The organism is Acinetobacter sp. GRABPA_MV_2 (assembly GCF_056725885.1).
In genome coordinates this window covers 1-57,671 of the sequence record NZ_JBWZNA010000021.1, presented here as the reverse complement: position 1 = coordinate 57,671, position 57,671 = coordinate 1, and the positions used below count along the sequence as shown (strand labels likewise).

Here is a 57,671-nt window from a genome sequence, read left to right as displayed (position 1 = left end):
ATTCACAATATTCAACCGAACAAAAATAGTTTGTGAATGGAGTCTAATGAGAGCAAATGGAAAGTTGGCAAGAGGATTTATTATCAGCATTTTTGGTGGTAAAAAATGAATACCAGTTGTTTGAGATCGTTAAATCTACAGCATTAAAGCTCGGATTTGACTATTGCGCTTATGGTATGCAATCACCCTTATCTATTGCTGAACCAAAAACGATTATGTTGAATAATTATCCAGAAGCATGGCAGAAACGTTATGTGGAACGGCAATATGTGAAGATAGATCCGACAGTGCAGCATTGTATGGTATCACTTCAACCTCTTATTTGGTCGAGTCAATCTGCAAAGACACAGGCCGAAAAAGATTTTTGGGAGGAAGCGCGTTCTTATGGTTTAAATGTCGGTTGGGCTCAGTCAAGCCGTGATTTTATTGGGACCAGAGGAATGCTAACACTAGCAAGATCCAACGACCAATTATCAGAAAAAGAGCAAAAGGCACAATATACGAATATGTACTGGTTGACTCAAACAGTGCATTCTAGCATTGCTAAAATGGTGAATGATGCAGAGTTTGCTCAATTCAATCTTTATTTAACGAACAGGGAAAAAGAGGCACTACGTTGGACTGCTGAAGGTAAAACGTCAGCTGAAATAGCTCAAATTCTTGGAGTAACTGAAAGAACCGTAAATTTCCATCTCAGTAACTCCATGCAAAAGCTAAATGTAAATAATAAAATTTCAGCAGCTATTCGGGCGGTAATGCTGGGGCTTTTATAGATATTATAGGAATTTAATATCAGAATTAAGGAAAATAAATATTTATATGTTCAGTTTAAGGGGGCTAAATTTTATTATTAAAATATAATATAAATCTTTTTATTTATTAATGTCTATGTTGTGTTTTTAAATATTCATTATCTATGTGTTCTTATATAAATATAATAGTTTGATTTTATAATTTTAATTTTTTTATAAAACCATTTAATCTAAAGTTAAAAACAATAAAAAAGAAACTTTTAAGAGTAAAATCCTTTGAAATCTTGGCTTATGAGTATCTAAATTAGAAATGGATGAGGCTTTAATTTAAAATAATTATAAGAAATTAAAAATATATAGTTGCTCAAAAAATTATTTATATAAAGGATTTAGCTTCTTAATTTTCGATAAGTGACCACTTACCTGTAAATCCTTACAGGTGTAACAAATAACATTCACAATTAAAATATAATGTGAATTTATATTTTAAACAAAAAGTATATTCATTTTATTAAAAGCCCTAGCTAGAAATGTAATTTCTGAATTAGCGAATTTCAAGGGTGAATTATAATTAATCGGAGTAAGTTATGGCTGTAATGTGTACGGATAATATCATTGCAACTTTGGAATCCCACGCAAAATTAAATGGAAATAAGATCGCTTTTGAGTATTTGGGACGCCAGTCTGGTGGTATTCAATCTCTGACATATGCAGATTTGAATGAGCGAGTTCAACATCAAGCCCAAATATTAATGAGTATTGTAGACAGTGGTGACCGTGCCGTATTGCTGTTCGAACCTGGGTTGGACTTTATCGTATCGTTCTTTGCCTGTCTGAAAGCTAAAATTATTGCAGTACCAGTCAGCTTACCGTTTAACCGTAATGGTTTTTCTAATATTTTGAATATTATGAATGACTGTGAGCCTAAGATTGTACTCACGACAAAAAAGATTCTTGAGCTCGCAGGTCTTATCACACTAAAAGCTCAAAATGAAAATTTGATATTACATGCTGTTGATGCCGAATTGCAGCGTGACTTGGTGGAAAAAGATTTTCCGCTTATTACTGAAAAAGATATCTGCTTCCTTCAATATACCTCAGGCTCAACAGGCTGGCCTAAAGGCGTAATTGTTACTCATAAAAATATTATGGCCAATGAGGTCATGATTGCTGAAGCTTTTGGTACACAACCAGAAGATGTTGGCCTGACATGGCTGCCTGTTTACCACGATATGGGGTTGATTGGCTCGGTTTTGCAAACCGTATATGTGGGACTGACTTGTTATGTCATGTCGCCGCTGGACTTCATTCGAAAACCTCTTAAATGGCTACAATTTATTAGTGAAAAAGGCGTCACGATTAGTGGTGGACCAAACTTTGCCTATGAATTGTGTCTACATCGCATCACTGATGAGCAGGCCGCATCGCTTGATCTAAGCCGTGTGCGTGTTCTGTTTAACGGAGCCGAGCCAATCAAAGCTCACGTCATGCAGCGTTTCATGGAGAAGTTTAATACTCAATCGAAATTGAAGCTAGATACTTTCTTGCCATGCTATGGCTTGGCAGAAGTGACGCTCTTAGTTAGTGGTGTGACAGGTGCTCTCAATGCGATTTCGCTTGATCGTGACAAGTTAAATGCTCACTTGGTAGAGACAAGTCAGGATCAAACTGCGGTGCAAGTGGTGAGTTGTGGCAAGATCTCGGCACACATTGATTGCCGCATTGTCAATCCGCATACCCATAAAGAAGTAGCAGCTCATGAAGTCGGTGAAATTTGGCTAGCAGGAGAGAGTGTTACAGCAGGTTACTGGCAGAAGCCAGAGGTCAATCAAGAAACCTTTGAAGCAACTATCCTTGATGAGGCAGGTCAGCCGAGTAAAGAATATTACTTAAGAACGGGAGATATGGGCTTTATTAAAGATGGAGACCTGTATGTAACTGGCCGTCTTAAGGATGTGATTATTATCCGTGGTAAGAACTATTACCCGCAAGACATCGAGTGCTCTGTTGAAACGGCACATCCTGCCGTCCGTAAAGGCTGTGTTGCAGCAGTAAATTTTGCTGATTCTGATGGCGTTACAGTTGTACTTGAGATTAAGAAGAAGTCCTTAGACAAGACACTTAATTTTGAAACCATCAGAACTCAGGTTAAAGAACAAGTTGCAGCTGATATTGGCTTACCTGTAGATGGCGTCTATTTATTGCATCAAGGCCGAATAAATAAGACCACTAGCGGCAAAATTAGAAGAAGAAAAATTAAAGAGCAGATCGAACGCGGTCAACTGGTCTGTTTAACCCATCCAAACCGTAGAACGGTGATTGCTCGAAACTATGTCAAAAACGGCTTAGAAGTCATCCGTGATCGTGAGCAGCGGGGGCAGCTGATTCGTTATAGCTCCAATCTACTCAACTCAATGATCAAGGAACGTGAAGTACGCACGCTGATTTTTAATCGTCTGAAAAGTGCTTTGTTTTAACCCTTACCCTTTAATCATTTGAGTGAAAATTCATGTCACTTACGTCCAATTTGCGGCAGTTTCAATCTGCTGCTCGTCTGGAGCAAATTTTAGGCTCCGTACACGATACCAATAATGATTTTTCTTGGTCCGCTGCCATCGAGCGTGATGAGAAAGAGCAGTACCCTCAGCGAGCTGTTGATTTCCTGAATGCGGTGGGTATGAACCGTTTTTATGTACCTTCAGAACTTGGAGGTCGTATGGAAATTGGTGAGGAGTTGCTATATCTGCATCGTGTGTTAGCACGACGTGATCTAACCATCAACTCGACCTATAGTACGAATGCTTGGTCTGTGATCGTATGGATCGGTGGTAATGCGAACCAATGCCAAAATATCGCTAGTCGAATTTTGAGTGGTGCTGCTCCAGCGCTGGCTTATAGCGAGAAAGCCCATGGTGCCGATCTGCTATCTAGTGAAGTAACTGCACAATCTGCCGAGAGCAAATATGTCTTAAATGGCGAAAAATGGTCGATCAATCGTGCCACTTTAGGTGACTCTTTAAGTCTGATTGCTAAAACATCGAATGATCGAGGACCACGTAGTTTAAGCGCATTTTGGCTCGATAAGCGCCACATGGCTTCTAAAGGAACTTATAGCCTGAACCGTCTGCCAACAGTTGGTATGCGTGGGCTAGATATCAGTGGTATTGGCTTTAACAATGCTGAAATTCACAAAGATGCTCTAATCGGTGAAGAAGGCCAAGGGTTAGAGCTTGGTCTCAAGACTCTACAGGTAACGCGTGCATATTGCAGTAGTTTCTCTCTGGGAGCAGGCGATACGATGCTACGCATCGCGACCGAGTTTGCTATTGAACGCGAGTTATATAACAAAAAAGTAATAAGCATTCCGTTGGTACGTGAGCAACTCGCTACAGCCTATGCTTATCTTTTAGCGGCTGAAGTGTTATCACTCGTTGGTGCGCGTGGGTTACACGTTTGTATCAATCAGTTCAGTACATGGTCACCAATCGTTAAGGTGCTAGTACCTGAGTATGTCGAGTCACTTGCAAAGATCACTTCCTCAGTGCTTGGGTCACGTTTTTTCTTAAGAAATGCCTATGCTGATGGAATGTACCAGAAAGCATTCAGAGACCATCTAATTGTTAGTGTGTTTGACGGTAGTAGTACCGTCTGTCTAGACAGCCTGAGTTTCCAGCTCAAATCTGCCAATAAAGGCCGTAGCAAAAAAGCCGGACATCTCAACCAAGTCGAAGCTAAAGCGCGTTATCGCCAGTTGTATGACTTGCAGGTAGAGACAGGCGCTATTGATTTTCGTGAGCTTGAGATTTTCAACCGCGATGGTGACTTGGTGATGGAGTCACTAGAAACAATCATCGAAATGCTCAACGATGCTGATGTCACGGCAGGGTTGTCTGCTGAGACCCTCACTACGCTACGTGAACAGGCAAACCAACTTCTGGTTGAACAGCATTCTTTAGATCAAAAAATTCAGGATTACTTCTCAAATTCTGAGCAGAGCAAAGAGTTTGAAACGTTGCGCTTTAGTCTTGCTCGTAGCTATGCCGAGTTATTTGCTCGCATTGCTGTACTGGGTTTCTGGGTCTTCAATCGTCATGGCTTAAGACCTGCTTTACAGGATGGTGCATGGCTGATCATTTTTTTAAATGCCGCTGAAGGGCAGACAGCTCCTCCTATAACGTCATTACGTGAAAGCACATTGGCAGATTTGCTAGACCGAATTTCAAACAATCACATGTTATCTGTCATCGATTTTGCACTGGCACCACGTGATGCCAAACCCGTTAAAGAGGAGATTATCCCATGAATAAAGATAAAGCTTATTGGAGCGCAATTATTCGTACGCTAGTGGCCAAAGAAATGCGCGTAGAGCCTGAGACGATTGATCCAGACCAAAAATTTACCAGTTATGGTCTTGATTCAATCGTTGCTTTGTCTGTGTCTGGGGATCTAGAGGATCTGACAAAACTGGAGCTTGAGCCAACACTGTTATGGGATTACCCAACAATCAATGCTTTGGCTGAATATCTGGTTTCTGAGTTGCAGCAGGGAGTTGCTTCATGAACAACCTTGCACGACTAGAACCAGAGGTTCTGTCGCGTCATGCGATTTCTGCAGAGCAGCTCGGCATTTGGTACATCCAGCGTCTTGAGCCAGCTTGCAGTGCTTACAATATGGTGGTTGCCTTTGATGTCAAGGTCAACCAACCATTAGGCAACAAGCCGATGGAGATTCTGGAAGCAGTAATGCATGATTATCCGCTGTTGCGAGTAAGCATGCCTGTCAATGATCAGGGGATTGAACAACTGATCTGGGACCGAGTTTATCCGAATATTATCTTTTCTGATGCTCGTCATATAGAAGCTTCTGATTTGACGCAATTGGTTGAACAGGACACTAAGCAGCCGTTTGACCTGACTCAGCCACCGTTGTGGCGTATTCATTGTTATGAGCGCGGCCAAAATCACTATGTGATTGCAGTTGTGATTCATCATGCCCTCATGGATTTCTGGTCGATTGGTCTCTTGCTGCGCGATGTCGGCAAACGTTTTGGACTAGTTACAGAGTCGGATACAGTGAATGGAATCGAGTTCGCACAGTATGCCGATAAGCAGCAGAGTATTGCTATTGGTAATGCTGATGAGAGTCTACTTTTCTGGAAAAAAGTGTTACAACATGCACCACACGTGCATAGCATTCCGCTTGATTACCCTCGACCAGCTGTGCAGCAACACAAAGGTAGCTCACTGGTGTTCCGTGTGCCTGAATCAGTGTCGTCTGGACTTGTGAACTTAGCGAAAGATTATGAGATCACATTGTTCGGACTTGTGCTATCTGGCTTTTATGTTCTGCTGCATAAACTCTCTAATGAAAATAATCTAGTCATTGCTACACCTGTAGCTGGTCGACTTGAACGTTCTTTGCGTAATGCATTGGGGCAGTTTGTCAATACGATTGCTATTCCCATGGATATCGATGCTGACCAGACTTTACGTCAATTTACACAGCAGGTGCAGGAACAATTAAGACAGAGCCTCAAGCATCAAAAAATTGCCTTTTCCAGAGTAGTTGAAGCTGTTTCACCAAAGCGTGATGGCAGTATTAATCCATTGGCCCAGATAGGAATGTTTTGGGAACGTCTAGGTGGCATGGATGAGTTTAAAGATCTACTCTTGCCAATCCATACCTCAGCGACTTTGGTCGGCCAAGACCTGACCTTAGGAAGTTTTCCAGTTCGCCAGCAAGAAGGTCAATTAGATCTTACGTTGGAAATGGGCGGTGAATATCAAGGCGAACTGGTTGGTGTGTTGAAATATAACACTGAGCTATTTTCTGCACAGTCTGCCGAAAATATGGTGCAACTGTTGCAAGCTGTACTATCAGAGATGGTGGCTCATCCTGAACGTAAGATCGTTGAGTTAGATATCGCACCTGATTATAAGGATGGTATCCAGTTCGAGGCTCTCCGTGGACAGGCTACAGATTATGCTCAGCATGATCTATTCGCAATGATTCTAAAGCAGATTGATGAGCGTGGTGAAAATCATGCTTTAACCTCAAAAGATCATACAATTAGCTATCGTGAGTTAGGTCAACATATTGCTGGTATTGCTGAATATTTGCGTGTACACGGTATTGCACGTGGTGATCGTGTAGGTCTGATGTTAGACCGCACGACGTTATTACCAGCAGCAATCCTTGGGGTCTGGGCGGCAGGTGCAGCTTATGTGCCACTGGATCCTAATTTCCCAACTGAACGTCTACAGAACATCATTGAAGATGCCGAGCCTAAAGTCATCTTGACTCAAACCGAGTTAATGGATGCTCTTAACGTGTCTGTGCCAAGCTTAGATATCAATCAAGCTGGTGTTGTATCCCTTGAGCAAGTGCGCGAGAAGCTTGCCTTTGGCGACATTGCTTATGTGATGTACACATCAGGCTCGACAGGTAAGCCTAAAGGTGTCCGTATTGGGCATCCTTCAATCATCAATTTCTTGCTATCTATGAATGATAGATTGCAAGTGACTGCTGAGACTCAGCTATTAGCAATCACTACTTATGCTTTTGATATTTCAATTCTTGAGTTGCTCATTCCGCTGATGTACGGCGGTGTAGTACATGTTTGCCCACGTGAGGTATCACAAGACGGCAATCAATTGGTGGATTATCTAAATACTAAATCTATCAATGTTTTGCAGGCAACACCAGCTTCTTGGAAAATGCTCTTAGATAGCGAGTGGAGCGGCAATGCAGGATTGACTGCACTATGTGGAGGCGAAGCGCTAGATACTATTCTTGCAGAAAAACTATTGGGTAAAGTCGGCTGTCTATGGAATGTGTATGGACCGACTGAAACTACAGTGTGGTCTAGTGCGGCTCGTATCACTGATGCAAAGTATATTGATTTAGGTGAACCCTTAGCGAACACTCAGCTTTATGTTCTTGATGAGCAGCAGCGTTTAGTTCCGCCAGGTGTTATGGGCGAGCTTTGGATTGGTGGTGATGGTCTGGCAGTTGATTACTGGCAACGACCTGAGCTGACAGATGCACAATTTAGAACATTGTCATCTCTACCAAATGCCGGGCGACTCTATCGAACAGGAGATAAAGTCTGTTTGCGTACTGATGGACGTTTGACTCATCACGGACGTCTGGACTTTCAGGTCAAGATTCGTGGGTTCCGTATCGAACTAGGCGAAATCGAGAATGTCCTCAAACAGATCGACGGTATCACAGATGCAGTAGTGCTGGTTAAGACCACAGCTGGCAATGACCAGAAACTAGTGGCGTATGTAACTGGACAAGAGCTTGATATTGCTGGTTTGAAAAAGACCATGCAAATCCATCTTCCAGCTTATATGGTGCCAAGTGCGTTTATCCAATTGGATGAGTTTCCAATGACGGCCAACAATAAGTTGGATCGTAAGGCATTTCCTGAACCGATCTTTGAGCAGAACAATGATTATGTTGCACCGCGTGATCCGATCGAAATCGAATTGTGTACTACATTTGAACAGATCTTGTCAGTCAAGCGAGTTGGTATACATGATGATTTCTTCGAACTAGGTGGGCATTCACTATTAGCTGTGAAGCTTGTCAACCATCTTAAAAAGGCTTTCGGTACCGAACTGTCAGTTGCTTTGTTGGCACAGTATTCGACCGTAGAGCGTTTGGGTGAGATCATTCGTGAAAATAAAGGAATTAAGCCATCCATCGTAATTGAACTGCGCCGTGGAACCTATGAACAACCGTTGTGGCTGTTCCATCCAATTGGTGGCAGTACTTTCTGTTATATGGAGCTTTCGCGTCATCTGAATCCGAACCGTACCTTACGTGCTATTCAGTCTCCTGGTCTGATTGAAGCAGATGCTGCGGAAGTGGCGATTGAAGAAATGGCGACGCTCTATATTGCTGAAATGCAAAAGATGCAGCCTCAAGGCCCTTATCTCCTCGGTGGTTGGTGTTTTGGTGGAGCGATTGCCTACGAGATTAGTCGTCAGTTGCGTCAAATGGGACAACAGGTCACAGGTATTGTCATGATCGATACTCGTGCTCCAATTCCAGAAAATGTGCCTGAAGATGCCGACGATGCGATGCTTTTGTCTTGGTTCGCTCGTGATTTGGCTGCACCTTATGGCAAAAAATTAACGATCCCAGCGCAATACTTGCGTGAATTGAGTCCAGATCAAATGTTTGATCATGTACTTAAAGAAGCCAAGGCCATCAATGTTCTGCCTCTAGATGCAGATCCATCAGACTTCCGACTTTACTTTGATACCTATTTGGCGAATGGCATCGCACTCCAGACCTATTTCCCAGAACCTGAAGATTTTCCGATCCTCTTGGTTAAGGCCAAAGATGAGCCGGAAGATTTTGGGGAAAGCTTAGGTTGGGATCAACTGGTCAAAGGAACGTTTACACAGGTGGATTTGCCTGGTGACCATTCATCAATTATGTACGCTGAGAATGTCGTGGCTGTAGCTCAGACCATTGATCAGATGTACCCAATTCCTGCATAAGAAATATAAGAAGGTAGAACCAATATGGTGACCATAGAACATGCTTTCCTCATACCAGCCCAGATTGACAAGGTTTTTAACTACCTTGCAAACCCGGCGAATGATGCAGGTTGGCAATTGTCGTGTAAGCATTCTGAGCTTCTAGACAGTACTCCGCGTGTGGGTAGTAAGTACGAAATAGGTTTTAGCTTTATTGGTCGTGAAATGTCCTTTAAAGGTGAAATTACACATCTAGTACCGAACGAATTGTATGCGTTTAAAGTAGTGGAAGGACCCTTTCACTACACCGGTACTTACCGTTTCAAACCACATCCGGAAGGTACATGGATTGAATGGGTGTTTGAGGCAGAACCAGGTAGCTTTTTTGGTGTATTGCCACCAGCGCTGCTAAAAAAGATGGTGCTCGCTCAGTTCAAAAAAGATGTTGATAATCTTCAAGCATTGGCTCAGAAGGGTGAAGCTTATGAGTCGGTTGGCAATGAAAATAAACCAACTATCGAGACCAATAAACCACCTCGTAAGACTCAACAAATGATGGAGAAATACGCGCGTTGGATTCTTAACCATCGTCGTATTGTCTTGACTGTGGTGATGCTCTTGACGATTGCTCTAGCGTATCTGGCATCTGGCGTAAAAATTATTATTGACCCAGATGCACTTGCACCTAAAGGACATCCTTACATCACCTCGACCAAGCTGATTGAAAAAAAATTCGGCTCCAAATATATGGTCGTGATCGGTATTACACCGAAGCAGGGTGATATTTATCAGCCGCAAGTGCTGGAAAAGGTCAAACGCATTACTGAAGAAGTGGATAATGCGCCTGGTGTAGTTCGCTCAACTATGATGAGTCTGGCTGCACGGCAGGCAAAGGGTATCGAGGCGAATGCAGAAGGGTTCGATGCCAAGAAACTATTGCCGACCAGTTCAGTCACTCAAGATGATATTGCTCAACTGAAAAAACTATTGGCACTGAATCCAACCTATATGAATTCAGTGGTATCTAAAGATCAACGAACTGCTGCGATTTTACTTGAGCTTGAGGAAAGTCCAGAGGGCTTCCAGAAAATGATGGGCCCGATTAATAAAATCGTAGAGAGCGAACAATCTAAAGATATGACCATTAGTGTTGGTGGCAATCCTGTATATCTGGATAAAGCTGAAGACTACTCTAAGCGTATCAATATCTTGTTCCCGATTGCTGTATTAGTGATTGGTTTATTGCACTTTGAAGCGTTCCGCAGCAAGCAAGGTTTGATTCTGCCACTCGTTACAGCTTTGTTGGCTGTGGCATGGGGTATGGGCATGATGGGCCTGTTCAAACAGCCGATGGATATTTTTAACTCGCCTACACCAATTCTGATTTTGGCCATTGCAGCAGGGCACGCCGTGCAGTTGCTCAAGCGCTACTATGAAGATTTTGATCGTCTGATTGCTCAAGGAATGGAGCCTAAAGCTGCCAATAGCGAAGCTGTGGTGCAGTCTTTGGTTCGTGTGGGTCCAGTTATGGTATTGGCAGGTGGTATTGCAGCGGCTGGCTTTTTCTCTCTGTTGACCTTCAACATTCCAACTATTCGTTCATTCGGTATTTTTACTGGTATCGGGATCATCAGTACTTTGGTGATTGAGATGACTTTTATCCCGGCACTGCGCTCAATGTTGCCACCGCCTTCGGCTGTGAAGGTCAAACGCAAAGGCTTACCGATCTGGGATTGGATTCCGAATCGTATTGGCGATGCCATTTTGTCAATTCGTCCGCGAATGATGTTAATGACTGCGATTGCGGCAATGGGCGTCTTTCTTGCTATTGGCACAAGCCGTATTGTGGTTGATAACGATAGCCGCAACTTCTTCTCACGAGACCTACCGATGCAGCAAGACGACAGATTTTTAAATCAGTCTCTTGGTGGCACAAACAGTCTCTACATCATGGTCGATACCAAGGTTCGTGATGGTATTGAAAATCCTGAAATCTTAAAAGCGATTGATAATACTGAAAAGTTCGCAAACTCAATTCCCGAGGTCGGTAAAACAATCTCTATCGTGGACTATATCAAAAGGATGAATCAGGCAATGAATGCTGATCAGCCACAGGCATTTCAGGTTCCTGCAACCAAAGATGTCGTTGCTCAGTATCTGCTGTTGTATTCAATGTCTGGTGAACCGACTGATTTTGAATCCTACATTGATACCACTCAGCGCTATGCCAAGATTACGATTCTTCTGAAAACCGGCAGTAATCATCGTATTAAAGAAATCCTTGAGTCGCTAAAAACGTATATGGCGGGTCAATTGGGTGATAAGGCTGTAGTAAGTTTTGGTGGTGATGTGACGCAAACCATTGCTTTAACTGAAACGATGGTTCACGGCAAGCTAATGAACATTCTACAAATTTCATTTGCCGTATTCTTTATTTCAGCACTGGTCTTCCGTTCGATTTCAGCGGGACTGATTGTTCTTACACCACTTCTATTCTCAATTCTTGCCATCTTTGGTGTGATGGGTTGGCTCGACATTCCACTCAATATTCCGAACTCACTCATCTCGGCCATGGCTGTGGGTATTGGTGCGGACTATGCCATCTACTTCCTCTATCGCTTGCGTGAAATCTTGCGCGAAGAAGGGGGCGATATCAAAGATGCTATTCGTAAGACTTTAAGTACTGCTGGTAAGGCTTCTCTTTTTGTCGCGACTGCGGTTGCTGGTGGTTACGGCGTACTGTCCTTATCACAAGGCTTCCACGTCCATCAATGGCTCGCGATGTTTATTGTCATTGCAATGCTTTTCAGTGTATTTGCAACCTTAATTATGGTGCCTACAATGATTCTAATATTAAAACCTCGTTTTATCTTTTCTTCAAAGAAGAAGAGCATTCCTGTTGCACAAACAGTTGTGACAAGCCTTTTGTTAGGTACGGCGCTCACTTTTTCATTACCTAAAACATCTCATGCAGATGAAGTTCAAGATATTGTTAATCGTAGTGATGACGCCTCTAAGTTTTTATCTTCAACGGCTAGTGCCAAATTTATTTTGACCTCTAAAAATGGTGAGCAGCGCGTACGTTTGACCAAAAATATGACTAAGCTTGCCGGAAATACTCAGAACAATATGCGTTTGACCGAGTTCATCTCGCCAGCAGATGTCCAAGGAACCACAACGCTGTTAATTGAAAATGCAAAAGGCAGCGATAGCATGTTTGTCTATTTGCCTGCATTGAAAAAAGTACGTCGTCTTGCATCGGCGAATAAGGGCGATGCTTTTATTGGTACGGACTTTAGCTATGGGGATGTACTTGGCTATAAGCTCAGTGACTGGAAGTACACCAAACTGGCAGATGGCAAATTTAATGGCAAAGATTGTTACATGATTGAAGCAACGCCAATCAATAATACGGTGAAGAGTGATTTTGGTTATAGCAAACGTCGTATGTGCATACTCAAAGACAACTTTGTTACAGCAACCATCGACATTTGGGATACGGCAGGCAAACCATTAAAACATATTGAATTCACCGATATCCGTCCTTACGGCAAAGTGAAACCAAGATGGCAGGCTATGAAATCGATGGCGAAGAATCTGCAAACTCAACATATGACACAAGTTATCGTCAATGATTTTGTCGCAGAAAAAACCTTATCCGATAAGCTTTTCTCACCGCAGAGTCTTGAAAAATGACGCAAGGTGCCTATTGGGTATTTGCATGCTGCAGTAGCTTTATGCTACTGCAGCATGCTCATGCAGATGACAGCGAAATTAGTTTTGTGAGCCAGAACTCAGCCAGACTCGATGTGTGGTCATCAGATCGTGATTTAAGTTCGTTAAAAAACATTGGACAAGCAAGTTTCTGGTCCAATGGTACGCTCAAGTTTAATCCAGAGTTTAAGATCCATTACGACATAGTGGTTGGAGACGAAACGGACCATACTGTGAACCCAGATCAGGTGAGTAAGGTAAATCGCAACTTACATGAGTTGTATGCTTCTTATAACTGGGATCAGACAGTCTATGTCGATGTTGGTCGCCAGATTGTAGTCTGGGGGAGAGCTGATGGGATTAACCCCACAGATAACCTCTCGCCTCGTGACTATACGCGTCTAGTACCAGATGAGACAGATCAACGTCTTGGAAATGATGCACTCAAATTGACATATATTCCTGAATCAGGAACCAATAAATGGACTGCATTGTGGTATCCGCGTAATCGTTCAGATGTGATTCCATTGCGTCAGATTGCTGGTGTTCAGTATGACATAGACCGTAAGAGCCGTCCTGCATTTGCAATGCGCTGGGATTATTCCGTAGATGGTCTAGATGTTGGGGCATCGTATTTCTCAGGCTTGGATCACATGCCTGATCTGTCAATTCTTTCTGTATCTCCAACTGGGGAGGCAACATTGCAGCTGAAAAATAATCCTATGTCCGTCTATGGATTTGATTTCAGTTATAACCATAACGATCTCGTGTGGCGCGGTGAAGCTGCATATACAAAGACTGACTCAAATGGCAGAGAAGATCTTACCCATAAGAAAAATAATTTAACTGTAGTTATGGGACCGGAATGGTCATTAAAAAATTCTACGCTGAGTTTAGTAGGCGTGTACAAGCATACAGAGGACTTTAAATCTGCCGATAGCCTAACAAATCCAGCATTGAGAGAAGTCTACCGTTATCAGCAAACAATCAGCGATCAATATGAGCAAGATCAGTATGGAGCTATGCTGCGTTATGCGCTTAACCTACTAAATGACAATTTAAAGTTAGAGTTTACAGGATTCTATTTTGCACCAGAGCCTAATGAATTGTTGAGAGTACGTATTAACTACAACCTCAATGATCACTGGCAGTTAAATGCAGGTGGAGATCGCTTCTGGGGCAAAAATGATACGGTGCTAGGACAATTTAGAGATAACAGTCTGGTGTATGCCCAGGTTCGATATAACTTTTAAGATAACTCGCTTCTAAACAATGCTGGAGTGCCCAGCACCTAATAAGGTGATTTATGGATAATTTAAATAACGCAAAAAAAGATAATTTTTCACGGAAGACCATATTAGTAACAGGTGCAGCAGGTTTTATTGGCAGCAGATTGATCGTTGAACTTCTGCATGAAGGTCATCAGGTGATTGCTGCACTGCGTAATGCCGCAACCAAGAAAGATAAGCTATTAGATTTTATTGCAACCCAAGGGCTAGCCGATCCATCTATTTCGTTTGTTGAATATGATTTAAGCCGCGATTTTAAGCTGGATTCTCTGTTAGCGGATGCTCAGACAAAGATCCATGTGATTTATCATCTTGCTGTATCCTTTAATTGGGGTATTAGCAAAGCTGAAGCTGAGCGTACCAATATTAAGTCAGGGCTTACTTTGATTAAATGGGCTGCGACCTTGAAGCAGCTTGAACGATTTATCTGGATTGGGGGGTATCGTGTCGCTACGCCGCCGCAAGAGTCGGCTGATGAGTTGTATTGCAAACATGGTGGTTATGAAGCTTCAAAAATTTTAGGTTATCAAGCTTTCATTGAGGCCTGTAAGCGTTTAAATGTGCCATGGACTGCAATAAATCCAGCGACGGTCATTGATGGTTTTTATAACTATGGCGATATGCAATATATCGGTATTGCTGACATGATTGATAAGCTCTATCAGGGACGTCTGCTGGCATTGCCAGGTGGGCGTGACACATTCCTGCCCCTATGCAATATGCAGTATATCGTGAGCTTTTTGATCCGAACGATGTCTTATCCTGAGACCATTGCTCAGGAGTATATGCTGCTTGATCCTGCGACGCCGAAATTTCATCGTCTGGTTCATCTCGCTGCTGAACACTTGGGAGTCAGCTCACCACATTTGCAAGTACCCAAGGTTCTATTGGAGAAATTGCCTGAGGTATTGCTTGACGGTTCTAAAGAGCAACTCTCATTCATTTCTACCGAGCACTATCATGTTGCGGGGGCAGAGGCGATGGCAGTGAAGATGGGCATCGCGGACCTGATCAATATCACTCCTTATTTTTCTCGCTGGATTGATCGTCTAGTACTTACACGCTTTGGTCGTATGCAAGTACCAACACCTAATTCTTTTAGCTATCAGAACCGATATTGGACAGAAATCTATACTAAACAGCCAGTTGGTTCAGAAAAATCTTCCGCACTGTTTTTACACGGCATTCCATTTGATAGCACATGCTGGTCTCCAATCATCAATAAAATTACCTATGATCAGGTTGCTATGATGGATCTGCCGGGACTTGGCCGTTCAGGTAGTTATGAGATGATGGAGGATAACAATCATGAATTTATCGACACTGCTGCAAAACTTTTAGCGCCAAATAGTGTTGTTATTGCACATTCGTTAGGTTGTCTCTTTGCATTAAATCTTGCAAAGGAATATCCCGAAAAAGTTGCACGCCTCATCCTTATATCGCCTTATTTTGTTCAGGCGCAGGCTGCTAAAATGTTTCAGATACAAGCAATATCTAAACTAATTTTCCGTTTTGTGCCGAAAGATGTGATTGCTAAAGACTTGCATCCAGATGGGCAACAGAATCCGGCGGTTGGTTATGCGATGGATTCATTACGTCGAGTGTCGGTAGCCAAGCATATTAGTGAGTATATGCATCGGATTAGTTTGCCAGAACAGCGCGTAACTCAAACAGCTTTGCTCAATGAGCTTGGATCTAAAGTTGAAATCATTGTGGGAGATAAAGACCCGATGGTTACTACAATAAATCCTGATATCCCTGTACATATGATAGCTGGTGCAGGCCATAATCCACACCTCACACATGTAGAGGCAGTTTCTGACTATCTCGCACCTGTTCTGATGAAATACAACAGCACTATCGCTTCCTAATGTCTAATCGTGACCAAGTACGGGTTTATGTCTGCCCAGTTTCACGGGTACCACAAGACCATTTGGTATTGAGCCATTATCTCGGCTTTCTCAGTTTGGCAGAGAAGCTGAGATATGATCAATATCATCCTAAGGCGGCTCGCCTTTTCTTGATCTCTCGCGTATTAGTGAAGACTGTCTTAGCGGATAAGCTAGGCATCTCACCCCATGAAGTTAATATTCAATTACATCCCAACGGCAAGCCTTTTGTAGAAGGTAGTAAGGCTGTGTATTTTAATCTTAGTCACTCAGCAAACATTATTGTTCTTGCGGTGACTGAAGCAGGGGAAATAGGGATTGATGTTGAACAAGTGGATCGTGAGTTCGAATGGAGACGTGTCGATAGTGTGCTAGCATCGAGTGAAATTGAGTGGATTAAACAGAATGAACTCATTGATCCATCCAGTGTATATCAACGGTTTTTTCAAATATGGACTTTAAAAGAGGCTTATATCAAATGTACTGGCGAAGGAATGAGCTGTCATTTAAAAAAGCTCAACTTTCATGTGTTGCCTGAGCATATACAGTTTCTCGACTCAACCAATGATGCTCAAAAGACAGAAGAGTATTATTTTGAAAGCTATATTTATGATTGTGACTTTATATTTTCTATATGTTTACAGCAGAGCCTTGCCCAAGAAAGTTTTCATCTGGACTGTTTTCAATTATTGCCGTGTATATCTATGCACCGAATAACCCCAACGCTTTATAAATATAACTAGATTAAATCGTTGTAAGTGATGATTTAAAAATGTGAATCTAGCAATGAAATAGCTGGACTTTGCTTGGCTTTGAGCCGAACTCTTCTCAATAAGTTATGTGTGAATCGGTAAAAAGAAAAAAGCCCCAGTCTTTCGACTAGGGCCTTTTAAATTTGGAGCGGGAAACGAGACTCGAACTCGCGACCCCAACCTTGGCAAGGTTATGCTCTACCAACTGAGCTATTCCCGCATATATAAGCAGTTTTTACTAAAACTTTCTCAAAAAAAACCAATTTGGAGCGGGAAACGAGACTCGAACTCGCGACCCCAACCTTGGCAAGGTTATGCTCTACCAACTGAGCTATTCCCGCGTGCCGCTTATAATACATTAAGCAAAACAAGGGTCAACAACTTTATGCAAATAATTATGCTGATTGCATAAAATAAAAACAGAAATGAGCATTTAGTGGTATTTCTATTGTTAAGTTGCCGAATAAATAGACATTTTGTTTGAAGTCAAAGCATACAAGAGCAACTTTTGTTTGTGTGTAGACAAGGTATACTAGGTTCAAATATACGCATAATCGTAAAAGGAAAAGCTATGAGCCTTGAACAACAGTTGATTGAACGGTTACAAACACTTGCACCTAGCCATTTGGAAGTTATTAATGAGTCTGCTGGGCACGGTGGTTATTTTCCAGGTAAAGAATCTCATTTTAAAGTGATTATAGTGAGCGAAGAGTTTAATGGATTGCGTTTGGTTCAACGTCATCAAAAAGTATACGCGTTAGCTTCTGATTTAATGAATCCAGGCCAAATTCATGCTTTAGCGATTCATGCTTATTTGCCAAGTGAGTGGCAAGGTCAAGCACCTGCTAGCCCAGAATGTGCACATGCACCTAAAAGCTAAGGGTTAATTTCATGGATGCACATTTACTCACTAAAATTATTCATATGACTGCGGTAGCTGCCGCACTTATGGTCTTTGTTTTACGCGCTTCAACTCTGTTTATAGGTGTTCAAGGTGAACAACCCAATCCAGCAGGGCGTAAAGTATTAGTTGCCTTACAACATTTGTCGTTTACCGTGGTTTTCATTACGGGTGCAATTTTGTTAGTCATGAAAGACTTTCAAGTACAACCGTGGTTTTACGCTAAAATTATTCTATTTTTAGTGTTGTTATCTTCCCTGATGAAAGCCTTTAAAAAAGATGACACTCTTTTATTGGCACAGCGCCGTGCAGGTTTAGTTATTAGTGCGATTGCATTTATTGCTATTATTATCTTAGTGATTGTGAAACCTGTTTTTGCTTAATTGTTCTACATTCTTTGCCTTTTTGATTAAGCTCTAGGTTAAACTGCGTACAGTAAAATAATATGCAGAGGGAAACATGTTAACTCGTGTGGTGTTTAACCAAAAAGGCGGTGTAGGGAAATCAAGTATTACCGTAAATTTGGCTGCCATTAGTGCCAAACATGGCTTAAGAACATTGGTGATCGATCTTGATCCTCAAGCCAATTCTAGTCAGTATCTTTTAGGTGATGAAGCAACCTATTCTGCTGAAAAATCAACTTTAGAGCCAAATATAGAAAATTTCTTTGATGATGTGTTGGGCAACAATCAACAAAAAGGTCTAATCGGTAATGCATTAGGTTCAATTTTAAAAGCTCCAAGAAATAAAGATCTCGACAGTTTTGTTCATTCAACTCCTTTTGCAAAATTAGATGTGCTTCCAGCAAGTCCGACACTGGGTGCGCTTGAACATGCGCTTGAAAGTAAACATAAAATTTATAAATTACGTGATTCGATCCAAAACTTAGTCGGGCGATATGACCGTATCTATATAGACACACCACCAGCATTTAACTTTTTTACTCTCTCTGCTCTGATTGCGGCAGATAAAGTACTTATACCTTTCGACTGTGATGTTTTTTCAAAGCGTGCGTTACAAACATTGATTGAAAATGTTCTCGAAACGCAAGATGATCATAATGATCGCTTGGAAATTGAAGGAATTGTGGTGAATCAATTCCAATCCCAAGCAAAATTACCTCGGGAAGTGGTTCAGCAGTTAAAAGATGAAGGGTTGCCTGTACTCAATAGCATGTTACCCCCTTCGATTTTGATGAAAGAATCGCATCAGAAAAATTTACCTTTGGCCCATTTGGCACCCGAACATAAATTGACTCAAGCGTATGAGACATTGTTTGGTGAGATTGAGCCAAAACGATAAGAGAAAAATGATGAAAGGCTTATATATTGCGCCTTTAGTGGCAGCCACTTTACTTCTTGGCGCTTGTGCTACAACGGTAAAACCGACTTATGTGTCTCCGACACAATATCAATCTTTGAGTTGCCAACAGCTACAAAGTGAATATAACCGTATTCAGCAATATATCGACAATGGAGTGCAAACTCCAAAAAGTACAGGTATGGGTGTTGGTCTTGGACTCGGCGGTGGCTGGGGACGAGGTGGTTGGGGATTCGGTCCATCTATTTCTGTAAATATGGGGCAATCTTCTTCAACGAAAAACACCGAACTTTCACGTGTTTTAGGCCAACAAGAAGCAATTGTTCAGGCTGCTCAGTTTAAGAATTGTCCAATTATTGTTCGTAAAAAGACCAATTAATAGTCAACTTTGCATCACAATATGCTAATTAAGGCATGTTGTGATGGATAAAGTTTAGCAAAATGTTTCATAATAAAATTAATATAAATAAATTAGTTATTAGTTTTTAAGCTTCAAAAATCCTGTATTTTCTGTAATCAATAAGCCTCATAAACTTGCTATATTTTGCCTGTTTCGTTTAAGGTGGCCCCATCTTGGATATTATGGAAACTTTATGATTGAGAGTTGGTTTTTTGTATTAGCAATGTTGGCTGTTTTGCTCATTCCGGGGCCGACAAATGCTTTACTTGCAACCGCAGCTCATTCTCAAGGTTTATCTAAAGCTTTTTGGCTTATTCCAATGGAATGGTTAGGCTATGCTTATGGCATTAGCTTCTGGGCTGTATTTATTCATTTGGCAGCTCCAGTTTGGCCTGCGCTATTGCTCATTTTGCATATTACAAGTGTGGCATATGTGTTCTGGATGGCATTCCGATTATGGAAAACTACCCATTTACAACAATTTAGTCAAACTCACCGTAATATTCGCCCACGTCAATTATTCTTCTCAACCTTAAAAAATCCGAAATCCTTACTTTTTGCCGCAGGTATTTTTCCAGCCGAAACATGGAATTCGCCTGAAAATTGTCTAATTGTATTTGGTATTTTTACATTGACGCTCATTCCAGCTGCAAGTTTCTGGATGTTTTTTGGGCGTGCATTATTGACGGGCCCAGTACAGAAAATAAAAGCCGATCATTTATATAAAGGATCGGCTATGTTGCTTATTTTATGTATGCTTCCAGTGGTATTCCGCTTCTTTTAAACCAATCTCAAATCTTGGCTTTTCGGTTTTTTAGTTTTTCACGAATAAAGCCGATGATACCCGGTAAAACGCTAATAATAATGATGCCAAAAATAAGATGAGTGAAGTTATCTTTAACGATTGGCATATTTCCAAATAGATAGCCCAACGCTACAAAAGAAGCGACCCAACAAAATGCGCCAATCACATTATAAGTTAAGAAAAACTTATAGTTCATGCTGCCAGCGCCAGCAACAAAAGGGGCAAAGGTGCGGGCAAATGGAATGAAACGGGCAAAAATAATTGTTTTTCCACCATGGCGAGCAAAGAATTCTTGAGTTTTAATTAAATGCTGCTTATTAATGAATCGGGAATTCATTTCAAACACACGTGGACCGATAAAACGTCCAATATGGTAGTTCACTGTGTCACCTAAAACGGCAGCAATGAAGAGTAGAGCCCCCAATAACCATGGATCCATCGCACCTGTAGATGCTGCTAAAGCACCAGCTGCAAATAGTAAACTATCTCCGGGTAAAAACGGCATAACCACTAAACCGGTTTCGACAAAGATAATTAAAAATAAAATGCCATAAATCCACGTCCCGTAGTTTGTAATAAACTCGGCGAGATGCTGATCAACGTGTAGAATAAAATCAATAAGTTCCATGAGATGATTAAGTGGTAAACCGTGCTCAAATCCTAGCAGTGAGCCTATAGAAAGTCAGTATAAAACATCAAAAATATACAAATTGATCATCCTGTTTGTGCAACGATATATATGGATTTTGAGTATTTAATTATCAATGTCCCAAACCTAGAATGAGCTCATCAATAAATAAGCATTTAAATAAAGGTGGCAAAATGTTTAATCCAAATGTAGTGGTCAAAAATATCGTAACGCAATCAGGCGCGGACAGTTTTATTAGCCTTGTTGCTCGTCTTCTTATCGCCTATATCTTCCTTGTTGCAGGTTGGGGGAAAATTACTGGTTATGCAGCAACTGCTGGATATATGGAATCAATGGGGGTTCCGGGTGGAATTCTTCCATTAGTTATCTTGGTTGAGTTTGGTGGTGGTTTAGCTTTATTGTTTGGTTTCCAAGCACGCTTTGCAGCTTTTGGTCTTGGTATCTTTAGTATTTTAACTGCATTCTTGTTCCACCAAGGTGGGGCTGATGCAGCTACACAATACAATAATGGCATCCATTTTATGAAAAACTTAGCAATGGCAGGTGGTTTATTCTTCTTGATGCTTCATGGTGCTGGCCGTATTAGTTTAGATCATGCAATTGAAAAATAAGATTTAAGACAAAATAAACCCGGATGAGCAATTCATCCGGTTTTTTACTTCTTTATTTTAAAAAATTAAAGCATAAATTGGATTTGCAACTCCCCAACCACGAATCCAAGAACTGCGCCGACTGCAATCAAGGCCCACTCATCTTCTTTAAATGCAGGACGTAACATCCCTTCAAATTCAGAAGGTGTTAATTTTTGCATACGTTCAATGAGTGTACTACGAATATTCATTGCATCTTCTGCATAAGACTCTACATATTTCATCGTCTCTGGAAGCTGTTGCATAATACGTTCAGCAACTTGTGATTTCATATTCTGATATTTTTCTCCGCCAATTGCATATACAACTAACGGACGAATAACCCCAGCTTGCATATCAATTTCTTGTTTGACATGGCGGTTAACCAGATCAATAACACGCGCTGAATGTGTACCCGAAAATAACTCTTCCATCATGTGACGTGAAGTTAAAAGCTGTTTAGAAATTAAAGCTGCATAGTCAGCTGCAACTTCATTTTGACGTTTAATGAACAGACCTTGCCATGTGTAACCCAATATCTTTTTAGGATAAAGTGGTCTAAACATCATTTGTAGTGCAATCCAGTCACTGAAGAAACCCACAAAACCACCAAACAAAGGTAGCATCCAAGGATATTTTCCTTGAGTGACAATCCAGCACAGCATCTGAATCACACCGATACCGAAACCAAATACAAAACCTACATTACTGAAAAATTTAAATTCTTGTTTCCCTACACGTTTAAAAATATTGTTGAGTAAACGTTTATCTTTAAGCAAGTTGCTGATAACAAGATGTTTAATATCAAAGTATCGATTCACATCACGCTGTACTTCGCTCATGATGTGTTCAACGATTTCGGGTGCTTTGGATTGCACACGACGGATGAGTCTTTGGCGAGCAAATTCTGGCATGCCTTCCCATAAACCGGGCTGATACTCTTGAGCAACGTCACGGGTAATATCTTCAGCCGCTGCAAGTAGAGGTTTTTCTATTTCTTTGGCAATACGTTTAGGATCTAGGCGTGCAAAAATTTCTTCAGGTTTAATCAGCTTTGCTGTCATGAGCTCAACAGCAATGGTTGCCATTTTCTCGGCTTTGCGAGGCACAATGCCTTGCCAACCCAAAAATGGTTTAATACCTTTAAATTCAAGTGGTGAAAACATCATCTGGATGGCAACCACCTTGGTGATATAGCCAATTAAACCACTCATAAAAGGAATAGAGACATACAACCAAAAATGTTGCTGGAAATCTGCAATCATAGTTTGAAGCATTGTTGTTCCTTAGATTTCTATTGATTTTGATAGGGGGCAACAAGCCATAAAAATGGATAATTGTTTAAGCACAGACAAATATCGCTTATGGTATTTACCTTTCCATGGTAATGCCTGTTTTATCGGGTCATCTTAACATCAAATCCAAGACGATGTTGGATAGAATGTGATGAATTTATCAATACACATGGAGTTTTTAAGCGTAACCCATACAGTTGATAAATATAAGTAAATTTTGATTTATATCAAACAATTCAATTATAGAAATGATTCTGATATGAAAAAAATAAGATATATGATGATTTGCGGTGCGTCGAAGCGCGAAAAATGTTAAAATGGCGCGCTTAATTCTTTTGCCATTTAGTGGTTTGTCATGACTACCAATACTCAAATTACTGAAGATCGTATCCTGATTTTGGATTTCGGCTCTCAATATAGTCAGCTCATTGCACGTCGTGTGCGTGAAGCTGGTGTTTACTCTGAAATGTATGCTTTTGATATGTCTGAAGAAGACATTCGCGCTTTTAAGCCAAATGGCATTATTTTGTCAGGTGGACCTGAGAGTGTGCATGAAGAAGGCAGCCCTCGTGCACCACAAGTGGTGTTTGAGTTAGGCGTTCCAGTATTGGGTATTTGCTATGGCTTGCAAACTATGTCTGAACAGTTAGGCGGTAAAGTTGAGCCTGGTACTGTGCATGAGTTTGGTTATGCCGAAGTTGATATTGTTAAACGCGACCAACTGATTGGCAACTTACAAGACCGTGAAAACCAACTTCATGTTTGGATGAGTCATGGCGATAAAGTTAGCCAAATTCCAGAAGGCTTTACGATTACTGCAAGCACACCAAGTTGTCCAGTTGCTGCTGTAAGTGATGAAGCACGTCGTTTCTATGGCGTGCAATTCCACCCAGAAGTAACACACACGGCAAAAGGTGAAGAGTTACTTGCGAACTTCGTTCATAAAATTTGTGGATGCGGTGGTCTTTGGACACCTGAACACATCATTGATTTACGTGTAGAACAATTACGTGAACAAATCGGTAATGAAAAAGTTCTTTTAGGCCTTTCTGGTGGTGTTGACTCATCTGTCGTTGCTGCTCTTTTACATAAAGCAATTGGCGACCAGTTAACATGTGTATTTGTTGATAATGGTTTACTTCGCTTAAACGAAGGCGATCAAGTGATGCAAATGTTTGCTGAAAACATGGGTATCCGTGTTATTCGTGCAGATGCTGAACAACGTTTCTTAACTGCATTGGCTGGTGAAGTTGATCCAGAGAAAAAACGTAAAATCATTGGCCGTGAGTTTATTGAAGTATTTGCTGAAGAAGCACGTAAACTTGATGGTGTGAAATTCTTGGCACAAGGTACGATTTACCCAGACGTAATCGAATCTGCTGCAAGCAAACAAGGTAAAGCACATGTAATTAAATCACACCATAACGTGGGTGGTTTACCAGAAGATTTAGCATTTGAATTGGTAGAACCTTTACGCGACTTGTTCAAAGACGAAGTTCGTAAATTAGGTACTACACTTGGCTTGCCACATAGCATGATTTACCGTCATCCATTCCCGGGCCCTGGTTTAGGTGTTCGTATTTTGGGTGAAGTGAAAAAAGAATATGCAGATATTCTTCGTCTTGCTGATGACATCTTCATGCAAGAGCTTCGCGACAGCGGTTGGTATGATAAAACTGCTCAAGCATTTGCTGTGTTCCAACCAGTTAAGTCAGTTGGCGTAGTAGGTGACGGTCGTCGTTATGCATGGGTAATTGCGCTTCGTGCAGTTGAAACGGTTGACTTTATGACAGCTCGTTTTGCACATTTACCATACGAATTGGTTGATAAAATCTCAACGCGTATTATGAATGAAATTAAAGATGTATCACGTGTTGTATATGACGTGTCATCTAAACCACCAGCAACAATTGAGTGGGAATAATTTTCTGCTGTTTATTGTTAAAGAAAAGGACGCATTAGCGTCCTTTTTTATTACTTAGCTTTTAAAGCTCAAAATTAATTTTGATAACTATCAAAGCAATAGATCAACTCTTATTACTTTTACTTGATAAAAGATATATTAAGATATATCTTAATGCATATAAATTAAACAGATTCGAGAATTTTTAAAGATGAAACAACAATCAGAACATCATCATATTGAACACAATGAACATCACCGCTTGGGGCGCCGTGGCAGACTTTTTGAAGCTGGACGTATGAAACTTTTAGTACTTCATCTCATTCAGAAAAGCCCAAAGCATGGCTATGAAATCATTAAAGAAATAAGTGATTTGGTAGGCGATGGCTATACGCCAAGTGCAGGAACAATTTATCCGACGTTAACTAGCCTTGAAGAAATGAATTTAATTAATTTGCTAGACGTAGAACGTAAGCAATATCAAATCACGGAATTTGGGAAAGCTTACTTAACTGAACAACAAGACAAATTGAACGAGCTATTAGAAAAACTACGCTTAAGACGAGAAATCCACAGTAATGATGAATTAATCGAAATTCATCGTGCAATGGAAAACCTAAAAACAGCCTTACGTTTGAAGTTGAACTCTGCTGGTTTTCAACAAGAGCAGATTTTTCAAATTGCCGAAAAAATTGACCAAGCTGCGGTTGCGATTGGGCGCCTATAAGTCGACCTTAAGCAAATTGAAATTATTCAAAGTTATTAATTTTTAAGAGAGAATTTTTATATGAAACAACATCAATATCATGTCACGGTTCAACACTTAAAAAATGCGAAAGGAGAGGCCTCTACCTATACTGAACGTCTTGAATTCTATACGGGAAATCATGACGATATTTTTGAAATTGTTGAGCGCTTAAAAAAAGCAGATTTTTTTGATGATGAAACAACAAAATCTTTTGGTGTTGGCTTGAAGTTATTTAGTGAAGTCATGTTAGAAAATCGAGACCATCCACTATTTCAAGAGTTTCTCCCACAATTCGGACAATTCATGAAAAACCTAAAACAGCTCGTTAAAACTCAATCAACTTAAGCTGCTCAGTGCAGCTTTTATTTTTCTATAATTAAAAAATGGATTGTCTCATTCATAGCACCCTGTGTATTACTAAAAGACTATATTGAATAATGAATGTATTGTTAAGATCAATATAACAACTCATTGCAAAAGCATAGGTAAAAGAGAGTAATATCATGAGCAATAATAATGATTACGATATTTCTGATTCAAAGGATTGCGAGAAATTTGCCAATCAGTTTATTCAGGAGTTTCCAATTCGCTCTGCTGAAATTGGACAGGGGACAGTCATTAAGCGGGCTTTACCTAGCCGACAAAAACGAATGATTGGTGCGTGGTGTTTCTTAGATCATGCCGGCCCAGTGACCTTCCCTGCGGGTGATGGTTTAGATGTTGGTCCTCATCCTCACATTGGTTTGCAAACCTTCACGTGGATGATTGAAGGCACCATGATGCATACCGATAGCTTAGGCTCAAAACAACTAATTCGTCCTAAGCAAGTTAATTTGATGACAGCGGGACACGGAATTTCGCATACAGAAGTTGCACCTGATACAGAAACTCAAATGCATGCTGCTCAGCTCTGGATTGCTTTACCAGATGATAAGCGCAACATGGATCCGAAATTTGAACATTATCCTGAACTGCCTGTGGTTGAGAAAGACGGTCTAGAATTTACCGTGCTTGTGGGTGAATATTTGGCAACTACTTCTCCAGTCTCGGTACATACGCCATTAGTGGGTGTTGACTTAATTGCTACTGAAGATACTAAAACCCGCATTCCATTAAATCCTGAGTTTGAATATGGTTTTATGGCATTAGATGGTGTTGCCCATGTGAATGGCCATGAGTTAACGGCTGACAACATGGTGGTATTAGATACGGGTCTTAGTGAGATCGAAATTGAAGTAAAGAAAGGGAACCGTGTGCTGTTAGTTGGTGGTGAACCGTTTGAAACTCCAATTTTACTGTGGTGGAATTTTGTTGCACGTACAATGGATGATTTAAAAGAAGCCCGTGAGCAATGGATTAACCATGATGCACGTTTTGGTGAGATTCCAGATTATGTTGGTGCACGTTTAGAAGCCCCTGTTCTTCCAGATCAAATGAGAGCATCAAAATGACAGCAGTAATCGCAAGCAGTAAAGCAAAGCCCCTTACTGAACAATGGAAGGGCGAAATTACCAGTGGTCGCCACCAATATTTTTGTGATGAGCCAGAGAAGTTAGAAGGGCAAGATCAAGGCCCAGCACCATATGATTTGCTTACTGGAAGTTTAGCAGCGTGTACGCTCATTACTTTAAGAATGTATGCAAAGCATAAGGGTTATGATTTTGGTGAGTTTTCGGTTGAAATTGATTTTCATACCAATAGAGAGCATGAAGAACACATAGAACGTCGTATTGTTTTTAAAGACTTGCCAAACGAAGAGCTTCAACAAAAAATCTTAGCAGTATGCGGTAAAACCCCAGTCACTAAAACTTTGTTACGTAGTTTAGACATTCATACTGTGCTTGTTACAGCCTAAAAATGCTATTTTGTTGAGGTGGATGATTTTATATCCATCCCACAAATGGAATAAAGCAGCATGTTCACATGCTGTTTTTTATTTAAAAAGAAAAATAAAAGCAGGCAATAATATGATTAGTGTACACCACCTGGAATGTTCGCGTTCATTTCGAATTTTATGGGCTTTAGAAGAGTTAGGCTTGGATTATGATATTCACTACTATCAACGCTTACCTAATTACTCTGCTCCAGAAACATTGAAATGTATTCATCCATTAGGTAAAGCTCCAATTTTGACTGATGATGAGCAAGTCATCGCAGAATCTGCTGTGATTTTAGAATATCTGCAGCAGCATTATGATCAAAAGCAACAATTTAAACCTACACAACCTCAAGATTTACAGCAATATATTTACTGGATGCACTATGCTGAAGGTTCGCTTATGCCACTACTGGTCATGACTTTGGTCATGAATAATGTAAATAAGCATGTGCCATGGTTAATTCAGCCAGTAGCAAAAAAAATCACAGAAGGGGTGAAAGCAAATTTTGTTCGCCCGCGTATGAAAGATCATATTAGTTTTTTAGAAAACTATTTGGCAGAGCATGAATATTTTGCAGGTGACTTTTCCTTTGCTGATATTCAAATGAGTTTCCCTTTAGAGGCTTTGCAAACGCGTTTGCAAGGTAAGTATCCTCATATTCAGGCTTTTTTACATCGTATTCGGCGAAGGGTAGCGTTTCAAAAAGCGAAAAAAAAGGGAATTGGTTCCAATGAAAGGAATTGTGCTGATATTTAAAAGAAAAGGAACAAATATTTGTTCCTTTTTTTATTTTCACTTTACTTGCGTTTGATCACAATAGAATCAATACCGCTGTGTTGTAAGGTTTGCTGCGCAGCCAAAGCAGCGTCTTGAGTGTCATATGGTCCGGAAATAACACGATACCATGTTTGTCCGTTTTCAGTACTTTTGACTACATCAGCAGATAAGCCATTTAAAATGATTTCTGCACGGCGGGCATCAGCCTGATCAGGATCGTTATAACTACGAACTTGTAAAATATAGGTAGGTTGCTGAGGAGTTGTAGCTGACTGATTCGGGTCAATTCCTACACTTTCAGAGGCAGCTGGTTGAGTGGTACTTGGTGCCTCAACGATCATAGCAGTGCCTTGATTTTTGCTTTCAGGGATCGCTTGTTCAGGAATAGGGGTAACCTGTTGTTGAGGCAAGAGGTCGTAGAAGCGATAATCTTTATTAGTATCTTCTTCTTGATAATGTTCAGAAGTAATCTGATTTTTCGCAGGAACAGGTTGCCAAGGTTTCCAAAGCATAAGCATTACAGCGATACATAAGACCGCCAAAATAGCGACAAGTGTCCCTAACCATTTGGGAATTAGGGGCTTTTTAGGCTTGTTAGGTCTTTCAGATACACCGCGTTGCGTTTTGCCAAACACGTGGATTATTCCTCTGTATTTTGATTGTTTTTTAATTCGAGTTTGATTCTCGTCTTACGATGCTAAAAACAGTGGTCTGTATTCGCTATCTTAATTATACAAACCACCGCTTACTATATATTGCATGACCTTTGTTTTGCTGTCATGCAATATATTTATTACATAGATTCTGGTGCAGATACACCAAGTAATTCTAAACCATTACGAAGCACTTGTTGTACATTGATTGAAAGCAATAAACGGGCTTGTGTAAGCTCTGCATCATCGCTTAATACTTTATGTTCATTGTACCAACCATGGAACAGGGCAGCTAACTCTTTTAAGTAGTTACCAACCTGATGAGGTTCATATGCATTTGCAGCACGTAATACCGCGTCTGGGTATGCTGCCAGTTTAGCAAGAATCTCAGTTTCTGCATCAAGAGACAAGCGAGCTGCATGTGGACGAGCAGCGTTTACATCGAATTGTAAATCTGTGCTTGCTGCTTTTTCTAACATACGACAAATACGTGCGTGTGCATATTGAATATAGTACACAGCATTGTCTTTACTTTGTGAAACAGCAAGGTCAAGGTCAAAGTCGATGTGTTGTTCGCTCTTGCGCATTACGTAGTAGAAACGAGCTGCGTCATTGCCCACTTCTTTACGCAAGTCACGTAAAGTTACGAACTGGCCAGAACGAGAAGACATTTGAACCATCTCGCCACCACGCCATAAACTTACGAACTGAACTAAAAGAACAGTCAATTTCTTAGAGTCGTAACCCATTGCATCAATCGCCGCTTTTACGCGAGAAATATAGCCATGGTGGTCAGAGCCCCAAATATCGATTAAGTCCGTATAACCACGTTGTAGTTTATTTAAGTGGTATGCAATGTCAGATGCAAAGTAAGTCGTTTGGCCGTTACGACGCTTAACAACACGGTCTTTTTCATCACCAAATTCAGTTGACTTGAACCAGATGTTGCCATCTTTTTCATAAAGGAAGCCACGTTGATCTAACGTTTCTAAAGCTTCATCAATTTTTGCACTAAGTGATGCTTCACTGAACCATTGATTGAACGTTACACCAAAATCAGCAAGGTCATCTTTAATATCATCTAAAATGGCGTGAAGGGCAGCTTGATGAAATACGCGGTAGCCTTCACCCAATAATTGTTGTGAGTTGGCAATAAGGCCATCAATATGCTTTTCTTTATCACCAGATAACACAACTTTGTTGCCTTCGCTATCTAGCTCTTCAGCATATTGTACATCTTCTGGTACATCTTTATAAACATTCGCAACTTCACGAACGTAAGCATCACCATCTTTATCAATGATGCCTTGTGCGATTTCTTTAACGTAATCGCCTTGATAAGCATTTTTAGGGAATACAAGGTTTTGTCCAAGTAGTTCCAAATAACGTAAATAAGTAGAAGTCGCCAAAATATCCATTTGACGGCCAGCATCATTCACGTAGTACTCGCGGTCAACTTTAGCACCCGTGGCTTCAAGTAAATTAGCAACAGTCATACCGTATGCCGCACCACGTCCATGACCTACGTGTAGGCTAGACGTTGGGTTTGCAGAAACAAATTCGACTTGAATCTTTTTCGCTGCATTTGCTTGGCTACGACCAAAAATTTCTTTTTGTGCTTGAATTTGATCAAGAATAGCAAAACGCTGGTCTGCATTTAAAAAGAAGTTAATAAATCCGGGTCCTGCGATTTCAGCTTTACTGATATCTGCCACTTCTGGTAATGCAGCTAGAACTTTCTCAGCTAAATCGCGTGGTTTCATACCAGCAGCTTTCGAGCCGATCATAGCAATATTAGAAGCAAAGTCGCCATGGCTTCGGTCTTTGGTGCGTGTTAAGTTGCTTGTGTTTTTCCAGTCGGAAGGAAGCACCCCTTCTTGTTGAAGAGTTTGCACTGCATGGTCGAGAGCTGCTTGTATTGCCGTATTCATATCAATCGAAAATAGATGTCGCAGAAAAACGTCAAATATAGCAAATTTCCGATGACTTAGGGGAGGGGATTTAATATTCCAATAATTCTTTATGCAAATTACTGATGATTATTTTTTAAATGAATGTTGGTTGATGAATCCCCTTATTATTCTGAAAATAAAGAATTACAAGCCTTTTGGGCAGTTTTTGTGAGTAAATTATGTGTTTAATTTAATGCTATTTTCTGAGGAAATACCTATTGCCGCTAAATCATATAATTATTGCTTTTAAAATTGAGAAAATAAAAGAAATTTTTAAAATTATAAAAACATTAATGCGCTGATTTTTATCATTTATTTTTAAACATGTTTTAACTAAATAGTGTTCAATTTTAACATCACGGTTTAAAATATCTATTTTGATCGAATTAGGCTTAAGCTTATACGCACAAAGAGTTTTAGAGACCATACAAAACGTGTTTTTCTCTACTCTAAGCTGGAAAATGAGATAGGCAATGATATCAGGACACCCAAGTAAACATCCCCTTTATATCCCATATGCAGGTTTTACACTTTTAGAGTTACCACTTTTAAATAAAGGTTCGGCTTTCACTGAAGAAGAAAGAAGTAACTTTAACTTACACGGTTTACTCCCCCATATTATTGAAACTATTGAAGAGCAGAGCCAGCGCTCTTATCAGCAATATTGCGCTTTTACTGATGATATCAATCGACATATCTATTTGCGTAATATCCAAGATACCAACGAAACCTTGTTCTATCATTTAATCGAAAATCATCTTGAAGAAATGATGCCGATTATTTATACCCCAACAGTGGGTGAAGCATGTCAGCGTTTCTCAGATATCTACCGTCGTCATCGTGGTGTTTTTATTTCATATCCAGATCGAGATGTAATTGATGATATTTTGCAAAACGTAAATAAAAATAATGTAAAAGTGATCGTGATTACTGATGGTGAGCGTATCTTAGGTCTTGGCGACCAAGGCATTGGTGGTATGGGTATTCCTATTGGGAAACTTTCACTTTACACCGCTTGTGGTGGAATTAGCCCAGCCTATACATTACCAATCACAATTGATGTGGGGACGAATAATCCACAATTACTAAATGATCCGATCTATATGGGTTGGCGTCAGCCACGTATTAGTGGTGATGAATATTATGCATTTGTCGATATGGTGATTGAAGCTGTAAAGCGTCGTTGGCCAAAAGCATTAATTCAGTTTGAAGATTTCGCACAAAAAAATGCGATGCCACTTCTAGAAAAATATCGCGATAAAATTTGTTGTTTTAACGATGATATTCAAGGAACAGCAGCGGTATCTGTAGGTAGTTTGATTGCTGCTAGTCGTGCAGCAGGCAAGCAATTAAAAGATCAAACAATTGCTTTCTTAGGTGCGGGCTCTGCGGGATGTGGTATTGCAGAGCAAATTGTTGCACAAATGGTTGCTGAAGGTCTGACTGATTCTGAAGCCCGTGCACGCGTTTATATGGTGGATCGTTTTGGTTTGATTACCGAAAATCAGCCAAACTTATTGGACTTCCAACGCAAATTGGCGCAAAAAGCTGAAGTGGTTGATCAATGGGGCAATATTGAAGAAGTGATTTCACTCCTTGATGTTGTTAAAAATGCTAAGCCTACAGTGTTAATTGGTGTTTCTGGTCAACCAGGTCTCTTCACAGAAGAGATTATTAAGACCATGGCAGCGAATTGTGAACGCCCAATAGTCATGCCATTGTCTAACCCAACTTCACGTGTTGAAGCAGTACCGGCTGATATTGTGGAATGGACTGAAGGTAGAGCATTAATTGCAACAGGTAGCCCGTTTGCTCCTGTGAATCATCACGGCAAGCTTTATAATATTTCTCAGTGTAATAACTCGTACATTTTCCCGGGCATTGGCTTAGGGGTGGTGGCATCGGGTGCTAAACGCGTTACTGAAAATATGTTAATGGCTTCAAGTAGTGCTTTAGCGAATTGCTCGCCATTACTGAAAGATCCGCAAGCTGATTTATTGCCACCTTTAGGTGAAATTCAGCAAGTCTCTAAAGTGATTGCATTTGAAGTTGCCAAAGCTGCAATGGCCGATGGCGTGGCAGTAACGATTAGTGATGATTTGCTACAGCAAAAAATTGATCAATCATTCTGGAAACCTGAATACCGCAAATATAAGCGTATTCCTTTCTAAGGTTGAGAACGTAAAAAGAGGAGCTTAAGCTCCTCTTTTTTATTTTAGTCTTCTAAAACTTCTTCTAGCAATTCTTCACTAGGTGCGAAGTAATATGCACCGTCTAATGGTGTCACGAAATGCAATAAGCGATCATGGATACCGTCTCCACTTGTACCAAACATACGTTTTAACATGGCATCAATAATATTTAGGTCCTTGGTGTACGCAATGAAAAATAAACCCTGATCACCTCTGCCGTCGCCATAAGGCAGACTATGACGCAAGATTTCCATTTCTTCGCCTTCATCATCTTCGACAACAGTACGTGCGACATGAGCATTTTCTGGTTTAACGTCATCATCTAGTTCAATTGACTCAAGCTTAGTACGACCCATGACATTTTCTTGAGCATCAACTTTTAGTTTTTTCCATTTTTCTAAGTCATGTGCATAACGTTGCGCGAAAATGAAACTGCCATCAGCAAAAACTCCCGCGCTTTCTGGCAATAGAGCTGTTTCTGCACGGTCATCTGGAAATTGAGGGTTTTCTGTACCGTCTATAAAGCCTGTAATATCTCGGCCATCAAAATAGCGGAAGCAAACACGCTCATCAAGAACTTCAACTTTATCTTTAATACCTTCAAAAAATGCTTGGCTTAATGCAAAACAAATATCAGAACGCATACTAGCAATATGGATGAGGACATCAGCTGGTACGACTGGCATATTGAATGCGCCGTTTTCTGGTTCAAGTTGTTTAAAGCCAGCAGGAGATTGACTGTAAAGTTGTTTCCAAAGTTCTGGACCAAAAGCGACTGCTGTTTTAATTTGCGCGTCTGAATGCTGAGTAATGAGACGGTCGCGTGTTTCAAACAACGCTTCAAGTTGTTCTTTTAATTCATCAATTGATAAGTCTTTTAAACGAAGAACAATAAAACGAGCATGATCTGATGGCAACGGCAAAATGACAGATTGAGCAGTCATTGGAAGGTATCTCCTCAATTATAATTTAGTATGAGCTTTAATTATTGTGCCTGATGCGAAGAGCGGTTAGTAGTCTATTTCTTGATTTTATTGTTTGAATTCTCATCAATATAGTTTTATAAAACAGTATAATTCCACTTTTATTGTCTATTTTTACTATGTCTTTGCAAGTTTGGTTTGCCTATATGTTGGCCTGTTGGGTCATTAGTGTTTCTCCGGGTGCGGGAGCTATTGCCTCAATGTCGAGTGGCCTAAATTATGGCTTTAGACATGGTTACTGGAATGCAATTGGTTTACAAGTTGCCTTGGTGCTTCAAATTATGGTGGTGGCAGCAGGTGTCGGGGTCTTATTTGCAACGACTCCTTTAGCTTTTCAGGCCGTTAAGTGGTTTGGCGTAGCCTATTTATTATATTTAGCCTATTTGCAGTGGACAGCACCTGTAAAAGATATAGAAATTCAACAAGAAAAAAGAGATAAATCTGCTTTAGCTCTGCTATTAAATGGTTTTGTAGTCAATATTAGTAATCCTAAAGCGATCGTATTTTTATTGGCAGTTTTGCCGCAGTTTTTAGATTTGAGTAAGCCTCAATGGATACAATATCTAATTATGGCAGCCACTATGATTACGATCGATTTGATTGTAATGGCTGGATATACGGGGCTGGCATCCAAGGTTTTAAGATTACTTCGATCCCCTAGACAGCAAAAATATTTAAATCGGGGCTTTGCTGTAATGTTTAGCTGTGCGGCTTTATTATTGAGCACTGTTCATCAGGCGTCCTAAGTTAAGCCGCCTGTGTTTGATTTTTTACTTTTTGAGTTATAAAAATAACAGCAAAACTTAATGCCATACATAAAACAATACTAAGACCTGTAGAGATATTGAGTGCTGCACTTGACCATAAACCGACACTAACACCGAGCTGGGCTAACACGAATGCCCAAATAACCATTTGCTTTGGTGAGTTTGCTAGTAGGCGAGCGCTTAAGGCTGGTATTACGAGTAATGCACCCATTAGCAAAGAACCTACAGCACGCAAAGCTAAAACTGTAAATAAAGCTAATAACAGCATAAAAATAAGTCGTTGCCAGTTTGCATTCACCCCTTCACTAATTGCGATATCTGGATCAATTGCAAACTGTATTTGTGGCTGCCAAAACCGATAAAGAATTACGAGCGATATCGCAATAATTAAAGTGAAAACAGGAAGATCTGGCCAATCAATACTCAATAAGTCACCAAACAAATAACTTAAAAGCTCGGGTCTTAAACTTGGAACATGTTGAATAAATAGTAAACCGCTACAGAGTAATGTTGCTGAACATAAGGCTAGCAGAGCATCATTGGGTAAACGGTTGTCATGTAAAGCCCATAAAACGCCTACCAGTAAAACCGCTGTACCTGCAACTCCAAGCCATAATGGAAGACTTAAAGCTCCCGCAATAGCTACCCCAAGTAGTGTTCCGTGCGCCATTGTGTCAGCAAAAAAAGACATGCGTCTCCAAAGCATCAGACACCCCAGTGGTGCAGTCAAAAATACCAGCAGAGTTCCCATAATCCATGCGGGTAACAATAATTGTAACCATTCCATCATGGCTTAAGCTTCCGGTTCTGGGTGAATGTGAGGACGGTCATTATGAGGGCAGGGGTGTGCAGCATCACCGTGAGCACAATGGTCATGATGATGTTGGTAGAAAACCCTTTGAGTTCCAAATATTGCCTGATATTCAGGGTGTTGCTGAATATTCTCGGGTAGCCCACTACAGCAAATATGTTTATTTAAACACACTACGCGGTGTGTTCCTTGCATAACCCATTGTAAGTCATGAGAGACAATTAAGATCGCACAACCATATCGTTCTGGCAGACTACGAACATAATCATAAAGTTCCGCTTCTGACTGAATATCTAGACCTTGCATGGGTTCATCAAGAACTAAAATATCTGGCTGACGAAGCAGTGCACGAGCCAATAGTACTCTTTGGCGTTCTCCACCTGAAAGTTGTTGTACTTTTGATTGTTGTAACTTTGAAATACCTGTGTCTTGAATAATTTCGTGACGCAGGGCAGAGCTGCATTTCTCTAAATCAAGAAGGTCCTGAACACGTAAAGGGAGACTGTGTGAAGGATTAAACTTTTGTGGCACATAAGCCATTTTAAGTTTTTTATGATTGATAACACGCCCACTACTCGGCTGGAGAATACCGAGTAGAACCTTTATCAGTGTTGATTTGCCAGCGCCATTGGGGCCAATTAAAGACACAATTTCATTTTCATGTAAGGCAAAATCAACTTTTTTTAATATATCCCGATCATCACGATGAACAGAAACCTGCTCAAGCTGAATTAATACAGGATTTAAGGAGTTGTGCGGCACTGTTGGCATTTCCCCGAAATTTCAATAATGCTGTGTTGAGCCACGAAGTCATCTGAAGCTGCAAGCTGGTCAAGTTGGTGTGTGAGGCCTTGAGAGGAAGCTTCTTTAACCATATGGCATTCGGTACAAATCAGGAATGCTGCTTGATGGCCTTCACGCGGGTGGCAGCAAGGAATATACGCATTAATAGAAGTTAGGCGGTGAATGAGGCCTTTTTCTAATAAGAAATCTAAAGTTCTATATACAGTCGGAGGTGCAGCAGGGCGATCAGTTTGACTTTTTATACGCGCCAATAAATCATAGGCACCCATTGGACCTGATGCATTTAAAATGAGTTCCAGAACTTCTTTGCGCAGAGGTGTAAGACGTGCGCCAGTGGCAGAACATAAACTTTCTGCTTCAGCTAAACGACTTGCGACATTATGGTGATCATGCACACCATGCAAAGAATCATGATGTTCATGCGAGCAGGAACTCATAGGGGTAACCTCGAATTTTTAACGGAATATTAGCATGAAGCGATGCTTCATTCGATTAATCTTAGGTATTTTTGTAACTTTGTTATATTATAACATGCTTCGAGCTAATTTAAATTGATGGTCTGTCATGTTCCGTTTTTTTGTTTTCAGTATGTTCTCACTTTTGAGTACGTTAGGGTGGAGTCAGGGTTTGGTGGTTTCTACACACCCGATTTATCTGATTGCAAAAGAAGTTACTCAAGGAGTTGAAGAACCACAACTCTTATTAAAGGGACAAACTGGGCATGACGTACAATTAACCCCAGCACACCGTAAAGCAATTAATGACGCGTCTTTGGTGATTTGGTTGGGTAAAGCGCATGAAGCGCCTTTAAATAAGTTATTAGGTAATAATAAGAAGGCAATTGCTCTATTGGATACTGGTATCGTTTCTGTTTTGCCCCAGCGTAGTACACGTGGTGTAGCTTTACCTAATACAGTAGATACACATGTATGGTTAGAACCTAACAATGCGGTTCGAATTGGTTTCTTTATTGCGGCTTTGCGCTCTCAGCAACATCCTGAAAATAAGGCAAAGTACTGGAATAATGCCAATGTGTTTGCTCGTAAAATGTTGCAGGCAGCACAAGCTTACGATAGTTCAAGTAATGGCAAACCGTATTGGGCATATCATGATGCCTATCAATATTTAGAGCGTTCACTAAACTTAAAATTCGCTGGTGCTTTAACAGATGACCCTCATGTTGCACCAACAGCAGCTCAAATTAAGTATCTTAATGATAGTCGACCAAAAAATCAGATGTGTTTGTTGGCAGAGAGTTTTACCACTAAGGGTCAATACCAAAAATTAGGTAACATTACTTTTCAGCCAGTAGACGAGAGCATGAATAATGAGGATGATTTCGTCACTGCATGGAAGAAACTGGCTATAAAAACAGATAAATGTGTATTAAGTACGCAAAAGTAAGATAAAAAGTAAACAAAGGTTGACTGTAGCGTCAGCACCACCTGTCATGAAAAACCCCGACTAAAGTCGGGAAAAGATTGCATGTTCAGGGGTGTAACTCTATAATGCCTGCGATTAAAAGCGATCATCAGCTAAACTTGTCAAGCATTTATGCTGTGAGTGGATAAATAATGAGCCAAACTAGTCGCTTGATTGACCGACGATTAGCAAAAGCTTTGGTCTTCTTACAAGCATGTATGATCCCTGTTTCCGCACTTGTGGCGTGGAGCATAAAAGACATGACAGCAGCATTAAGTGCGGCACTTGGTGCGTTGGTCTGCTGGCTTGCGACGAGTTATTTTTCGTGGCAATCCTTCAGAACAGCAGGTGCACGAGCATCAAAACAAGTGCTGTCTAACATGTATAGGGGCATGTTAGGCAAATTTGCAATCATGATCGTTGGATTTATTTTGATTTTGAGCAATGTTAAACCTTTATCACCGTTAGCATTGCTGTTTGGTTTTATTCTCGTTCAGGCAATGTCGTGGGTTGCTCCATTTTGGGTGTCACGTCTACAAAAACGGGTGTAGAAACAAGAAGAATTGAAGATTTTTTGGAGGGTGGCGAGATATCGACAGTACGCCGATGTTCGTTTCCCTTCTTTTTAGTAATTGACATTGACCAGGTGTGATTTATGGCTGCTGAAGAACATGCCCTCACTTCGACAGAGTATATCAAGCATCACTTGACCAATATGACCTATGGCAAAATGCCAGACGGTACATGGAAATTGGCTGAGACTGCTGAAGAAGCTCATTCGATGGGGTTCACTGCAATTCACTTGGATTCAATGGGTTGGTCAATTGGCCTTGGTGTGATTTTCTGTTTGATGTTCTGGATCGTTGCGAAAGCTGCAAATGCAGGTGTTCCAACTAAATTCCAGTCAGCAATCGAAATGATCATTGAGTTTGTTGACTCAAGTGTCCGTGATACTTTTCATGGCAAATCACGTTTAATCGCTCCGCTTGCACTCACTATTTTCGTGTGGATTTTCCTCATGAACTTAATGGACTTGATTCCAGTTGACTGGATTCCTCAAGTTGCAGCGTTTGTAGGTGCAAACGTATTTGGTATGGACCCTCACCACGTTTACTTCAAGATCGTTCCATCTACAGATCCAAACATTACTTTAGGTATGTCTTTATCTGTATTTGTACTTATCTTGTTCTACAGCATCCGCGAAAAGGGTGTTGGTGGTTTCGTTGGCGAGTTGGCACTTAACCCATTTAACCCAAGTAATCCAGTTGCAAAAGCGTTGCTTATTCCAGTGAACTTGATTTTGGAATTGGTAACATTCCTTGCTCGTCCGATTTCATTAGCTCTCCGACTATTCGGTAACATGTATGCCGGCGAGTTGATCTTTATCCTGATTGCTTTATTGCCGTTCTGGATTCAATGGGCGTTGTCTGTGCCTTGGGCGATCTTCCACATTCTTGTAATCACGTTGCAGGCATTCATCTTTATGATGCTTACCATCGTTTACTTGAGCATGGCAAGCGAAAAACATTAATGGTATTGCCTAACTATCAAATGATGGTTGGGCTGAATTTTTTTAATTTAATTTGGTAATAACCTAACCTCTGAGGAATTTTTCATGGAACTCACTTTAGGTCTAGTTGCAATTGCATCTGCTATCTTGATCGCTTTCGGTGCTTTGGGTACTGCGATTGGTTTTGGTCTTTTGGGTGGTCGCTTTTTAGAAGCTGTTGCTCGTCAACCAGAATTGGCTCCACAACTTCAAACTCGTATGTTCTTAATCGCGGGTCTTCTTGATGCTGTGCCTATGATCGGTGTTGGTATTGGCTTGTTCTTCATCTTCGCTAATCCATTTGTAGGTTAATCATCTTAATTCCTAAATCCACTATTTGAGGAATTGCAATGAATATCAACCTCACATTGATTGGTCAAGCGATTGCGTTTGCATTCTTTGTTGCATTCTGCATGAAGTTTGTTTGGCCACCACTAATCAATGCGATTAGTGAGCGTCAGCGTAAAATCGCTGATGGCTTAAATGCAGCAGAAAAAGCGAAAGCTGACCTTGCCGATGCACAAGCGCAAGTTAAGCAAGAACTTGATGCAGCTAAAGCACAAGCGGCTCAATTGATCGAACAAGCGAACCGTCGTGCAGCGCAATTGATCGAAGAAGCTCGTACTCAAGCTGCGGCTGAAGGTGAGCGTATTCGTCAACAGGCTAAAGAAGCTGTTGATCAAGAAATCAATTCTGCTCGCGAAGAATTACGTCAACAAGTAGCTGCTTTGGCAGTAACTGGTGCAGAAAAAATCCTGAACCAGCAAGTTGATGCAGAAGCTCATAACGCCATGCTGTCTCAGCTGGCTGCTAAACTTTAAGCGAGGCGAATTATGGCTGAACTCTTGACGTTGGCACGTCCGTATGCCAAAGCAGCATTTTCTTATGCTTCTGAGCAAGGTGCAACAGACAATTGGTCGAATGCGTTACAAGTGCTCAGTGCTGCGGTGCAAGACGAAGCATTTTCCGCTTATTTAAATCGCCCTGAACTTACTCCTGCGGAGCAAGTGAAGCTTTTTGCTAAAGTTTTAGGTGAAGATCAATCTCAAGCAGTGTCTAACTTTTTGACACTTCTTGCAGATAACGATCGTTTAATGCTGTTACCTGAAATTGAAGCAGAATATGAACAGCTTAAATCACAGAATAACAACAATGTGGATGTCGTGATTGAATCGGCTTTCCCGTTAACTGCTGAACAAGAGCAACTGTTGAAATCTGCTTTAGAAAAGCGTTTTAACAGTACAGTAACTGTTTCAGTTGAAGTTAAACCTGAGCTTATTGCAGGTGTTGTAATTCGTGCAGGCGATCAAGTGATAGATGATTCTGCGCTTAACAAGCTTGAAAAAATGCGTACTCGTCTTCTTGCATAATGCAAATGATGAAGACTGAACTAATAAAAGATTGAGGAATAGCGCAATGCAACAACTGAATCCATCCGAGATCAGTGCGCTCATTAAACAGCGTATCGGAGATCTGGACACCAGCGCGACCGCTAAAAACGAAGGTACCATTGTTATGGTATCCGACGGTATCGTGCGCATTCACGGTCTTGCTGATGCAATGTACGGTGAAATGATCGAATTCGACGGCGGCTTATTTGGTATGGCACTGAACCTAGAACAGGATTCAGTGGGTGCCGTTGTTTTAGGTAACTACCTAAGCCTTCAAGAAGGTCAAAAAGCTCGTTGTACAGGTCGTGTATTAGAAGTTCCAGTTGGTCCTGAACTTCTTGGCCGTGTTGTCGACGCTTTGGGTAACCCAATTGATGGTAAAGGCCCAATTGATGCGAAATTAACTGATGCTGTTGAAAAAGTAGCACCAGGCGTAATTTGGCGTCAATCTGTAGATGAGCCTGTTCAAACTGGTTATAAATCAGTTGATACAATGATTCCTGTTGGCCGTGGCCAACGTGAGTTGATCATCGGTGACCGTCAAACTGGTAAAACAGCGATGGCGATCGATGCGATTATCGCTCAGAAAAACTCTGGCATTAAATGTGTATACGTTGCGATTGGTCAAAAGCAATCAACAATTGCAAACGTTGTACGTAAGCTAGAAGAAACTGGCGCTATGGCGTATACAACTGTTGTCGCTGCTGCGGCTGCTGATCCTGCTGCTATGCAGTACTTAGCTCCGTACTCTGGCTGTACAATGGGTGAATACTTCCGTGACCGCGGTGAAGACGCTCTTATTATTTATGATGATTTGTCTAAGCAAGCTGTTGCTTACCGTCAAATTTCATTACTTTTACGTCGTCCACCAGGTCGTGAAGCGTATCCAGGTGACGTATTCTATCTTCACTCACGTCTTCTTGAACGTGCTTCTCGTGTATCTGCTGACTACGTTGAGAAATTCACTAATGGCGCAGTAACTGGTCAAACTGGTTCTTTAACTGCATTGCCAATTATTGAAACTCAAGCAGGTGACGTATCTGCATTCGTACCAACGAACGTAATTTCGATTACTGACGGTCAGATCTTCTTAGAAACATCATTATTCAACGCAGGTATTCGTCCTGCTGTGAACGCGGGTATCTCTGTATCTCGTGTTGGTGGTTCTGCTCAAACTAAGATCATCAAAAAATTGTCTGGTGGTATCCGTACCGCTTTAGCACAATACCGTGAATTGGCTGCGTTTGCTCAGTTCGCTTCTGACCTTGACGAAGCAACTCGTAAGCAACTTGAACATGGTCAACGTGTAACTGAGTTAATGAAGCAAAAACAATATGCTCCTTACTCAATTGCTGACCAAGCTGTTTCTGTTTATGCATCTAACGAAGGCTACATGGCTGACGTAGAAGTTAAGAAAATCGTAGACTTTGATGCTGCGTTAATTTCTTACTTCCGCTCAGAATATGCTCCGTTGATGAAACAAATCGATGAAACTGGTGATTACAACAAAGACATCGAAGCAGCAATCAAAGCAGGTATTGAAAGCTTTAAAGCGACTCAAACTTACTAAGTTTAGTTTTAGTTAAGTTTGGTTCACGGATCAACCTTCGGAAGCTCGAAAGAGCTTTCGAATACTAGGTTAAGCGTATGGCAAATTTAAAAGAAATTCGCGCCAAAGTAGCTAGTATCAAGAGCACGCAAAAGATTACTCGCGCGATGCAAATGGTAGCTGCTTCTAAAATGCGTCGTGCGCAAGAGCGCATGGCTCAGGGCCGTCCGTATGCCGATAATATGCGCCGTGTAATTGCTCACTTGGTACAAGCAAACCCTGAATACAAACACCGTTATATGGTTGACCGCCCAGTTAAGCGTGTTGGCTATATCGTAGTGTCTTCAGATCGTGGTTTGGCAGGTGGCTTGAACATTAACTTGTTCAAGAAAGTTGTGCAGCATGTCAAAGCACAACAACAGCAGTCAATTGAAGTTGAATTTGCTTTAATTGGTCAAAAAGCGGTTTCGTTTTTTAAGAATTACGGCGGTAAAGTGCTCGGTGCAACTACCCAACTTGGCGATGCGCCGAGTTTGGAACAGTTAACTGGCTCAGTCCAAGTTATGCTTGATGCATTTGATAAAGGCGAATTAGATCGTATCTATCTCGTATCAAATGGCTTCGTTAATGCAATGACTCAGCAGCCTAAAGTAGAACAACTTGTTCCTTTAGCACCGGCAGAAGAAGGCGATGATCTCAACCGTACTTATGGTTGGGACTATATCTACGAACCAGAAGCAGAAGAATTGTTAAATGGTTTGTTGGTTCGCTATATCGAGTCTATGGTTTATCAAGGTGTGATTGAAAACGTTGCATGTGAGCAGTCAGCTCGTATGGTCGCGATGAAAGCAGCGACAGACAACGCAGGACAATTGATTAAAGACCTACAACTCATTTACAACAAGCTGCGTCAAGCCGCGATTACTCAGGAAATTTCCGAGATCGTTGGCGGTGCCGCTGCCGTTTAACATTATTAAGTTTGAATTGAGGAGACAGCAATGAGTAGCGGTCGTATCATTCAGATCATCGGCGCGGTTATCGACGTCGAGTTTGAGCGCAATAGCGTTCCTAAGATCTATGACGCTCTCCAAGTTGACGGTACTGAAACTACATTAGAAGTTCAGCAACAGCTTGGCGATGGTGTTGTTCGTACCATCGCAATGGGTTCTACAGAAGGTCTTAAACGTGGCCTTAATGTAACTAGCACAAATGCACCGATTTCTGTTCCAGTAGGTCCAGCTACGCTTGGTCGTATCATGGACGTTTTGGGTCGCCCAATTGATGAAGCAGGTCCTGTAGCGACTGAAGAGCGTTTGCCGATTCACCGTCAGGCACCTTCTTATGCTGAACAAGCAGCTTCTACAGACCTTCTAGAAACTGGTATTAAAGTAATTGACTTACTTTGCCCGTTTGCAAAAGGTGGTAAAGTTGGTTTATTCGGTGGTGCTGGTGTTGGTAAAACCGTTAACATGATGGAGTTGATCAACAACATCGCTAAAGCTCACTCAGGTTTATCTGTGTTTGCTGGTGTTGGTGAACGTACTCGTGAAGGTAACGACTTCTATCACGAAATGAAAGATTCTAACGTTCTTGACAAAGTAGCAATGGTCTACGGTCAGATGAACGAGCCACCAGGTAACCGTTTACGCGTAGCGTTAACTGGTTTGACTATGGCTGAATACTTCCGTGATCAAAAAGACGAAAATGGTAAAGGTCGTGACGTATTATTATTCGTCGACAACATCTACCGTTATACACTTGCGGGTACTGAAGTATCAGCATTGTTAGGTCGTATGCCATCTGCAGTAGGTTACCAACCTACACTTGCAGAAGAAATGGGTGTTCTTCAAGAGCGTATTACATCTACTAAGTCTGGTTCGATCACATCGATCCAAGCAGTATATGTACCTGCCGATGACTTAACAGATCCATCTCCTGCAACTACATTTGCTCACTTAGATGCAACAGTAGTATTGAGTCGTGACATCGCATCTTCTGGTATCTATCCAGCGATCGATCCACTTGACTCAACTTCACGTCAGTTAGACCCATTAGTTGTTGGTCAAGAGCACTATGAAATTGCGCGTGCAGTACAAAACGTATTGCAACGTTATAAAGAGCTTAAAGACATCATCGCAATCTTGGGTATGGATGAGTTAGCTGAAGAAGACAAATTGGTTGTTTACCGTGCGCGTAAAATCCAACGTTTCTTCTCTCAACCATTCCACGTAGCTGAAGTGTTTACTGGTGCTCCTGGTAAATTAGTACCGCTTAAAGAAACTATTCGTGGCTTTAAAGGTCTATTAGCTGGTGAATACGATCACATCCCAGAACAAGCGTTCTATATGGTTGGTGGTATTGACGAAGTGATTGCTAAAGCTGAGAAACTCTAATTTAAGGAGATCATCTCATGGCGACTATGCAATGTGATGTCGTAAGTGTTAAAGAGTCTATTTACTCTGGCGCAGTAACGATGTTAATCGCGAAAGGTGCTGGTGGTGAGCTTGGTATTTTGCCAGGACATGCTCCACTTGTAACTTTGCTTCAACCGGGCCCGATTCGTGTTCAGTTGGAAAATGGTACAGAAGAAATCGTCTATGTATCTGGCGGTGTTTTAGAAGTTCAACCTCATGTTGTAACGGTTCTTGCAGATACTGCAATCCGTGCTGACAATTTGGATGAAGCTGCAATTTTGGAAGCACGTAAAAATGCTGAACAATTGCTTGCGAACCAAAAGAGTGATTTGGACTCAGCAGCTGCATTGGCATCTCTATCAGAGATTTCAGGTCAGCTTGAAACTATCCGTAAGATGAAAAACCGCGCACTATAATTGCCGGTTTGAGATTGGAAAAGCCACCGTAAGGTGGCTTTTTTTTATGAGTTAATTTTTAAGATTCAGTTTTTGAATCTGACTTTTCATCTCCTGCCATAATCATGGCAGCAAGCTTCACCATATCCATTTGAATGGTATTAAGCTGTTTTTCAATTTGGTCAAAATTGATTTGATCTAATTTCCCATTGAGTAATGGCATGCTAAGAGCTTGTTGATTGGCATGTAATAAACTTTGGCGAATATTCTCAATTTCCTGACTTTTGATATCTAAAGTCAGAAGTGCTTGATTTAAACCTTCTAGTTGCTGTTTTAAAGTGGTGACAGTAGTTTTTAGTTCATTCTGATTTTTATCTTGGATGGCTTGTTCAACATCAAGCTGAGTATCTTTAAGTTGTTCAACGTAGTCGCCAGCTTTAAGCTGTAAATTAGCAGCATCGCGGACCATATAAAAAATATTGCCACTTTTAAGTTCGGTTTTGTTGGGGGCAATATCTGACTCTTGTTGTTCAATGTTTTGGTTAGATGCCTGTTCAGCTATTTCAGTCTTTTCTTGTTCGGTAGCATTGTCTTGTGCCTGATCGCACCCGAGTAAAAGCATGCCTGAGGCAAAAATTACAAAAGGAAGAAATGCACCTTGTAAAACTTTTTTCATAACTAAAAACAACATCAAATAAAGCAAATAGATACTATAGGCATAAAATATGAAGAAAAATTGTATTGTTGCAAACGAACAACATTTCGAGGAGAGGATAAAAAAGAGCGTATAAAACGCCCTTTCTCACATTTTAAAATATTATTTTGCTAACTCTGCTTCAACTGCTTTAACGATCTGTTCATCGTCTGCTGTTAGGTTCGGAGCAAAGCGAGCTACGACTTCACCATTTTTATTAATTAAAAACTTTTCGAAGTTCCATAAAACTTCTGGAGCAGGGTTGGTCGGAATACCTAAGCCTTCTAAACGCTCACGGAAGGGACCTTCACCAGTGCGTTCTGGTTGAGCCGTTGTCAAAGCTTGGTAAAGTGGATGCTTATCTTCGCCGACTACAGAAACCTTAGAAAATAAAGGGAAATGAACATCATAATTTAATGAACAGAACTGTTGAATTTCTTCATCAGAACCTGGTTCTTGTTCTTTAAAGTTGTTTGCTGGGAAACCTAAAATTTCAAGACCTTGGTCTTTTTTTGCTTGATAAAGTTTTTCTAAGCCTTCGTATTGTGGAGTTAAACCGCATTTAGAAGCAGTATTTACGATAAGTAAAACTTTCCCTTTGTATTGTTCGAGGTCAACCGTTTCGCCTGAAATGGCTTTTACTGGGATGTGATATACAGATTGTGTCATGAGTCTTTCCTAAAGATTGTAATTGATATCAAGTAACGCATTTGTTTTAACTGCTATTGAGGGGCAGCGCAATAATATTCGTGTTCAAAAAAGGAAAAGTTTTTAAAGATAAACTGAATTCTAGTTATTTCTGATTTGGATAGGTGTTTGCCCAGTGTAACGTTTAAAAAACTCAATAAAACTTGAGCTATGTTGATAACCTAAATCGTATGCTAAACGCTTGATAGGCGTCCCTTGGCGAATCTGATGAATGGCATAAACAATTTTGGCCCGATTTCTCCATTCGGACAACGAAAGCTGAAGCTCTTGTTGACTCAAACGTAATAAGTGACGATCACTGACCGAAAAGTTTTGTAGCAACTGCTGTAAAGACTGATCAAAAAGTAATGGATCTGAAAGTTTTTCTAAAATAGGCAATAAAATAGGATGTCGTGTTTGCGGTAAATAATGCGAATATGCAGGAGCTTGTTTAAGTTGATCGAATAGAACTTGTAAAAGATGTTCTAAGTATTCAGATTGTCCAGTTTGTTTTTGCTGCTCTAGAATTTGTAAAACTAAGGTTCGAAAGAAAGGTTGAATACTAAAACATTTACAGATATCACCTAAAATAGAACAGAGGCGAGGGTGTAGTCGAATACAGATATAGTGAATTTCATGGTCAATATGAGTAGATTGATGAACAGTTTGAGGTGGAATCCAAAGACCATAGCTAGGTGGAGAAAGATATAGCTGTTCTTCAATCTCCATTTCTAATATGCCATTTAAACTGAAATTAAAATCTCCCCAAAGAGATGCATGAGGACGAACAATATCTTCTTTTTGGTATAGAAATTCATGAACTTCTATACTGTTTAATAATGAAAATTGTTGGTCCTCATTGTTCATCTATATGCTCTGACTCATATTTTAATTTTCACAAGTAGCTTTAGGATTATTTAAACCTTTCGCTAAGGTAAATGTACTTACTAATGCTAGGGCAACGAAGCTTAATACACCATAAATTAAAGTATTTTCATTGAAATGATCAACCACATATCCCCCTAATAATGAACCTGTCGCAATCATCACCTGAAACATACCTACAAAAAGCGGCATACCTTTTTCAACAGCATGTGGTGCGTGGACAAACATCCAGATATTTGCTGAGGTAGGGAAAGCGCCAAATGCAAATCCCCATAACGCGGTTAAGACAATAGCACCAAACTCATGAACGGCAAAAAGAGGAAATCCAAAAAATACGATTGCAAAGCATGTGCCCACAAAAGCTAATGTATAACGGACATTTAGGTTGCCACTATATCCGGCAAAAGCATTCCCGAAAATACCTGCAATTCCATAGAGCAATAATAATGAACTAATGGTTGTCCCGTTAAAACCGGCAACATTTTTAAAGAAAGGTGCTAAATAGCTATAGGCACAAAAATGAGCGAGTCCGATCAATAAAACAATCAACATGCCACTACGTGCTTTAGGAGTGCGTAATAGTGCTGGCAAATCTTTCATATGAATTGCCGAGTCTGGTACAAGTTTAGGTAAAAAGATTAATTGTAAGATTAAAACAACTAAGCCAATGCCTGCTGTAATTCCAAAAGCACTACGCCAGCCATAAAACTCGCTTAACCAAGTTCCAATCGGTACACCTAGAACTGTAGCAAAAGTCACACCTGCCATCACGACCGCAGTTGCTTTAGCAATAGGAAGGTGTGAGGGAGCTAATTTTCCACTTAGAGCAATGGCGGTCGCCCAGAAACCACCAATTGAAATACCTAAAATTAAGCGGCTTAACAATAAAATATGAAAGTTTTCAGCAAATGCGGTAATGGTATTGGCAATAACCATAATAGCTGTCAGCAAGATAAGTACATAACGCCGATCAAGTTGTTTTACAGATACAGGCAATAGAGGGGCTGCAATTGCTGCCATAATGCCGGGTACCGTAATAATCAGACCTGCTGTACCTACAGAAATATTTAAATCTGTTGCGACACTATTTAAAACACCAACGGGTAAAAATTCACTTGTAACTAAGGCAAATGCTGCGATAGAAACGGCCAAAATGGCAAACCAGCTTCCTTGAGTGGAGGTCGTGGGTCGCGCTTTAGAGATAGACGATTGGTCCATAGGAAATCCTTACTTGGCTAAATTTGGAGTAAAGAAAGACAATTTATTAATTAACTAACGATCATTATGAAAATAAAATAGTTGATAAAAAATCGAACGTCAATTAATTTAATAACGATTGTTATAAAAATAGATGTGATCTTTATGACAAATAGGCATGAAACGAATTTAGCTGTTGCAGAAGATACGCTGAAAAAAAAGCGCGGACGTCCTAAATGCTTTGATGAACAAGAGGTTCTGCAAAAAGCAATGTTGCTCTTTTGGGAGCATGGCTATGAAGCAACGTCTATTAGTGATTTAACGCAAGCTTTGGAAATTACAGCACCAAGCCTATACAGTGCCTTTGGTGATAAGGCGGGGCTGTTTTATAAAAGTATTGATTACTATTTGGCTCATGAAGCCTGTCCTATTGAGACCATCTTTTTAGAAGCAAAAACTGCAAAAATTGCGTTTGAGTTATATCTTTATGACAACGTAAAACGACTGGTTCAACCCAATAAACCAGCTGGTTGTATGTTGGTGGTTGCTGCCATGAATTGTTCTGATGCAACTCAAGATGTGCAGCAGAACCTATTAGACAAGCGCATAAAAACCAAAGAAAAATTATTGGAGCGTCTCAAACAAGGTGTTGAGCAGGGTGATTTGCCATCTAATGCTCCCCTACAAGATATGACTGATTTTTATGCCACTGTCATTCAAGGTCTTACCATTCAGGCAAGAGACGGTGCCAGTACTGATCAATTACATAAAGTTGTAGAACATGCCATGAAAGCTTGGAGATTATTCTAAAAAAAGATAATGTCTTAAGTTCAATATCAATGTCGGAAATACGATATTTTAATTTATTAAGACATTCTTCAAAATAAAATCTCTTTTGTAGATGGTGTATTACTATGAGTCAGGTCATGAAATATCACAAATGGGCGTTTATTTTTCCCATTTGGGCAGTATTGATTTGGTCTTTAAATATTGTAGTCACCCGCTATGTCTCGGATTATATCTCTCCGGTAAGTATTAGTTTTTATCGGTGGTTAATTGCTTTTATTATTTTGACTCCATTTATGTTTATGTCTGTGTGGAGACAAAGACGACTAGTAATACCATATTTACCTAAGCTTGCTGTGTTAAGTGCATTTGGGATGGTGCTTTATCAAGGCTTAGCTTATACGGCTGCCCATTATACTAGTGCAACCAATATGGGAATTGTGAATGCATTTATTCCCATCTTTACGATCTTTGTTTCGCTTGCCATTTTAAAAGATGTGCCTAATCGCTTTGCAGTTTTTGGCAGTATTCTATCTTTTGCAGGTTTGTTATATGTCATGTCCCAAGGAAATATTAATAAGCTTTTAAGTGGTGGCGGACACCTTGGTGATGCATTGATGATTATTGCCGTATTCTTCTATGCATTTTATGGTGTCTTTCTTAAAAAATGGCAGTTGCCTCTACCAATTATGACAAGCTTATATGTTCAGATTGGATTTTCTGTCATATTTCATATTCCTTTAATTCTTTGGTTTGGACTCGATGCTTTAAATGTACAAAATGCACCAAGTGCTATTTATGCAGGTGTATTTGCTTCACTCATTGCGCCGTTAGTTTGGATGTTAGCTGTTCAACAACTCGGTCCTAATAGAACAAGTATTTTTATGAACTTGGTACCTGTCTTTACAGCAGTTATTGCAAGCGTCTGGTTGTCTGAGCAGTGGACCATTTATCATACGTTAGGTGGGATTGTTATTTTAATTGGTATCATTATGGCTCAGAAGAAGGTGAGTCCTAAAAAGAGCGAATTAATGCAAGAACAAAACTAAAGTTGCTAAAAAAACTATGGCATATTTTGAAAAAAACTCATAAAAATATGCCAATTTTTTCTTAGTTAAAGTTTTTCTATATGATTTATAAATAGTTTATAGAAATAGGTTGTAATATAAATATTAAAAAAGCCGAGTAAAAATATTAATATAATTTTAATTTATAGGCAAAAAACCGTAAATTCCCTACACTTTTCATGCTTTTTTTAGAGAAATAATATATTTCTCTCATTCAACCTCTTACCACATAATAGCGGCCACTACGAAAGGCGCTCTTTTCTTTGTAAATTACCTTTCGTTCCACAGATATCCAAACCCTCTGGATGTGGTATATACCCATCCTTTTTTATGCTCAGTTATCCCTATATAACTGAGCTTTTTTTTGTTTGAAATTAGGCGCGAATAATTTCTCTGGTAAGAGCGTTAATGATTCGGCTTGGTTGTTGGCTCTGGCCTAAGTCACCATTCAGATAGTTTAATTGTGAACCAAAGTATTGGCAGGCATCCTGTAGTGAGTGTGCAGGTTCTTGTCCACTTGGGTTCGCACTAGTCGAGACAATAAAGCCATGAAAAGCATTGCATAATGCCACACATAAAGGATGTGTAGTGACTCGAACAGCGACAAGTGGATGCTCACCTTTAATCCATGAAGGAATATGTTCACCAGCAGGTAATAGCCAAGTTGTTGCTCTTTCTGAAGGTTGATGATTAGTCCAACAATCAATAATTTCTTGTTGAGTTGTTTGAGGTAGAGAAGTTAGTAGGTGCTCAACTTGGTTAATATGACCTGCTAATAAAATTACACCCTTTTCAATAGGCCTTTGCTTTAGTTCAAGAATCTTTTGAAAAGCTTGCTCATTAAAAGGGTCGCAACCTAGCCCCCAAACTGCCTCAGTTGGATATGCCAAAACTTGACCTTGTTGTAAACATTGGGCTGCTTCGGTAACTGAGGTGGTAATCATGGTAATACTCTTCCTTTCAATCAGACAGAATTGCTATTGTGCGCTCCAATACTAAGAACGACAACGTAAATACAATCCTGATTGTTGCATACATAAACCAAGTAGTTCTAGTTCCATCAGTGAAGAGGTGAGTTCTGCAACAGGCTGAGAGTGATGTAAAACAAGCTGATCAATATTTTGTCCGACCCAGTCTAAAGATTGATAAAGGTTAATTAAATGCTCAGGAATTTCTGGAGTGCTAGAAACTACAGCCTCCTCGGTGGAGTTCTGTTGCTGACTTTGCCACTGAGTGGGTAAAGCAAGGTCTTCAATAATTTGTTCAGGATGATCGACTAAAATTGCTCCCTCACGAATAAGTTGATGGCAACCTTGATGAAACTCACTGTAAATATGACCAGGAATGGCAAATACAGTTTTACCTTGTTCGGCAGCTTTGTTCGCAGTGATGAGAGAACCACTTTTTAATGTAGCTTCTACCACTAACACGCCTAAACTCAAACCGCTGACAATTCGGTTTCTACGTGGGAAATGTTGTTGTAATGGAGGTGTTCCAGGCAAAAACTCAGTAATGATGGCGCCGTTTTGAGCCAAAATATGTTCTGCAAGTTTTTTATTTTGAGCAGGGTAGGTACTGTCTAAACCTGTTCCTGTCACAGCAATCGTACGTTGATGTGCTGATGCTCCTTGGTGAGCAGCTTCATCAATGCCATATGCTAAGCCACTACTCACATAAAAACCTTTTTCACTTAAATAATAGGCAAAATCATAAGCAACTTGGCGACCATGCGGGCTTGGTTTTCGACTGCCGACAATCGCAATTTGCGGTTGCAATAAAGCTTGAGCTTGGCCTTTTCCAAAAATTATAGGTGGATGGTCTGTATAAGGTAATAACTGAGTGGGATAGCCTGAGTCATCTTTCGTTAAAATAAAGTCAGTATGTTGATGGATCTGTTGAATTAGTTTTTCAAACTGAGCTAGACCTTGAGCGGTTTGAAACTCAGCTACGCGTTTTAAATGATTAGCATGTAACCCGAGATTGCGCCATTGAGATAATCCAGCAGGTTGGAGCGCCTTTTCACAGCTACCAAAATAATCGACAATCTTTTTAAAGCTGACTAAAGAGTGTTGCACCAAATACCACACTTTAAGCGTGTGGTAATGGTGTGAAGAAAGTTGAGTAAGCATTGTAAAAGGTACATCCAGCATTAATCATTATAGCGGGGTGGCTGAATGCTTGAACCAACTTTAACTGGTAAATCGCTTTCTAATACGTAGGCATAACTCAACTGATCAAAAGCTCTAAAGACCATCAGACTACCAATTTGTTGTCCTGGTAACTGTATTGGTTCTTTGGTTTTAGGATCTCGAATGGTTTCACCTTGTTGCGTAATATCAAAAACTTGTCCTACTTGAATACCTTGTGCCATACCTCGATCTAAAGTCACTACACTATTTTTGGCAGCAGTACCAATTGATCCCATTACACGAATAATTTTGCCGCCATCGGTCACCTGAGTGGCATCTACTGGATAAAATAAAGTAGGCAATGTTGCTTCTTCTTCTGGCATTACCCGATCACCACGACGTACTTCAGAATTGTAGCTATCAGTTAACTCAAGTGTGGTAATGTCTTTTTCAGAAGAGATAGCAATCCCTGAGGCAACTTGTTGTAACTCAATACCTAGACTGTGCTTTTTGCCTTTATTATCTGTGAAATAATAAGGTTCACCTTCACGATAAACTGCATAACGTTGACCATCAATTAAACCTTGTCCACGCGCATAAATAGTCTGACCTTTTGCCGCCAGTACACGTTGATCGGCAGTACCGACTACATAAGGAGTATGTTGAATTGCATCGATAGGTAGAATAGTGCTGTGTTCTAACCACTGTTTGATATGTTCAAGAGGAATAACAGGTACGTTATTGTTAAGTGACTCCACACGAACTTGAGGTTGTAAATTTGTCATTTGACCTGTGTAACGGCGAATAATGCCGGCACAGCCATCTCCTTCATCTTTTCCAACCAATGGGCGACCATCTAAACTACACAGCAGTAATCGATCACCTGGATAAATCCAGTGCGGATTTTTGACATGCTGATTGTTTGCCCAAATTTCAGGCCAGCGCCAAGGTTTACTCAGAAAATGACCGGAAATATCCCATAGCGTATCTCCTCGTTTTACAACGTAGACATGTGGTGCATTACTTTTAAGAGAGGGTGGATTATGGTTCGGACTAGCAGCATAAGTCTCTGCTACAGTACTGAATGCAACCCCTGTAAAAAGTGCCAAAGCAAGTAAATGCTTTTTTATCCCCAAAGCATGAAATTGAACCATGCTGTTAAAAACCTTTTTCATTATGATAATTCCTAAAAATTATGCGTGCAGATGCGTTATAATAGGCGGCTAACACACAATTTTTCGATGAAGTATTTCCTTCATTTGGTTTTTCAATCAATGGCATAAGTGAGGACGTCAGTATGGCCTTATTACCTATTTTAAGTTTTCCTGATCCCCGTCTTCGTACCATTGCTAAGCCTGTTGAAGAAGTTACTGATGAAATTCGTCAACTTGCAGCAGATATGCTTGAAACCATGTATGCGGCACCGGGTATTGGTTTAGCAGCTTCTCAGGTCGATCGTCATATTCAGCTTATCGTCATAGATTTGTCTGAATCTAAAGATGACCCTATGGTTTTCATTAACCCCAAAATAACTCCACTGACAGAAGATAAGCAGCAGTACGAAGAAGGCTGCCTATCGGTGCCACAAATATACGACAAAGTTGAGCGCCCGTCACGTGTGAAAATTGAGGCAATTAACCTTGAAGGTCAAGCATTTGAGTTAGAAGCTGATGGACTTCTCGCTGTTTGTATCCAACATGAAATGGATCACTTAAATGGCAAATTATTTGTGGATTATTTGTCGCCACTTAAACGTCAGCGTGCTCGAGAAAAAGTCGAAAAAGTTGTTCGTCAACGTGAGCGTGAAAAAGTTGCAGTAAAACGTTAAAAATTTCTATTCTTGAAACATTAATGTAGTGTGGATGTGATTTTTGGTTTTTCGTAGTGGCTTACTGCTTGCATGTGCAGCAGTATTTTTACAGGTTGCGGTATTTCTACAGCCGCTATTACCGAAGCAGTATCAAATTGCTCCGGTCTGTGAAACTATTACCCTCGCTTTGCTTAAACCTAAAGCACAAATGGAAACCATGTCACATGCCATGCATTCACATCATGAACATCCTGTTGAACAGGCTCAAGCCTCTGAGCAACATGATCATCATGATGCAAATCACCAGTGTCAATATTGTACCGTCTATGCCAATCTGGTTTTGCCACCTGAATTTGGCGTAAAAGAAGTTTTAGTCCGCATACAAGTCCGCTTAGTCGCTTATCAACAAGCATTTAGACATGTCTACTTTGCACTACAGCGACTTTTTTTACTCCCGCAAGGGCGTGCACCACCTCTATTTGCATAAATAAAAGCAATTTTTTGTTGGGGTCTTAACTGACTTCGATATCACTTTATTTATGTTTTAGAGCGTATAAAAATGCCACATTCTAAATTTTTACTACAACCTTTATGGGTTGCGATGCTTGCTGTCTCTCATTCGAGTCTAGTTTTTGCTGATTCAGAAAAAAATGATGCCGATACCAAAGTGCTTCACTCATTAGCACCTATTGTTGTTACAGCACAACAAGGCAACGATGCAAATGGTCTGATTGTACATGCAGACCCGAAACAGCCCATTCAGCCAGTGCCTGCTACAGATGGTGCAGACTACCTACAAAGTATTATGGGGTTTAACTCCATACAAAGCGGTGGAACCAATGGTGATGTGACATTCCGAGGTATGTTTGGTTCACGCATCAAAATTCTAACGGATGGAACTGAGAACTTAGGTGCTTGTCCAAACCGTATGGATGCTCCAACTTCTTATATTTCACCAGAAAGTTATGATCGTATTTCTGTTATTAAAGGCCCGCAAACGGTTCAATATGCCAATACAGGTTCTGCTGCAACAGTCCTTTTTGAACGTCAGCCTGAGAAACTCACCTCTGAAAAACCTTATCGTGGACAAGCAAGTGTTTTACTAGGTTCATATGGACGTATTGACCATAATGTTGAAGCAGCAGCGGGCGATGAAAGGAAATATATCCGTTTAAATGCTAACCGTTCAGAGTCGAATAGTTATCAAGATGGTGATGGAAATACTGTGCCGTCAGCATGGAAAAAGTGGAATGCTGATGTAGCGCTGGGCTTTACTCCAGATGAAAACACGTGGGTCGAACTCACTGGTGGAAAATCTGATGGTGAATCGCTTTATGCTGGACGTTCAATGGATGGTTCTCAGTTTGCGCGTGAAAGCTTAGGGCTACGTTTCGAAAAGAAAAATATCACTGATGTCATTAAGAAAATGGAAGGGCAGGTGAACTACAGCTATAACGACCATATTATGGATAACTTTAGCTTGCGTACACCGCCATTAGTTGAAATGAATCATGGTGGTATGACCATGCTGATGCCAAATGCAATGGCCATGCAAGTGACACGCCGTACATTAAACGCACGTTTGGCAATGACTTCTGAATGGAACAAATGGAGTTTGATCACAGGCATTGATTCTCAATTTAATAAACATGGCAGTAGCATGTCATCGCCAACAATGCCTTCTATGAATATTCCATATCGCCAAGATATGCGTTTTCAATCATATGGTGCTTTTGGCGAACTCGGCTATCAATGGAATGACTTCAACAAAATGGTTGCAGGTGCACGTTTAGATCGAGTCACGGTTAAAGATGAGCGTGCTGATTCTCAAGCAAAAGGCTTTAATACTAAACTTGAAAAGACTTTACCGAGTGCATTTGTTCGTTGGGAAAATCAACATCCTGAGCATGACCTAAAAAGCTATATTGGTTTAGGTTATGTAGAGCGTATGCCTGATTATTGGGAACTTTTCTCGCCTAAACATGGTAATGCGGGCTCAACCAATACTTTTAATGGTGTGAATCCTGAGAAAACACTACAGTTAGATCTGGGCTTTCAGCAACAACATGGCGCTTTAAACACATGGGCTTCTGCTTATGCAGGTTTAGTAGATGACTACATTTTAATGAGTTATCACCATCACCCAAGTACTGGAATGGGTGGGCATGATATGAGCCATGATATTACTGCGGGTGCCAAGAATGTCGATGCAACCATTGCGGGTGCGGAAGCGGGTATTGGATACCAATTCACTGACCGTATTCAGGCAGATTTGAGTGCTATGTATGCATGGGGTAAAAATACCACAGATGACAAACCACTACCTCAAATTTCACCTTTAGAAGGTCGCCTAAATATTCGCTATGTGGCTGATAAATATAATTTAGGATTATTATGGCGAGCGGTTGCTGAGCAAAACCGCGTGAGTCTACATCAGGGTAATATCGTGGGATATGACTTAAAACCAAGTAAAGGTTTTTCGACTCTTTCTCTAAACGGAAGTTACAACCTTCGTAAAGATATCGATGTCTCTGTTGGTATCGATAACGTATTAGATAAGACCTATACCGAACACTTAAACAAAGCGGGTAGTGCAGGCTTTGGATTTGCGAGTGAAGAGCAGTTTAACAATATCGGAAGAAATTATTGGGTTCGTATGAGCATGAAGTTTTAAGAAGCTTAGCGAATTAAATGAACTGAAAATATTAATTGAAAGAGAGAAATGAAATGACTAATAAATTATCACCTGAACAATCTTGGTGGGGATGGAAGTTACTTATTGTGGCCTCTATCTTGAGCTTATTGTTTATGATTGTATTTTACCTAGCAATCAACAATGAACCTGACTACATGCCAAGTCAGAAAAAGAAGCAGATGATGGAGTCACACGAGCAAATGAATCACGCTGAAATGCACAGTTCATCAGCTCAATAAGTTCCTTAATATTTGAAAATGGAAGTCTAATTAACAGGCTTCCATTTTTATTTTTAGGTTTTAAAAATTATTGACGCATACTCGCTAAGGTTTTTGCCTTACCTTGATTCTGATAAAGCGTTAAGCCAATTTTTATATGTTAGTGATAGGGCAAAGGTCTTCGAAAAGTACAGCATAAATCCTTTGTAATTATTAATAGTACGCTTTTTACGATGATGCGATATGTAAGTCAGGACAATTTTCTTATCTCAGAACAACAACTTAAATGCGGATTATCGAACATGATACTGGCTTATTTAAGCCAAAAATAAAAAATTAAAATAATTATCAATATAAAACAATGGCTTAATTCGTATAGTGGTTTAAAAGCAAACGCTCGAGTCATTAATTTTTAATTTTCGC

General features: G+C 40.4%; 54 protein-coding genes, 2 tRNA genes and 1 pseudogene. 40 read left to right on the top strand and 17 right to left on the bottom strand.

Annotation, left to right across the window (positions count from 1 at the left end):
• Positions 1–56: 56 nt before the first annotated feature.
• The 9 genes from abaR (at position 57) to ACXM0J_RS15905 (ending at position 16,882) form a co-directional block, all read left to right on the top strand.
• Positions 57–773 (top strand): LuxR family transcriptional regulator AbaR, encoded by a 717-nt coding sequence (gene abaR, locus ACXM0J_RS15945; RefSeq protein ID WP_086266235.1) that lies wholly within the window; start codon positions 57–59, stop codon positions 771–773.
• Positions 774–1,339: 566 nt separating this feature from the next.
• Positions 1,340–3,229, top strand: coding sequence for a fatty acyl-AMP ligase (locus tag ACXM0J_RS15940; RefSeq protein ID WP_086266234.1), 1,890 nt, complete (start codon positions 1,340–1,342; stop codon positions 3,227–3,229).
• Between the two features lie 50 nt (positions 3,230–3,279).
• The gene (locus ACXM0J_RS15935; RefSeq protein ID WP_086266266.1) at positions 3,280–5,055 is read left to right on the top strand and encodes an acyl-CoA dehydrogenase family protein; all 1,776 of its coding nucleotides are present in this window, start codon (positions 3,280–3,282) and stop codon (positions 5,053–5,055) included.
• Complete coding sequence (locus ACXM0J_RS15930) at positions 5,052–5,312, top strand: acyl carrier protein (protein WP_001030690.1); 261 nt, start codon at positions 5,052–5,054, stop codon at positions 5,310–5,312. The genes ACXM0J_RS15935 and ACXM0J_RS15930 overlap by 4 nt, the downstream gene beginning before the upstream one ends.
• Positions 5,309–9,268, top strand: a complete 3,960-nt coding sequence (locus ACXM0J_RS15925; RefSeq protein ID WP_086266233.1) for a non-ribosomal peptide synthetase — start codon at positions 5,309–5,311, stop codon at positions 9,266–9,268. Before ACXM0J_RS15930 ends, ACXM0J_RS15925 begins: the two co-directional genes overlap by 4 nt.
• A 24-nt stretch (positions 9,269–9,292) precedes the next feature.
• Complete coding sequence (locus ACXM0J_RS15920; protein ID WP_086266232.1) at positions 9,293–12,943, top strand: outer membrane lipoprotein-sorting protein; 3,651 nt, start codon at positions 9,293–9,295, stop codon at positions 12,941–12,943.
• On the top strand, positions 12,940–14,214 hold the full coding sequence (locus ACXM0J_RS15915) for a porin (RefSeq protein ID WP_086266231.1): 1,275 nt from the start codon (positions 12,940–12,942) through the stop codon (positions 14,212–14,214). Before ACXM0J_RS15920 ends, ACXM0J_RS15915 begins: the two co-directional genes overlap by 4 nt.
• A 53-nt stretch (positions 14,215–14,267) precedes the next feature.
• Positions 14,268–16,121 carry an alpha/beta fold hydrolase gene (locus tag ACXM0J_RS15910; protein ID WP_086266230.1) on the top strand — a complete coding sequence of 618 codons (1,854 nt, stop codon included), beginning with the start codon at positions 14,268–14,270 and terminating at the stop codon, positions 16,119–16,121.
• Entirely contained in the window at positions 16,121–16,882 is a 762-nt protein-coding gene (locus ACXM0J_RS15905) for a 4'-phosphopantetheinyl transferase family protein (RefSeq protein ID WP_199964135.1), read from the top strand. Before ACXM0J_RS15910 ends, ACXM0J_RS15905 begins: the two co-directional genes overlap by 1 nt.
• A gap of 153 nt (positions 16,883–17,035) precedes the next feature.
• Here the strand turns inward: ACXM0J_RS15905 and ACXM0J_RS15900 are convergent.
• Positions 17,036–17,111, bottom strand: a tRNA-Gly gene (locus ACXM0J_RS15900).
• 45 nt (positions 17,112–17,156) lie between these two features.
• A tRNA-Gly gene (locus ACXM0J_RS15895) sits at positions 17,157–17,232 on the bottom strand.
• A gap of 230 nt (positions 17,233–17,462) precedes the next feature.
• Between ACXM0J_RS15895 and ACXM0J_RS15890 the strand changes: the two genes are divergently transcribed.
• The 5 genes from ACXM0J_RS15890 to ACXM0J_RS15870 all read left to right on the top strand — a co-directional run bounded on the left by ACXM0J_RS15890 (position 17,463) and on the right by ACXM0J_RS15870 (position 20,296).
• A complete protein-coding gene (locus ACXM0J_RS15890; protein WP_063097921.1) occupies positions 17,463–17,771 on the top strand; it encodes a BolA family protein in 309 nt (102 codons plus the stop codon).
• 11 nt (positions 17,772–17,782) lie between these two features.
• Positions 17,783–18,175, top strand: coding sequence for a SirB2 family protein (locus ACXM0J_RS15885; protein ID WP_005071964.1), 393 nt, complete (start codon positions 17,783–17,785; stop codon positions 18,173–18,175).
• 76 nt (positions 18,176–18,251) lie between these two features.
• Positions 18,252–19,094 (top strand): ParA family protein, encoded by an 843-nt coding sequence (locus ACXM0J_RS15880; RefSeq protein WP_086266229.1) that lies wholly within the window; start codon positions 18,252–18,254, stop codon positions 19,092–19,094.
• Between the two features lie 10 nt (positions 19,095–19,104).
• The gene (locus ACXM0J_RS15875; RefSeq protein WP_002114091.1) at positions 19,105–19,491 is read left to right on the top strand and encodes a hypothetical protein; all 387 of its coding nucleotides are present in this window, start codon (positions 19,105–19,107) and stop codon (positions 19,489–19,491) included.
• A 214-nt stretch (positions 19,492–19,705) separates the two neighbouring features.
• Positions 19,706–20,296, top strand: a complete 591-nt coding sequence (locus ACXM0J_RS15870) for a LysE family translocator (protein WP_063097923.1) — start codon at positions 19,706–19,708, stop codon at positions 20,294–20,296.
• Positions 20,297–20,303: 7 nt separating this feature from the next.
• Here ACXM0J_RS15870 and ACXM0J_RS15865 read toward each other — a convergent pair whose 3' ends face one another.
• On the bottom strand, positions 20,304–20,945 hold the full coding sequence (locus tag ACXM0J_RS15865; RefSeq protein WP_063097924.1) for a DedA family protein: 642 nt from the start codon (positions 20,943–20,945) through the stop codon (positions 20,304–20,306).
• A 194-nt stretch (positions 20,946–21,139) separates the two neighbouring features.
• Between ACXM0J_RS15865 and ACXM0J_RS15860 the strand changes: the two genes are divergently transcribed.
• Positions 21,140–21,577 carry a DoxX family protein gene (locus tag ACXM0J_RS15860; RefSeq protein ID WP_199964136.1) on the top strand — a complete coding sequence of 146 codons (438 nt, stop codon included), beginning with the start codon at positions 21,140–21,142 and terminating at the stop codon, positions 21,575–21,577.
• 65 nt (positions 21,578–21,642) lie between these two features.
• On the opposite strand, the gene ACXM0J_RS15855 is transcribed toward ACXM0J_RS15860, so the two are convergent.
• Positions 21,643–22,860, bottom strand: a complete 1,218-nt coding sequence (locus ACXM0J_RS15855) for a DUF445 domain-containing protein (RefSeq protein ID WP_014208114.1) — start codon at positions 22,858–22,860, stop codon at positions 21,643–21,645.
• A 385-nt stretch (positions 22,861–23,245) separates the two neighbouring features.
• Between ACXM0J_RS15855 and guaA the strand changes: the two genes are divergently transcribed.
• The 6 genes from guaA (at position 23,246) to ACXM0J_RS15825 (ending at position 28,177) form a co-directional block, all read left to right on the top strand.
• Entirely contained in the window at positions 23,246–24,814 is a 1,569-nt protein-coding gene (gene guaA / locus ACXM0J_RS15850; RefSeq protein WP_002114136.1) for a glutamine-hydrolyzing GMP synthase, read from the top strand.
• Positions 24,815–25,004: 190 nt separating this feature from the next.
• Entirely contained in the window at positions 25,005–25,520 is a 516-nt protein-coding gene (locus tag ACXM0J_RS15845; protein ID WP_086266227.1) for a PadR family transcriptional regulator, read from the top strand.
• A gap of 60 nt (positions 25,521–25,580) precedes the next feature.
• Entirely contained in the window at positions 25,581–25,886 is a 306-nt protein-coding gene (locus ACXM0J_RS15840) for a DUF3861 domain-containing protein (protein ID WP_086266226.1), read from the top strand.
• A 158-nt stretch (positions 25,887–26,044) separates the two neighbouring features.
• Entirely contained in the window at positions 26,045–26,992 is a 948-nt protein-coding gene (locus ACXM0J_RS15835; RefSeq protein WP_086266225.1) for a pirin family protein, read from the top strand.
• Positions 26,989–27,396: an OsmC family protein gene (locus tag ACXM0J_RS15830; RefSeq protein WP_046813010.1), complete on the top strand. Its 408-nt coding sequence runs from the start codon at positions 26,989–26,991 to the stop codon at positions 27,394–27,396. Before ACXM0J_RS15835 ends, ACXM0J_RS15830 begins: the two co-directional genes overlap by 4 nt.
• Positions 27,397–27,508: 112 nt before the next feature.
• The gene (locus tag ACXM0J_RS15825; RefSeq protein WP_025466580.1) at positions 27,509–28,177 is read left to right on the top strand and encodes a glutathione S-transferase; all 669 of its coding nucleotides are present in this window, start codon (positions 27,509–27,511) and stop codon (positions 28,175–28,177) included.
• 41 nt (positions 28,178–28,218) lie between these two features.
• Here the strand turns inward: ACXM0J_RS15825 and ACXM0J_RS15820 are convergent, their stop codons facing one another.
• Both ACXM0J_RS15820 and argS read right to left on the bottom strand, forming a co-directional pair.
• The gene (locus tag ACXM0J_RS15820) at positions 28,219–28,833 is read right to left on the bottom strand and encodes an SPOR domain-containing protein (RefSeq protein WP_005804763.1); all 615 of its coding nucleotides are present in this window, start codon (positions 28,831–28,833) and stop codon (positions 28,219–28,221) included.
• A 158-nt stretch (positions 28,834–28,991) separates the two neighbouring features.
• A complete protein-coding gene (gene argS, locus ACXM0J_RS15815; protein WP_086266224.1) occupies positions 28,992–30,782 on the bottom strand; it encodes an arginine--tRNA ligase in 1,791 nt (596 codons plus the stop codon).
• Positions 30,783–31,276: 494 nt separating this feature from the next.
• On the opposite strand from argS, the gene ACXM0J_RS15810 reads away from it, so the two are divergent.
• Positions 31,277–32,974: an NAD-dependent malic enzyme gene (locus ACXM0J_RS15810; RefSeq protein WP_002114135.1), complete on the top strand. Its 1,698-nt coding sequence runs from the start codon at positions 31,277–31,279 to the stop codon at positions 32,972–32,974.
• 44 nt (positions 32,975–33,018) lie between these two features.
• Here the strand turns inward: ACXM0J_RS15810 and ACXM0J_RS15805 are convergent, their stop codons facing one another.
• On the bottom strand, positions 33,019–33,939 hold the full coding sequence (locus ACXM0J_RS15805; protein WP_057086146.1) for a Dyp-type peroxidase: 921 nt from the start codon (positions 33,937–33,939) through the stop codon (positions 33,019–33,021).
• A gap of 158 nt (positions 33,940–34,097) precedes the next feature.
• Between ACXM0J_RS15805 and ACXM0J_RS15800 the strand changes: the two genes are divergently transcribed.
• Positions 34,098–34,724, top strand: a complete 627-nt coding sequence (locus tag ACXM0J_RS15800) for a LysE family transporter (RefSeq protein WP_005071994.1) — start codon at positions 34,098–34,100, stop codon at positions 34,722–34,724.
• A 1-nt stretch (position 34,725) separates the two neighbouring features.
• Here the strand turns inward: ACXM0J_RS15800 and znuB are convergent, their stop codons facing one another.
• Genes znuB through ACXM0J_RS15785 form a run of 3 tightly spaced genes read right to left on the bottom strand, consistent with a single transcriptional unit; the run spans position 34,726 to position 36,797 of the window.
• A complete protein-coding gene (znuB, locus tag ACXM0J_RS15795) occupies positions 34,726–35,535 on the bottom strand; it encodes a zinc ABC transporter permease subunit ZnuB (protein WP_005804758.1) in 810 nt (269 codons plus the stop codon).
• 3 nt (positions 35,536–35,538) lie between these two features.
• On the bottom strand, positions 35,539–36,327 hold the full coding sequence (gene znuC / locus ACXM0J_RS15790) for a zinc ABC transporter ATP-binding protein ZnuC (protein WP_057086147.1): 789 nt from the start codon (positions 36,325–36,327) through the stop codon (positions 35,539–35,541).
• Positions 36,300–36,797 (bottom strand): transcriptional repressor, encoded by a 498-nt coding sequence (locus tag ACXM0J_RS15785; RefSeq protein WP_002114130.1) that lies wholly within the window; start codon positions 36,795–36,797, stop codon positions 36,300–36,302. Before ACXM0J_RS15785 ends, znuC begins: the two co-directional genes overlap by 28 nt.
• A gap of 127 nt (positions 36,798–36,924) precedes the next feature.
• Between ACXM0J_RS15785 and ACXM0J_RS15780 the strand changes: the two genes are divergently transcribed.
• The 10 genes from ACXM0J_RS15780 to ACXM0J_RS15735 all read left to right on the top strand — a co-directional run bounded on the left by ACXM0J_RS15780 (position 36,925) and on the right by ACXM0J_RS15735 (position 45,101).
• Positions 36,925–37,764 carry a metal ABC transporter solute-binding protein, Zn/Mn family gene (locus ACXM0J_RS15780; RefSeq protein ID WP_199964137.1) on the top strand — a complete coding sequence of 280 codons (840 nt, stop codon included), beginning with the start codon at positions 36,925–36,927 and terminating at the stop codon, positions 37,762–37,764.
• A 170-nt stretch (positions 37,765–37,934) separates the two neighbouring features.
• On the top strand, positions 37,935–38,333 hold the full coding sequence (locus tag ACXM0J_RS15775) for an ATP synthase subunit I (protein WP_002114124.1): 399 nt from the start codon (positions 37,935–37,937) through the stop codon (positions 38,331–38,333).
• Positions 38,334–38,437: 104 nt separating this feature from the next.
• Positions 38,438–39,313 (top strand): F0F1 ATP synthase subunit A, encoded by an 876-nt coding sequence (gene atpB, locus ACXM0J_RS15770; RefSeq protein ID WP_002114072.1) that lies wholly within the window; start codon positions 38,438–38,440, stop codon positions 39,311–39,313.
• 84 nt (positions 39,314–39,397) lie between these two features.
• Positions 39,398–39,643, top strand: a complete 246-nt coding sequence (gene atpE, locus ACXM0J_RS15765; protein WP_000424060.1) for a F0F1 ATP synthase subunit C — start codon at positions 39,398–39,400, stop codon at positions 39,641–39,643.
• A gap of 38 nt (positions 39,644–39,681) precedes the next feature.
• Positions 39,682–40,152: a F0F1 ATP synthase subunit B gene (locus tag ACXM0J_RS15760; protein ID WP_001024691.1), complete on the top strand. Its 471-nt coding sequence runs from the start codon at positions 39,682–39,684 to the stop codon at positions 40,150–40,152.
• 12 nt (positions 40,153–40,164) lie between these two features.
• Positions 40,165–40,701, top strand: coding sequence for a F0F1 ATP synthase subunit delta (locus ACXM0J_RS15755; RefSeq protein WP_086266222.1), 537 nt, complete (start codon positions 40,165–40,167; stop codon positions 40,699–40,701).
• 46 nt (positions 40,702–40,747) lie between these two features.
• Complete coding sequence (gene atpA, locus ACXM0J_RS15750) at positions 40,748–42,292, top strand: F0F1 ATP synthase subunit alpha (RefSeq protein ID WP_002114049.1); 1,545 nt, start codon at positions 40,748–40,750, stop codon at positions 42,290–42,292.
• Positions 42,293–42,369: 77 nt separating this feature from the next.
• Positions 42,370–43,239: a F0F1 ATP synthase subunit gamma gene (atpG, locus tag ACXM0J_RS15745; protein ID WP_002114131.1), complete on the top strand. Its 870-nt coding sequence runs from the start codon at positions 42,370–42,372 to the stop codon at positions 43,237–43,239.
• 30 nt (positions 43,240–43,269) lie between these two features.
• Complete coding sequence (gene atpD / locus ACXM0J_RS15740; protein WP_002114045.1) at positions 43,270–44,664, top strand: F0F1 ATP synthase subunit beta; 1,395 nt, start codon at positions 43,270–43,272, stop codon at positions 44,662–44,664.
• Positions 44,665–44,681: 17 nt separating this feature from the next.
• A complete protein-coding gene (locus tag ACXM0J_RS15735) occupies positions 44,682–45,101 on the top strand; it encodes a F0F1 ATP synthase subunit epsilon (RefSeq protein WP_003655525.1) in 420 nt (139 codons plus the stop codon).
• Positions 45,102–45,159: 58 nt separating this feature from the next.
• Here ACXM0J_RS15735 and ACXM0J_RS15730 read toward each other — a convergent pair whose 3' ends face one another.
• The 4 genes from ACXM0J_RS15730 to ACXM0J_RS15715 all read right to left on the bottom strand — a co-directional run bounded on the left by ACXM0J_RS15730 (position 45,160) and on the right by ACXM0J_RS15715 (position 48,564).
• Positions 45,160–45,756 carry a hypothetical protein gene (locus ACXM0J_RS15730; RefSeq protein ID WP_086266263.1) on the bottom strand — a complete coding sequence of 199 codons (597 nt, stop codon included), beginning with the start codon at positions 45,754–45,756 and terminating at the stop codon, positions 45,160–45,162.
• Between the two features lie 141 nt (positions 45,757–45,897).
• Positions 45,898–46,443, bottom strand: coding sequence for a glutathione peroxidase (locus tag ACXM0J_RS15725; protein ID WP_016144051.1), 546 nt, complete (start codon positions 46,441–46,443; stop codon positions 45,898–45,900).
• A gap of 120 nt (positions 46,444–46,563) precedes the next feature.
• Positions 46,564–47,328 (bottom strand): AraC family transcriptional regulator, encoded by a 765-nt coding sequence (locus tag ACXM0J_RS15720; RefSeq protein ID WP_086266221.1) that lies wholly within the window; start codon positions 47,326–47,328, stop codon positions 46,564–46,566.
• Between the two features lie 21 nt (positions 47,329–47,349).
• Positions 47,350–48,564 (bottom strand): MFS transporter, encoded by a 1,215-nt coding sequence (locus tag ACXM0J_RS15715; RefSeq protein WP_086266220.1) that lies wholly within the window; start codon positions 48,562–48,564, stop codon positions 47,350–47,352.
• Positions 48,565–48,699: 135 nt separating this feature from the next.
• Between ACXM0J_RS15715 and ACXM0J_RS15710 the strand changes: the two genes are divergently transcribed.
• A complete protein-coding gene (locus tag ACXM0J_RS15710; protein ID WP_086266219.1) occupies positions 48,700–49,353 on the top strand; it encodes a TetR/AcrR family transcriptional regulator in 654 nt (217 codons plus the stop codon).
• A gap of 104 nt (positions 49,354–49,457) precedes the next feature.
• Entirely contained in the window at positions 49,458–50,378 is a 921-nt protein-coding gene (locus tag ACXM0J_RS15705; RefSeq protein ID WP_086266218.1) for a DMT family transporter, read from the top strand.
• Positions 50,379–50,770: 392 nt separating this feature from the next.
• Here ACXM0J_RS15705 and tsaC read toward each other — a convergent pair whose 3' ends face one another.
• From tsaC to ACXM0J_RS15690, 3 genes are read right to left on the bottom strand one after another with little or no spacing between them, the layout of a single operon-like run.
• The gene (gene tsaC / locus ACXM0J_RS15700) at positions 50,771–51,340 is read right to left on the bottom strand and encodes an L-threonylcarbamoyladenylate synthase type 1 TsaC (RefSeq protein ID WP_005804750.1); all 570 of its coding nucleotides are present in this window, start codon (positions 51,338–51,340) and stop codon (positions 50,771–50,773) included.
• A gap of 51 nt (positions 51,341–51,391) precedes the next feature.
• The gene (gene dprA / locus ACXM0J_RS15695; protein ID WP_032063701.1) at positions 51,392–52,525 is read right to left on the bottom strand and encodes a DNA-processing protein DprA; all 1,134 of its coding nucleotides are present in this window, start codon (positions 52,523–52,525) and stop codon (positions 51,392–51,394) included.
• A gap of 20 nt (positions 52,526–52,545) precedes the next feature.
• A complete protein-coding gene (locus ACXM0J_RS15690) occupies positions 52,546–53,700 on the bottom strand; it encodes a LysM peptidoglycan-binding domain-containing protein (protein ID WP_086266217.1) in 1,155 nt (384 codons plus the stop codon).
• 122 nt (positions 53,701–53,822) lie between these two features.
• Here ACXM0J_RS15690 and def point away from each other — a divergent pair, with 122 nt between their 5' ends.
• The 5 genes and pseudogenes from def to ACXM0J_RS15665 all read left to right on the top strand — a co-directional run.
• A complete protein-coding gene (gene def / locus ACXM0J_RS15685) occupies positions 53,823–54,353 on the top strand; it encodes a peptide deformylase (protein ID WP_002114101.1) in 531 nt (176 codons plus the stop codon).
• 43 nt (positions 54,354–54,396) lie between these two features.
• Positions 54,397–54,822, top strand: a complete 426-nt coding sequence (locus ACXM0J_RS15680) for a DUF2946 family protein (RefSeq protein WP_005804747.1) — start codon at positions 54,397–54,399, stop codon at positions 54,820–54,822.
• Positions 54,823–54,894: 72 nt separating this feature from the next.
• Positions 54,895–57,009 carry a TonB-dependent copper receptor gene (locus ACXM0J_RS15675; protein WP_086266216.1) on the top strand — a complete coding sequence of 705 codons (2,115 nt, stop codon included), beginning with the start codon at positions 54,895–54,897 and terminating at the stop codon, positions 57,007–57,009.
• A gap of 53 nt (positions 57,010–57,062) precedes the next feature.
• Entirely contained in the window at positions 57,063–57,269 is a 207-nt protein-coding gene (locus tag ACXM0J_RS15670; RefSeq protein WP_017387367.1) for a hypothetical protein, read from the top strand.
• Positions 57,270–57,433: 164 nt separating this feature from the next.
• Positions 57,434–57,580, top strand: a pseudogene (locus ACXM0J_RS15665) (TetR/AcrR family transcriptional regulator); the annotation flags it as partial.
• Positions 57,581–57,671 lie beyond the last annotated feature (91 nt).

Coding starts and splice junctions, on each gene's coding strand:
- znuB (WP_005804758.1), bottom strand. CDS start 35,535: ATGATGGAATGGTTACAATTATTGTTACCCGCATGGATTATGGGAACT.
- znuC (WP_057086147.1), bottom strand. CDS start 36,327: ATGCCAACAGTGCCGCACAACTCCTTAAATCCTGTATTAATTCAGCTT.
- tsaC (WP_005804750.1), bottom strand. CDS start 51,340: ATGATTACCACCTCAGTTACCGAAGCAGCCCAATGTTTACAACAAGGT.
- ACXM0J_RS15840 (WP_086266226.1), top strand. CDS start 25,581: ATGAAACAACATCAATATCATGTCACGGTTCAACACTTAAAAAATGCG.
- ACXM0J_RS15830 (WP_046813010.1), top strand. CDS start 26,989: ATGACAGCAGTAATCGCAAGCAGTAAAGCAAAGCCCCTTACTGAACAA.
- ACXM0J_RS15690 (WP_086266217.1), bottom strand. CDS start 53,700: ATGAAAAAGGTTTTTAACAGCATGGTTCAATTTCATGCTTTGGGGATA.
- def (WP_002114101.1), top strand. CDS start 53,823: ATGGCCTTATTACCTATTTTAAGTTTTCCTGATCCCCGTCTTCGTACC.
- ACXM0J_RS15810 (WP_002114135.1), top strand. CDS start 31,277: ATGATATCAGGACACCCAAGTAAACATCCCCTTTATATCCCATATGCA.
- ACXM0J_RS15860 (WP_199964136.1), top strand. CDS start 21,140: ATGTTTAATCCAAATGTAGTGGTCAAAAATATCGTAACGCAATCAGGC.
- ACXM0J_RS15920 (WP_086266232.1), top strand. CDS start 9,293: ATGGTGACCATAGAACATGCTTTCCTCATACCAGCCCAGATTGACAAG.
- atpA (WP_002114049.1), top strand. CDS start 40,748: ATGCAACAACTGAATCCATCCGAGATCAGTGCGCTCATTAAACAGCGT.
- ACXM0J_RS15785 (WP_002114130.1), bottom strand. CDS start 36,797: ATGAGTTCCTGCTCGCATGAACATCATGATTCTTTGCATGGTGTGCAT.
- ACXM0J_RS15715 (WP_086266220.1), bottom strand. CDS start 48,564: ATGGACCAATCGTCTATCTCTAAAGCGCGACCCACGACCTCCACTCAA.
- ACXM0J_RS15845 (WP_086266227.1), top strand. CDS start 25,005: ATGAAACAACAATCAGAACATCATCATATTGAACACAATGAACATCAC.
- ACXM0J_RS15915 (WP_086266231.1), top strand. CDS start 12,940: ATGACGCAAGGTGCCTATTGGGTATTTGCATGCTGCAGTAGCTTTATG.
- abaR (WP_086266235.1), top strand. CDS start 57: ATGGAAAGTTGGCAAGAGGATTTATTATCAGCATTTTTGGTGGTAAAA.
- ACXM0J_RS15670 (WP_017387367.1), top strand. CDS start 57,063: ATGACTAATAAATTATCACCTGAACAATCTTGGTGGGGATGGAAGTTA.
- ACXM0J_RS15905 (WP_199964135.1), top strand. CDS start 16,121: ATGTCTAATCGTGACCAAGTACGGGTTTATGTCTGCCCAGTTTCACGG.
- ACXM0J_RS15925 (WP_086266233.1), top strand. CDS start 5,309: ATGAACAACCTTGCACGACTAGAACCAGAGGTTCTGTCGCGTCATGCG.
- ACXM0J_RS15735 (WP_003655525.1), top strand. CDS start 44,682: ATGGCGACTATGCAATGTGATGTCGTAAGTGTTAAAGAGTCTATTTAC.
- ACXM0J_RS15865 (WP_063097924.1), bottom strand. CDS start 20,945: ATGGAACTTATTGATTTTATTCTACACGTTGATCAGCATCTCGCCGAG.
- ACXM0J_RS15675 (WP_086266216.1), top strand. CDS start 54,895: ATGCCACATTCTAAATTTTTACTACAACCTTTATGGGTTGCGATGCTT.
- ACXM0J_RS15730 (WP_086266263.1), bottom strand. CDS start 45,756: ATGAAAAAAGTTTTACAAGGTGCATTTCTTCCTTTTGTAATTTTTGCC.
- atpB (WP_002114072.1), top strand. CDS start 38,438: ATGGCTGCTGAAGAACATGCCCTCACTTCGACAGAGTATATCAAGCAT.
- ACXM0J_RS15885 (WP_005071964.1), top strand. CDS start 17,783: ATGGATGCACATTTACTCACTAAAATTATTCATATGACTGCGGTAGCT.
- ACXM0J_RS15940 (WP_086266234.1), top strand. CDS start 1,340: ATGGCTGTAATGTGTACGGATAATATCATTGCAACTTTGGAATCCCAC.
- guaA (WP_002114136.1), top strand. CDS start 23,246: ATGACTACCAATACTCAAATTACTGAAGATCGTATCCTGATTTTGGAT.
- ACXM0J_RS15825 (WP_025466580.1), top strand. CDS start 27,509: ATGATTAGTGTACACCACCTGGAATGTTCGCGTTCATTTCGAATTTTA.
- ACXM0J_RS15805 (WP_057086146.1), bottom strand. CDS start 33,939: ATGACTGCTCAATCTGTCATTTTGCCGTTGCCATCAGATCATGCTCGT.
- ACXM0J_RS15835 (WP_086266225.1), top strand. CDS start 26,045: ATGAGCAATAATAATGATTACGATATTTCTGATTCAAAGGATTGCGAG.
- ACXM0J_RS15875 (WP_002114091.1), top strand. CDS start 19,105: ATGAAAGGCTTATATATTGCGCCTTTAGTGGCAGCCACTTTACTTCTT.
- ACXM0J_RS15725 (WP_016144051.1), bottom strand. CDS start 46,443: ATGACACAATCTGTATATCACATCCCAGTAAAAGCCATTTCAGGCGAA.
- ACXM0J_RS15760 (WP_001024691.1), top strand. CDS start 39,682: ATGAATATCAACCTCACATTGATTGGTCAAGCGATTGCGTTTGCATTC.
- ACXM0J_RS15705 (WP_086266218.1), top strand. CDS start 49,458: ATGAGTCAGGTCATGAAATATCACAAATGGGCGTTTATTTTTCCCATT.
- ACXM0J_RS15880 (WP_086266229.1), top strand. CDS start 18,252: ATGTTAACTCGTGTGGTGTTTAACCAAAAAGGCGGTGTAGGGAAATCA.
- ACXM0J_RS15775 (WP_002114124.1), top strand. CDS start 37,935: ATGAGCCAAACTAGTCGCTTGATTGACCGACGATTAGCAAAAGCTTTG.
- atpE (WP_000424060.1), top strand. CDS start 39,398: ATGGAACTCACTTTAGGTCTAGTTGCAATTGCATCTGCTATCTTGATC.
- ACXM0J_RS15890 (WP_063097921.1), top strand. CDS start 17,463: ATGAGCCTTGAACAACAGTTGATTGAACGGTTACAAACACTTGCACCT.
- ACXM0J_RS15800 (WP_005071994.1), top strand. CDS start 34,098: ATGTCTTTGCAAGTTTGGTTTGCCTATATGTTGGCCTGTTGGGTCATT.
- ACXM0J_RS15755 (WP_086266222.1), top strand. CDS start 40,165: ATGGCTGAACTCTTGACGTTGGCACGTCCGTATGCCAAAGCAGCATTT.
- ACXM0J_RS15780 (WP_199964137.1), top strand. CDS start 36,925: ATGTTCCGTTTTTTTGTTTTCAGTATGTTCTCACTTTTGAGTACGTTA.
- dprA (WP_032063701.1), bottom strand. CDS start 52,525: ATGCTTACTCAACTTTCTTCACACCATTACCACACGCTTAAAGTGTGG.
- ACXM0J_RS15910 (WP_086266230.1), top strand. CDS start 14,268: ATGGATAATTTAAATAACGCAAAAAAAGATAATTTTTCACGGAAGACC.
- ACXM0J_RS15870 (WP_063097923.1), top strand. CDS start 19,706: ATGATTGAGAGTTGGTTTTTTGTATTAGCAATGTTGGCTGTTTTGCTC.
- argS (WP_086266224.1), bottom strand. CDS start 30,782: ATGAATACGGCAATACAAGCAGCTCTCGACCATGCAGTGCAAACTCTT.
- atpG (WP_002114131.1), top strand. CDS start 42,370: ATGGCAAATTTAAAAGAAATTCGCGCCAAAGTAGCTAGTATCAAGAGC.
- ACXM0J_RS15930 (WP_001030690.1), top strand. CDS start 5,052: ATGAATAAAGATAAAGCTTATTGGAGCGCAATTATTCGTACGCTAGTG.
- atpD (WP_002114045.1), top strand. CDS start 43,270: ATGAGTAGCGGTCGTATCATTCAGATCATCGGCGCGGTTATCGACGTC.
- ACXM0J_RS15720 (WP_086266221.1), bottom strand. CDS start 47,328: ATGAACAATGAGGACCAACAATTTTCATTATTAAACAGTATAGAAGTT.
- ACXM0J_RS15855 (WP_014208114.1), bottom strand. CDS start 22,860: ATGATTGCAGATTTCCAGCAACATTTTTGGTTGTATGTCTCTATTCCT.